The following is a 57,231-nucleotide window of genomic DNA, read 5'->3' on the forward strand; positions in this document are numbered from 1 at the left end:
GGCACCCATTCAATGCGACGCACAAAGGTCACCCAGATCTATAAGAAGACGGGCAACCTGCGTGCCGTTCAGCTTCTGCTGGGTCACACCAAGATAGACAGAACTGTGCGATATCTTGGCGTTGAACTTGAAGACGCTTTAGCAATCGCGGAAGCTACTGTGATTTAATCTAAATGGGCCCACCGGCAAGGACGGTCCTTAATGGACCTTCGTGCTGGTTTTTAAAGCAACGGTGCGGCGTCCCCAAAGCTGCCATTCTTTACAAAATTCATTTCCGCTATGCGCTGCGCATTGGCGGAGCATCTGCCTTCTCAAGTTCTCATCTATAGATCAGTTAGACAGATGCGTCACCGCACTCCCCAGAACCTTCAATCCCGCTATAAGATCAGCTTCCTTAGTGTCCTCATCAAAGGCATGGCTAATACCGCCGATTGATGGAACGAACAGCATGGCAACCGGCATCAAACGCGCAACGTTGGTCGCGTCATGTAGGGCGCCTGATGGAAGTGTGCGCCATTTCTCTGGCGCTACCGCCTTAGCTCCAGCTTCGAGTGCAAGACGCAAATTTGCATCCATAGTCTGTGGCTCAAGCCAAAGAAGTGCACCGAATTCAACACTCATGCCTGTTTTGTCTGATACCCCATTCGCAGTGGTGCGGATAACTTGCTCCATTTCCGCCAACCTGTCGGCATCAGCATCACGCCATTGCATTGAGAATGTAACGCTGCCGGGCACAATAGAAGAGGCATTTGGGTGCAGAGCAACGTGCCCGATCGTCCAGACCGTGTGCGGCGTGACAATGTCCGCTAAACGATCATTGATTTCCACATTGAATGCCGACAGGGCCTGAAACGCATCTTTTCGCAAATGCATCGGCGTCGTGCCAGCGTGGTTTTGCTGTCCTTTGAATGTGATGCGCATATCGCGAATACCAACGATGTCGCTGACGACACCGATTTGATCACCTGAACTGTCGAGTGACGGCCCCTGCTCAATATGCATCTCGATGTAGCTTTTGAATTGCTCCGGATCGACAAAGCCACTTGCGTATTCGGCCATTCTTGCGCGTGCTTCGGCAAAAGTGACGCCATCGTGATCTGTCATTAAATCTGCGGCCTGTAGTTCCGTCTGCCCAGACCATACCGCACTGCCAGTGGTCACGCCAAAACGGCCTTCTTCGTCTTGAAAACTAACGACAGATACCGCTGGCCCTCCTGCTTCATGGGCCGCCCTGGCCACTTCCAGCCCTGCGATGACACCCAAAGACCCATCCAGCCACCCGCCTTCAGGCTGGCTGTCGGTGTGGGAACCAAGGAGAATGGAAGGCCCCTCAGCGAGACCGAAAAGGTTCCCTACCGGATCAAAGTGAACACGTAGACCAGCGTCCGACATACGCCCTGCCAGCCATTTTCTTGCAGCAATGTCAGCATCTGAATAAGCGGGCCTGATCACACCCTTGCCAATGCCCGAGGCCCCAATTTTTCGTAACTCATGCAAATCGCACAAAAAACGTTCTGGATCAATTTTCACAGCATTTCCTTTTGGTAGCCATCAGTATTTCTCCTGACATTTGGCTTTTCTCAAACCCAGTCTGATCAAAACTACGAACTTGCGAGTATGCAAAGATTTCAACGCTCTACGTATTTCTTAACTTCGACTGGGGTGTGGGTCTAATTGTTTTGTCAGTCGTAAAAGCCACGGAAGTGAGATGTCTGGATGCGGCTCAGTATCATGAGTTTTGTGCGTTTCCAAAGTAAAGTTTCGGCTTTCCCGAAAACCGCGTCCAACTTTTTCAGGGTTTTACAGAGATGATTGGCTTTGTTGCACAAATCGGCTTGATCTGGGATTCACCTCATGAATCCAGCGTGATAGCTGGCGGTCATGAGCAGCTGCACACCGACGACATACAAGACGCAAAACTGGAAAGCGTATAGTCTTTCCTTGAAACAACGCGGATCACTGTCGATCTGGTTTGATTCTGCGATGACATTGGAGGCTGCGCCTTCCGGTCGACGAGGACGCCAGCAAGCCTATAGCGATGCGGCGATACAAGCCTGCCTGACCCTCAAAGTGGTGTTCGGTCTGCCCTTGCGGCAAACGACTGGCTTTGTGGCAAGTCTGCTGGAACTTGTAGTGCTGGACTGGTCAGTGCCGGACTTCAGCACCTTGTGTCGGCGACAAAAAACTCTATCGGTCGCCATCCCGTACAAAGGTTCGGCAAGGTCATTGCACCTTCTGATAGACAATACCGGCATCAAGGCGGAGGGAGAAGCCGAATGGACCGCGCGCAAACACGGTGGACCCAAACGACGGCTATGGCGCAAGATACATAGCGGGATCGACAAGCAAACACTGAAAATACGGGCAATCGAGGTCACAAGAAGCAGCATCGGGGATGCGCCCATTCTGCCAGACCTGCTCAACCAAATCCCACCATGCCAGGAGCTCGGCGGCGTCACGGCTGACGGGGCTTACGACACCCGCAAATGCCATGATGCGATTGCTGCCCGAAACGTACATGCCGTCATACCGCCCCGCAAGAATGCGAAGTTATGGAAGCCCGATACACCCAGGGCGAGAGCACGCAATGAAGCCGTGCGCTCCTCAAAGTATCTGGGCCGCGCATTGTGGCGACAATTGACTGGATATCACCGTCGGGGCCGCGTCAAAACCAAGATGCATTGTGTGAAGCTACTCGGTCAGCGCCTCGCAGCGCGCGACTTCGATCGGCAGGTTGCGGAGATCCAAAACCGTGCCGCGATCCTGAATGGCTTCACAGCGCTTGGCATACCGCGTACCGTAGCCATAGGCTAAATCCGTCTTGAGTAAGGGGAAAATCGACTTCAGGCCGATTTATGTAACAAAGCCTCGTCAGGGTACTACGGCATTGCCCATGGTGCGGTGCTGTTGGGGCGCGACCCGCTCGAACGGTGGTTACAGTGATCCTCGCTTAGCCGTTTGCCCGTCCGCACCTGCCAGCACCCAGATCATCGCTTGCGGGTGACCGCCGCATGGCATCTGCGATACCGCCCCATGCCCATCTGTATCATTTGAACAGATCAGGTCCGCACTGATGCGAAAAGATACCTATTTTCAATAACTTGGCCTCTTGCTATCCGATAACAGGAACCAAGATGGCACGGCTTCGGTTGTATTTGTGCTGCTGTCTGGCGACAAAAGTGAAGTCATATGACCCACGGCCGCCAGACAGCGAAAGCACTATGAAGGACTTCAACTATGAAACTCGTTAAAACAGGTCTGATCACCGCCCTTTTGTTTTCCACCGCCATCCCGGTTTTCGCCCAGTCCACTGACGCGATCGCCGCGACAGATCTCAACGTCCGCTCGGGCCCCGGTCCGCAGTACAGCGTTGTCGGTCTGATCCCCGGCGGGGAAGTCGCGATGGTTCAGGGCTGTCTTGATACCGCATCCTGGTGTCAGGTGACATTCGGCGAGACTTCGGGCTGGGCCAGCTCCGACTATCTCGCGGTGAATGTCGAAGAGCAGGCCATCGCGCTGACAACACGTCCAGCCGAAATCACTGTAAACTCGGTCACCTACGAGGATCTCGAGGGCACAGAGGACAACCAGCGAGAAGGTCTTGCCGTGGGTGCGACCTTGGGTGTGCTGGCGGGTGTCGCTGTGGGTGGTCCGATCGGTGGGATCGTAGCAGGGGGCATCCTGGGCGGTGCTGCAGGTTCAGCCGTCGCGGCACCCGATGAAAAAACCGTCACCTATATTACCTCCAACCCGGTAGAAACCGTGTACCTCGACGGTGAAGTGGTAGTGGGTGCCGGCGTGCCAAGCACTGTCCCGACATTTGAGCTTCCGCAGGCAGAGTATCGCTATGTCAACATCAACGGTCAGACGGTGATCGTGGATGCCGAGACAAATGCGATCGTGCGTGTCATCCGCTAAACGCTTTTTGATATGACGTTTGCAGGCCCAGAGACGATTGTTCTGGGCCTGCGATTATCCTCCGGCGAATTATAAACTGTCGTCAATCTCTCTGCCATGGTTACGTTCGATGCAGCGATTTGACTGGCCGATGGTAGCGTCCGTCAAGCTGGTGTAAATTTGTCTGTCGTCAGGGTTTTTGGGACCAATGGCGCCTAAACTAAGAGAGAGTTTGGCTCATCTTGTTGGTTGATTATGCGGCGTGCTGGCGGTGATGCAAGCGTCGCGCTTTGAGTGTCTTTCGTTTGATCCTTTCCCTTTGTTTTAGAATGGCTTTGTCACGGCCGAAGTAGACGTCGGCAGGTTTGACGTTGTTGATGCTCTCGCCCCTCTCGGTGATGCAAGCATCACCTGCCGGTCAATAGGATACCGCTGATGATTGTAGTGGTCGACGAAGGCTTCGATCTGAGCTTCAAGATCACCGGGCAGGAAGTAGTTTTCCAGCAAGATGCGGTTCTTCAATGTCTGATGCCAGCGCTCGATCTTGCCTTGGGTTTGCGGATGATATGGCGCACCGCGCGAGTGCTTCATGCCTTTGTCCTGCAACCATTCGGCCAACTCGCCAGAGACATAGCTGGATCCGTTGTCGCTCAGCAGTCGTGGTTTGTGGAGCACATGAATCTGATCACAGCCGGACGCCTGAAGGGCCAGATCCAGCGTGTCAGTTACGTCTTGGGTCCTTATGTTTTTGCAGAGTTTCCACGAGATGATGTACCGGCTGTAATCGTCCAAGATCGTGCTGAGATAGAACCATCCCCAACCAATGATCTTGAGATAGGTGAAGTCGGTCTGCCAAAGCTGGGTGATGCCAGATGTCTTGTCTTTGAACTCACTGGCCGCCTTGATCACAATGAAGGCTGGGCTGGTGATCAGGTCATGCGCCTTCAGTATCCGATACACTGTGGATTCCGAGATAAAATAGCGTTCTTGATCCGTGAACGTCACCGCCAACTCACGCGGCGACAGTTCCGTCTCCTGCAACGCCAGTTTGATGACATCAGCCTTTATCTCGGTTGGGATACGGTTCCAGACGTGCTTTGGCGTCGGCGATCGATCCTGCAACCCAGCCTCACCGCGTTGCAGATACCGATCATACCAGCGATAGAACGTCGTGCGCGGAATACCCAGCTTGGCCAGTGTCAGGCGGGCTGACAGATGCGACTCTTCGACTAAATGGATGATCTCCAGTTTCTCTGATGCAGGGTACCTCATTCGTGGTCGCCCCCACCGTCGTACATGCTTTTTTTAAGAAGACGCAGCTCAAGTGTCTGCTCGGCAACCACCTCCTTGAGGTCCTTTGCCTCACGGCGAAGCTCCTTCACCTCGTCAGTGTTTGCCGCACGCGCCGTATCACCCGCCAGACGCTTTTTACCGGCTTCCATGAAGTCCTTGGACCACTTGTAATAGATGCCCTGTGATATGCCTTCACCCCTCTCGGGATCATGCTTTGCATGACCCTGCCGGGCAGTGGGCGGCACAGCTCAGCGATGCTGTCCTCGCCGCGCAAGCCATCCAGCACGATGCGGATCTTCTCTTCAGATGAATAATGCTTACGGGTGGCGCGTTTGATGTCTTTGACGATCTTCTCGCCAGGGCTCTTCGCTGTTTGTCTCATCTTCCATTCCTCAGTGGTTACGATGAGCCAGAAACACTCTCTTATCAAATTGACCTATTTGGACCCATAGGCGATGACGTCAGACAATCCGGCGTTGAAATCTGCATCAGTTGATGTCTAAGGCTACCCTTTTTTGCATCAGTTGCAGGACTGATGCAGCGTCCAGTTCTGCCTTCGTTCTATGAAAAATGCCGAGCTGAATAAACAACCCGGCATCTCATTCTCCATATAAATAAGGAGTTATCCGATCCGATAATTCGGAGATTCTCGCGTGATCTGCACGTCATGCACATGGCTTTCAGAAAGACCTGCACCCGTAATCTTCACGAATGTGCAGTTTTTGCGCATCTCTTCCACTGTAGCACAGCCAGTGTAGCCCATGGCAGCGCGCAATCCTCCGACCATCTGATGCAGAACGGCTGCCGCAGTGCCCTTATAGGCGACCTGCCCCTCGATACCCTCTGGCACCAGTTTGTCACTGGCAGCATCCTTCTGGAAGTAGCGATCAGCCGAACCGCTGGCCATCGCGCCAAGGCTGCCCATACCGCGATAGCTTTTGAAGCTTCGGCCCTGATACAAAATGACCTCACCAGGACTCTCGTCAGTGCCCGCAATCATAGAGCCGACCATGGCGCAAGATGCGCCTGCGGCAATTGCCTTGGCGAAATCGCCCGACAGGCGGATACCACCATCCGCTATCACCGGTGTATCGCCGGCAGCAGCAGCACAATCCATAATCGCTGTAAGCTGGGGCACGCCCACCCCTGCAACCATGCGTGTGGTACAGATCGAGCCTGGACCGATCCCGACTTTGACCGCGTCCGCACCTGCACCGATCAGAGCACGCGTTGCCTCACCCGTTGCCACGTTGCCCGCGACAACCTGCACTTCGTTGCTGAGCTGTTTGGCTCGCTCGACGGCAATCGCTACACCTTCGGAGTGTCCGTGTGCGGTATCTATCACAATCATGTCGACGCCGGCATCGACCAACGCCTGCGAGCGTTCAAACCCTGCGTCGCCCGTTGTTGTGGCAGCTGCCACACGCAAGCGCCCCAGCGCATCCTTGCAGGCTGTCGGGTTGAGCACGGCCTGCTCCGTATCCTTGAGCGTCAACAAGCCTGTCAGCTTGCCCTTACCGTCTGTCACCAACAATTTCTCGATCCGGCGCGCCTTCATCAGGCTGATCGCCTCGTCGCGGTCCGCTGGTTCGTGCAGGATAGCGAGGTTGTCACTGCTCATCATCAAATGAACAGGTGTATCGTCCGCTGTGGCAAAACGCATATCACGGTTGGTCACAATGCCGACAACCCGGCCCATCTCGTCTACCACAGGAAAGCCTGTCACGCGGTAGCGCTCTTGCAGGGCCTTTGCATCGGCCAGTGTCTGGTTGGCGCGCAGGGTAATCGGATTGTACACAATCCCGCTCTCAAAGCGCTTGACGCGACGCACTTCCTTGGATTGCTCCTCGATGCTCAGGTTGCGGTGGATCACGCCCATCCCGCCTGCCTGCGCCATGGCGATCGCCATGCGCGATTCCGTCACCGTATCCATTGCCGAGCTGAGCAAAGGGATGTTGAGTGCTATCGCTTTTGTCACACGGGTGCGGGTGTCTGCGGTGGATGGCAGGACCGAGGATGCGGCGGGAACAAGCAACACATCGTCGAACGTCAGGGCCTCACGAATCTCCATAGTAACCTCCGGGGGTAATGGCATCATTTGGCGGTTTTCTATTTCACGGATTGCACGGCTTGAAAAGGGCTCAAGCCCGCCAAAGCTTGCATTTGCGCGCTTGTTGACCAAAGCTATGAAAAAAGCGGGGAAATCTGGATGAGCAAACACGGGTATGAAAACGGCAGGCTGGATCTGCCATTTGTCGGGATCGCAACTTTTGCGAAGCGCCGATACGAGCCGGACTGGGCCTCGCTTGACGCAGATGTGGCCATCCTCGGCGCGCCGCTCGACGCAGGCACGCAATACCGGCCCGGTGCCCGCTTTGGCCCGCGCAGTGTGCGCGAGGCATCTACCCTGTTCAGTTTCGGCCATGCGGGTGCTTATGACCATGAGGATGACACGACCTACCTTACGGGTGAGGTGACCATCGTGGATATGGGCGATGCGGACATCATCCACACCGACACCCAAGCAAGCCATGACAACATAGAAACAGGCGTGCGCGCCGCGTTGGACGCAGCTGCCCTTCCGGTCGTCATCGGCGGCGATCATTCTGTCAACATTCCTTGCATCCGTGCTTTTGCGGAACACGGAGATATCCATATTCTGCAAATCGACGCGCATCTGGATTTCGTTGATGAACGCCACGGCGTGCGCAACGGCCACGGCAACCCGATGCGCCGCGCCTCCGAGCAGCCGCATGTAACCGGCCTCACGCAGGTCGGCATCCGTAATGTCAGCTCAACCGCCAAGGAAGGTTACGACGCTGCACGCGCATTCGGATCAGAGATCATCAGCGTGCGGCAGGCGCGGCAATTGGGCACAGGCGGCGTGCTGGCGCATATCCCACCAGATGCTCGGGTCTATGTCACCATCGACATCGACGCTTTTTGCCCGTCCATCGCTCCCGGCACAGGGACGCCTTCGCACGGCGGTTTCCTTTATTACGAGGTGCTTGAGCTACTTAAAGCGGTGGCAGAGCGGCATGACGTGGTGGGAATCGATCTGGTCGAAGTGGCACCCGATTATGACCCAACAGGCTCCACCTCGATCCTTGCAGCACAGCTTTTGCTCAATTTTCTGGGGTTTATTTTCCACGAGCGTCTAAACACCTGAGCGAATTGCGCTAAATGACGCGCTTAGCCGGATTTATGACGCGGGCGACCTTTCCCTACCCGCTCGCATCACTATGTTGGCCCAAAATACACTTCAGGATGTTTGAGCCATGAGCGACGATCCACTTGTCATATTTACGCCTTCGGGCAAGCGCGGCCGCTTTCCGGTCGGCACGCCCGTCCTTACAGCGGCACGCCAGCTGGGCGTGGACCTTGATTCCGTCTGCGGCGGACGCGGGATTTGCTCCAAATGCCAGATCACTCCGGGCTATGGGGAATTCTCCAAACACGGCGTAACCGTAGAAGCAGATGCATTATCGGAATGGAACTCGGTCGAAGCACGCTATGACGAAAAGCGCGGGCTCAAAGCCGGGCGGCGTCTTGGCTGTCAGGCGACCGTGCTCAAGGATGTGATCATCGACGTGCCAGCTGAAAGTCAGGTTCACAAGCAGGTGGTGCGCAAACGCGCCGAAGTACGGGCGATCACGCTCAACCCATCCACCAAGCTGTTTTATGTCGATGTACAGCAGCCCGATATGCATGACCCTTCCGGTGATCTGGAACGTCTGCGCAAGGCATTGCTGGAGCAGTGGGAGATGGATGACGTAACCGCCGATCTGCACATCTTGCACGTCATGCAAAAGGTCCTGCGCAAAGGCGATTGGAAAGTAACCGTAGCCGTCCATCTGGGCGATAACGAGCATAAACCGCGCATCATGCACATCTGGCCCGGTTTCTATGACGGTACAATTTACGGCGTTGCTGTCGATCTCGGCTCTACAACCATTGCGGCGCATCTGTGCGACCTGCAAACCGGCGACGTGGTTGCCTCATCGGGGGTGATGAACCCGCAGATCCGCTTTGGCGAGGATCTGATGAGCCGCGTAAGCTACTCCATGATGAACGACCGCGGTGCCGAGGAAATGACATTGGCCGTTCGCGAGGGCATGTGTGGGCTATTCACCCAGTTGGCCTCCGAAGCGGGCATCGACAAGCAGCTGATCGTGGATGCCGTCTTTGTTTGCAATCCCGTGATGCACCATCTGTTTCTGGGCATAGATCCGTTCGAGCTGGGACAGGCGCCATTCGCGCTTGCGACATCGAACGCGTTGCGCCTGCGTGGCCGCGATCTGGACCTCAACATCCACGAGAGTGCGCGTGTATACTTCCTGCCGTGCATCGCGGGCCATGTAGGCGCGGATGCCGCCGCAGTCGCCCTCTCCGAAAGCCCGCATTTATCCGACGATCTGGTGCTGGTCGTCGATGTTGGCACCAATGCAGAAATCCTTCTCGGCAACAAAGAAAAGGTGCTCGCCTGCTCCTCGCCCACCGGCCCCGCCTTTGAGGGTGCGCAAATCAGCTCGGGACAGCGCGCAGCGCCCGGTGCGATCGAACGTGTCGAAATCGATCCCGTAAGCAAGCTGCCGCGCTTCAAGGTGATTGGATCCGACCTGTGGTCCGACGAAGACGGATTTGACGCGGCAATTGCGCAGACAGGCGTGACCGGCATCTGCGGGTCAGGAATCATCGAGATGGTGGCAGAGATGCGCATGCACGGCATCGTCGATGCACCCGGTCTCATCGGCACCGCCGAGCAAACCGGATCAGCAGCGGTTTTCGCAGACGGACGCACCAACAGCTACAGGGTTTATGACGGCACGGCGGAGGGCGGTCCGATGATCACTGTCACAAACCGCGACATCCGCGAAATCCAGATGGCGAAAGCAGCGCTTTATTCAGGCGCGAGGCTGCTGATGGATAAATTCGGCGTGGACAAGGTGGACCGCGTGGTGCTGGCCGGTGCCTTCGGTGCCCATATCTCGACCAAGCACGCAATGGTGATAGGTATGATCCCCGATGCGCCGTTGGACAAGGTAACATCGGCCGGCAATGCGGCGGGCACAGGCGCACGCATCGCCTTGTTGAACCGCGAAGCACGGATTGAAATCGAAGAAATCGTGCGCAACATCCATAAAATCGAGACAGCGATCGAGCCCCGTTTTCAAGAGCATTTTGTGAACGCCTCTGCCATGCCCAATGCCGTCGAGCCATTCCCAATTCTCAATTCGATCGTCACCTTGCCCACCCAGACATTCAACACTGGCGGAGGTGGCAATGGCACCGGTGGCGAGGGGGGCGGACGGCGCAGACGCCGCGGATGAGCACGAACAGCGACCAACGCGATTTCTGGACCGATGAGGCAGGCCCCGTCTGGATCGACCAGCGCGCTGCGATGGATGATATTCTGGCCGGTGTGCTGGACGGAATACTTAGGCGCGCGGAATTGGACACAGGGCACAGCGTTTTGGACATCGGATGTGGCGCTGGCACCAGTACACTGGCGATTTCCGAACGCGTCGGCGAGGCAGGCCATGTAACCGGCATCGATATCTCGCGTACTCTTCTGAAGGCAGCCCACGCCCGTCTGACAAATCAGACAAACATTGCATTTCTGGACGTCGATGCTCAAAGCCATCCCTTTGTCACCGATAGCGCTGACAGGATCGTTTCGCGGTTCGGCGTGATGTTCTTTGATGATAACATCAGCGCATTCCGCAACATGGCGAGCGCCCTGCGCGCCGACGCGATGGTGTGTTTTGCCGTATGGGGGGCGATTGCCGAAAACCCGTTCTTCACCCTGCCCGCGCAAGTATCGCGCAACATTCTCGGACCGGTGCCCAAGTCCGACCCGGACGCCCCCGGCCCGTTTTCTCTGCGCGACCCCGATCATATCCACAAAATGATGCGCGACGCTGGCCTTGAGGCGCAGATCGAGGTGGTCCAAGAGCCGCTGGTCTGCTCGGCGGGGGCACAGGCGCTGGCCGAAACGATGTGCCATATCGGTCCTGCCCACATGGCACTCGCCCACTACAACGCCGATGCGGAAATGCGTGACGCTCTGAAAGGCGCGCTGGTGGAGGCGCTAGGTGCCTACCAGAGCGGCGACACCATCACCCTCCCCGCCCAGATCAACTATGTCACGGCGCGCAAATCCTCTTGACGCTTGTAAGGCGCCACTTTAGGTCACTAGCACTGGTGCGCGGGTATGGTGAAAAGGTATCACGGCAGCTTCCCAAGCTTTAGTTACGAGTTCGATTCTCGTTACCCGCTCCAAAACTCCTGTTAAGTGATTGTTTTTAAGTAATAATGTCATAACATAGGATGCAAGACCGCCCTTCAATCCGCCCTTAAAAAATGCAACCTTGTGCCAATAAAAAGGCCGGGAAGCATCGCCCCCCGGCCCCTGTTTGCACCGCGTCCACTCACACAAGAAATAGACCGCGCCTTGTCGGGGTTTACCCACTACCCGACTAACGGGGTTGCTTTGCGGCTCTCTCTAACCGCAAGGCGCAACCTGCCTATAGCTTGTGCTTTAGGAACGCCAACGGCACCGCCCGGCGTTCGACAACGCGGTTCCAGTTGGTCGCCTCGCCAAGTTCGGCAATCGTCGCGCTGTCGCCAACAACACTGGATTCCTGCCAAGCAAAGCCCGCCGGGTGCATCGCCAAGTTCACGCGACTGTGCAGAACCTGTTGCCCGCCGCCGTTGCCTGCGCTCGGTTTGCTCTCGATCTCGGTTCCTTCGGCAATGCGCGGCGCTGTCATGCCCCAGCCCACGGCACCAGCCCCGAACAAAACCGACGTATAATCGCCCGTTAGCACCGGCAACAGATCATCCACGATCAAAGCCATGCCGCGATAGGTGGCAATCATGCCGCCTTGGCTGTCTGGCACATACTCAATCGCATCAGATTTCAGGATCACTTTGTAGGTATCGGAGTGAACCCCCATTGCGGATAGCCCGCCCATCTGGTCGCCAAGTGTACCCGCCGCGTCGATCACAGCCGCGACGCTAAACTTGTTAGCTGCGCCCGTCTCGGCAGTGATATCTTGCAGCATGTCCCCGCTGTCGTTCGCCACGTTGTCGCCAAGGATGCCGTTCAAACTACCAATCAAGCGTCGCTGCGCCTGTCGCGTCCAATAGGCGGTTGTGCGGTTCTGGATACGCGTCAACGCATCATCGCCCGAAAGTTCGCTGGCAAGATTCATGGCGGACCATGATTTGTGCAGAAACGATTTGCGCACGATTTGCTTTCCGCTCCCCAGCTTGGCCGGTGTGCTGGACGTGTCAGGATCATCTGAAACGATATCGGCCTCATCGTCGGACAGGTCGTTCCAAAACGGAACGCTAAACGATTCTGCCCCCGCGCGTAGCTGCGCCTCGATTTCGCCATTGCGCGCGGCAACGCCGCTTTGGACAAGCGCGCTGTTCTCCATTGAATTTTGAACGGTGTAGGTGGTGAATTCTTCAGGAATTACCACGTCGGATAGTCGTGTTACGGCCATAGCTGGCACCTCATATTCTGAAATTTAGGGATATGACGGTGCAGCCCACAAGGCCGCGTCCGGTGCCGCATGGCGGCGATTACATCGCGCGGACAAGCCACAAGCCAAGCCGCGCAATGTGGTATTATATTACCGCAAACCTAAACGCGGCGCAACCTTTTCAGCCTTTTGGGGCGGCGTCGCTGTCGCGCTCGCGCCATTGCTGCCCGGCGCACCTCCACCGCTTGGCGGTCTCATCGTCGCGGCAAGATCGGGAACGGCCATCATTGCTTGGCGCAAGTCATCTGGCGTAAAGTTTGCCGGGCGGTCGCCTAGCGATACTGGGTTGCCGTCAACATCGGACAACATCGGCTTGCCGCTTTCGTCCAGACTCAACTTGAAATGCTCCTCCACAACCGAACGCATCACGCGCCAAGGAACCGAAAACATGCTGGCAACCGTGTTTTCTAGCGGCTCATCCAGCATGACGCGCTGCACATTTGCGGTCGCATCGTCGCGCGCAGTGTTTGCAGCGTCCCGTTCGCCTTCCAAAGTCGCAATGCGGCCCTTCAGCGTCTTGATATCGGCCAGCAACTCCGCGTTTTTCCGTAGCAGCCCTTCGATATTGTGTTCTGTGTTCTGGTCGCTCATCAGTATAAACCTTTCACGGTTGAAGTTCGGCTTGTGATATCTTTGCGCTTGTCGCTTCCCAGCAGCGCCACAAGGCCCGCCGCCGCGTTCGCGCGGTCGTCGTGTCCGCCGGGTGGGTGGTCGATCAGATCACGGCCCCCGCGCGAAGTGCGGCGCTCCAACGCGCAAAGCTGGCGTTCAATCATCGGGCATGGTGGCAATTCAACGCGCGCGGCGTTCAATGCTTGGCCCATGCTTAAATAGAGTTCGGAACGGGTGCCGGGCGAATCCAGATAAGCGACGGTGTGACGCCTGAATTCAGTGCGGACCCATTCCGCGCCGTAGCGGTCGCCATAAACCTTCGTGATACCGTAGGTTTTCAACAGCGCGCAATAATCTGCCGTGATCGCCGCCGGGTTGCCTTTGCGCCCCCGCACCGCATCAAGAATGATCGCCTCGCCTTTTTCGCGGTGTCCTATGGCAATCGTGAATTCATCGGCCCCGCCGCCGCTTGGATCCACAAAGGCCCAATACTTCACGCCACGCTGTCGCGGGATCTCCATAGGTTCTTGTCGCTGCGCCATCGCCACAAGCTCAAGCGAAAGGAAGGTTTCAATATCGCTGCGAAACTGCGCCAGATATTCAGCAGATGCCCGCGCCGCGTCGTCTTTCATCGCGTCATCAACTACCCGTTGCGGCAACAGCGGGTTCATTGTGCGGCTCGGTGCCTGCGCGACCAATACGCGGTCGCTGTCTTGCCCATAGTGCCGCCTGTAGGTGTCCCACAAGACGCCCCGCCGCGCATAGGGTGATGAGATACCAATCAACCGGCCACCAAGCGTTGCCAGCGCCGGACGTAGCGCCGCGATGATCTCTACATCAGGGTTCGCGCCTTCACTGTGCCAAAAGGCGATTTCATCCGCGATGACTGCGGCCAGCGTGTATCCGCGCACTGATCGGTGCGATGCCGTGGTGATCTCGATCACGGTGCGGTTGTTCAACTCGATCTGTTCGGAATTTTCGCGCAAGATCATGCGCCGCAACATCGGGTTGGAATTCATCAGACCGGACGTGTAGCGCATCACGGCCCGCGCCTGCTTTCGATCAGCGGCAATGACCATCACGGTAGCAATCTCGCCCGGTGCAAGGCTGTCGCGGTAGTCATGGAACGCGGCAAGGAACACCGCCAGAAAGCCCGCTGCATAGCTTTTGCCGCCACGCCTGCCAACTGCCAGCCATAACTCATCATGCGGCCCCTGTGGCGCTGTCTGGCGTCCTGTGAGCGTCTTGAACATGTCCAGTTCGGTGGCGTCCAGTTCCAGACCGTAGAAGCCGGATAGAAGGGCGCGCCATGCGGTGAAACTGTCGCCGCCGAATGTGTCACCGAACAAAGCCGGATCGGTCATGGCGGTGCGGATATCGACTGCCATCAGCCTGCGCGTCCTGCGATGTAGTCGGACAGGCTTGGCGTTACATCACGCGCGCGGCGTTCAAGCCCCAGATCGGCCAGCAGGCGGCGCATAGCGTTGCTTATGGTGGCATATTGCACCGCGTCGAATTCCTGCCCATTGGCAAGTTCCGTTTCCCGTGCCTCGGACCAGACGGCCAGCGTCGCGGCCCGTGCCAGCAGGTGCTTTTGTGCCTCGGTCAGATCGTCGCCAAGGTCGCGTTCAATGCCGGTGACGATCTCGCGGAACCTGCGCGCCATCATCGAACGGCCATCAACGCCAGCCAATGCAACCGCACCAGTTCCCCGGCGGGTGCTAAATTCGGGCGGTGGTGGTGCTTTCGCCATGCTAAGTGTAGCCTTTCTTTGTCGATCTGGCGTCATTAAGGGCAGAATTGAGGGCAGTTTAAAAACGTGTACCAGATTAACGCACTGTAATCTTTATTTCATTCTGTTAATTCGGTTTCCATATTGGGAACCGAACCGCCTGACTATCGGTCAGCGCAGAAAAAAGATGCGGAAAGATCGGTTTTGCGAACCGTTCGCAACTGCTATTCACGCCCATCAAGCGATGGGGAATCCGGCCACCGTGTGACAGGTGTGACGCATGTGACGCGTTTTCTTACTGTTACCGGGTACGGAAAAAACAATGTTCTGTAGAAACATTAAATTTCCCCATGATTAGTACAGTTAGATAATGCGTCACATCCGTCACATCCGTCACGCCCCCCAAGCGATGGTCGTCACCTTAAGGCCCGTAACATAGCGGGTGGTTCGATCTCGATCTGCCCCAAAGCCAAGCCGCGTGAGGCGATCTCGCAAACCCTTTTGGCTCATTGTCTTGGCGATGCCGTTATCTTGCGCCCATGTCTGGTAGGCTCGGAACACGTCGCCAACCGGCGTTCGCGCACCTTCAGAACGCTGGCAGTTATCATCAACGAATTGCGCCACCTGATCGGCCTCCAGCCGCCATTCCTTCTTTGCGGCTTCGGACGATTGCGGCTGCGTAAAGCCATCGGCCAAGGCGTTGGCGTACGCGTCCAGCGTCATATTGAGGATGCCGGGGAGTTCGGTCAGCAGTTTTTCCTTCAACAGCGGATCTTGCTCGTGCGTCGCAAAGGTCCGGTTGAATTGTAGAATCGTGGCCCGCCTGAATAGCGCCTCCGAGAAGTCGCGCGTGTGCGGCATGTGGTTCGTCCCAAACCAGCAGGTTGCGAACGGGCGCATCACAAAGGGGTTCTGGAATTTATGTTCCACCGTTGCCGGTTCCCCCGACGTGATTGCCTTCAATTCCGCATCTGCAATGACCTCACCTTGCTTCAATTCGGTGACGATATTGGCAAGCTTTTGGTGCAGGTGCGCGCGCTGGAACCTGTTTTCAAAGTTGGACGGCTGGACGCCTGCCACGTTCGTATGTCCTAGCAGCCCCTCCAGCACGGCCAACAGAACCGATTTGCCGTTCGCTCCCGGCCCTATGAGCATCACAAAGCGTTCGTGGCGCGCATGGCTCATCAGCGTATAGCCCATCAGTTCCAGCGTCGATTTGATCTTGTCGGCCTTGTCAGGGTCATCTTGAAACACTTGATCCAGAAACGCCCGGAACAGCGGCGCATCCGCGCTACGGTCATAGGCAACCGGGATCTGCGTTGTTCTGTAGTGTTCTCGGCAATGTGGCTCAAGATGCCATCCAACAACGTCGTCCAACTCAATTTCACCATTCAGGCAATTTACCGCTTCGGGGTTGCCCCGGTTGAATTCGTGCCCCGGCTTGAAAATCTCTGATTTCAAAACGTCTGTGACGCCATTTACAAGGCTGGCGGTCACGTCAACGCCCTCGGTATCAATCACGTTCTGCGTCGCTTGCTTTATTGCGCGGTCATCTTGTTGCGCCCACACGCCCGCATCCGACCACTGCCATATGAATGCATCCGCGCAGATTATGTTCTCGCGCCCGATGCCGCTTAACGTGACGCGGGCAAGATCGAGATGATCCGGGTCGTCGGTTTCGCTGCCGTAGGATGATTGATCGCGCAACGTGCCAAGCGGAACCTTGGTCGCATCTTTGATCGCACGAAAGATCGCGTCCTGCCGCATGGGGTTTAGTCCGGCGGCTTCGATCACGATTGCCTCCATGTCGTCGATCTGGCCCGGCTCTAACGCCTGCGCGGCCTCCATGAGTTCATCATAGCTGCGCGGCGCGACCCCATCGGCGCGGTTGCGGTCGCGTTCAGCTTGCATCTTTTCGGCCTCTGATCTGTTTGTTTCGGTTTCAATTGAGTAAAGGCCAAACCGCGCAAGATGCCCGGCTCTGAGGCGTCTTATCGTGTTGTGCGCGCGTTTGCGCAGTGCCGTCTGCCCGCTCGGTGCAGTCCATCGGTCATCGCCTACTGTCTCTTGGCAAAAACGTGGAAACGCCGCGTCGAAGATTTCGCCGCCAGTCGGGTCCGCGCCGTGCGCACGCTGATACTTGGCGAGTTCGGCCATCACGATATGCCGCCAAAACGCTTCGCGGCCATCGGTGACAAGGCCATCGGCGTTGCGGCTGATTTCGCCCGGCCCGCCATTGCCGCCGGTGCTGCCCTTTCCGGTCTTTGGCTGCCAGCCCGGCATAGGGGGAAGCAAAACAAGGCGACCAAGGTCTGCCTTTGGCGTTTCTTCGACTATGACCATGGTCAATTCGTCAACATAGCCTTTCGCCCGCTTTGCGGGGTCACTGATCCAGTTGACGGTGCCGCCCAGTCGTAGAATCCGCGCACTATCTCTCACTTTGTGATCGGCCCCTACATGCGCGACCAGCGCGCCAAGTGCTGCGGTGTATTCGTCGGGATCATCACAAAGTTCGCGCAGCGGTAGCCAATGGTGAACGCGTAGTTCGGGCTTGCTGCCGGTCTTGACGCGAATTGCGCCCTTGAAGTCTGCCCCCTTTATCCGTTCCGCTACGGCTTCAGCCGCTTCATCAGCTTCACACGCTGCAAAGGCTGCGGCGTAGAAGTCCAGTGTAGAGCCGCGCTTATAACGGTTCGCGTCTGGTGTGCGCATCGCTGCGCCGATGTAGAGGTTCGCGCCCTTACCATTCTGTTCTGCGGCAAAAGAGGCTGCGGCGTCGAGTTCATCCAAACCGAACAGCCGCGCGCGGTCCGGTGCCGGGCTGCCGGGTGCAGTATAGGCGATCTCGCAAAGCCCATCCTCGAATTCTGATTGCGAAAAAGGTGCAGCCCAAGCGTCAAGATGCTGTCGGATCGCGGTCAAGTCAGGCTTCATCAGGAAGCCCCCCAGATCATCGCTGCCAACAAATTGGCCTGCGCTTCGGTCAGCCCATGGGCGCGCATCAGTAGTTTGATTTGCAGAATTCTCATTGCTCATTACCTCGGTGATTGCCGAAAGCAACGGGCGGTGCTATATTCAGATTGAAGCCGTCCAAGCCTCGATTATCGTATTGCCCCGCCGTTGCCTTCGGTGGGGTTTTACTTTTTCGGATTACTCACGATTGCGCGCAGCTTGGCTTGTGCGTCACGACGTGCGCCTTCAGCGCGCAGTGCTTCGGCCTGTTGTTGACACCACGCGCCCATATCCTCGGCGGCTTCGGCAATGGCGGGCAGTGCGTCCGGGTATTGCTCAAGGCGCATCAGCAAGAATTGAAGCTGAACGCCGGGGTTCTCCCCGGCTCTTTCCATGGTGGCGCGCACGATCTGTTTATCCCAATCAAACATCACGCTGCCCCCCGCTGATCGGCTTCCCACGCATCAAGATCTGCCAAGCGCCAATAATTCAGGCGGTTAATCTGGATCGGTTGCGGGAAGCCCAAGGCCGGGTCGCGGACCCAACGCCAGATTGTAACGTGTGATTTCTGGTAACGGGCTTGGACTTGTGGGCCAGTTAGGAATGTTTGTTGTGTTGTCGGGATCTGCATGGTGCATCCTTTTCGGATTTGCCAACCGTTGAAGCGATATGTGAGCCACTTCGGTAGGCGTTTCGGATGCACAATAAATTTCACGAAACAGCACGCAGGCTGCGACAACAACTGAAAACAGTTTCTGTCAGTCGTAACCCGGTTCCTGTTCGTCTCGTTTGATCCGCGCCAGTTCGACCTTTAGGGCTGCGCGGCATTCCTTGGCGCGAGACGGCGCAATCTCAGACAGATCGCTTGCAGCCCAACGGATCAGGCTTTGATGAAAATAAAACCACCAGAATTCTATGCTGCCGTGCAAAACAGAACCTTTTTTTATGTCTCTCTCCACCGTCTTGGTTTTATCTGTTCCTTGTGCATCGCCATCACCGCGCAAAAGAACAATTTCATCAGCAGTCAACTTCCCATGTTCCGAAAGCACAAATGCGTCTGCAAACCGCTGAAAATCTCTGACTGGTTTTCGACCGTCTTTTTTTTGCCAAGGCTTTCCGCCCCGCTGGAATTCACGCGCACCATCGGCCATGAATCTTAATAGCCATTCGGGCGGCGTCTTGCCTTCCTCTACATGCAGAATGAATAGGCGCAGTTTATCGTCGATTCGTGGGAAGTGATTTTCGTTCATCACCGCGCGCCCATCTGCACAACCTTTTCAGGCTCTTTCCCCTGCACAAAGCCGCCCCAAGCGTCCATCATGTGACGCCGCTTCTCCACCTGTTCGGCGCGATTATATGCCTGCGCAACTTTGTTTCCTACCTTGTGGAATAGCGCGACCTCGGCCAAGTCACCATCAAAGGCGGTGCGCTCCGCTACCCATGTGCGGAACGCGCTGCGCATCCCATGTGGCACGGCTTGTTCGCCTGTCTTGGCGTCCACATAGCCCTTACCGCCTGCCCTAAGGTCAGCGTCGTGTATTGTCCGCATAGTCTTACCCATTGCAGCATCAGACAATGCCCCGCCACGCGGCGACCAAAACACGAGGTTTGATCCGGCCAGCCTTGGCAGGCTTTCCAGCAGCGCCAACATGCTATCTGTCAGCGGAATACGCTTGGCGGTGTCGCTGGCCGGTATTTTGGACGATTGCCTCCCCGGCTGGATCGTCCAAAGGCGGTTTTGAAGGTCGATTTCATCCCATGTGGCAAAGCGTATCGCGCCGGATCGCGTCGCGGTCATAGCTTGGAAGGCCAGCGCCTTGGCCCCCATGCCTTCGCGGCCTTGTAGCGCCTGCCACCAGCGCGCCACGTCATCAAGCTGCACTGCGGGGTAGTTCTCAGCACCCGATACCTTACCGGGCGCGGCCAATACCATGTCCAGATTCCCCTTCCATCGCGCGGGATTGTCGCCAGTGCGGTAGCCCTGCACTGTGGCGTAGGCCAGCACCTTTTCGAGCCGTTCACGCACCTTTACCGCTGTCACCGTCTTGTCGTCCCAAAGCGGGGTCAGAACGCGCAGAATGTCTTGCAAGCCTATGTCCTGCACCGCCATCTTGCCTATATCCGGCAATGCGTAAATTTCAACCGTGCGCTGCCATTGCTTCCGGTAACGATCCGTCGAGAATTCTTTGATCTTTTCGGCGGCGAATTTTTCCCATGCCTCGGCAAAGGTCATGCCCCTGCGCGCAGACGCTATAAGCGCAGCCTGTGTGGCCTTCTTCTCTGCTATGGGATCGATTCCCGCCTCAAGCTTGGCCTTGGCCTCTCTGGCCTTGTCACGTGCTGCGCCGGGCAACACATCAGGATAAGCCCCAAGGCCAAGTTCGCGCTTCTTGCGCCCCCGCTGGATCGTGCCATCTTTCAAGCGCGTCTCGGCCCATTCGCCGTATCGCGTCCGCAAGACCCATGATTTGGCACCGCTTGGCCATATTTGGATATGAAGGCCAGAGACGCCACCGACGGCCACCCTGACGGGCTTTGTGCCGCCGGGATGCTTCAAGCCCTTGATCTGTGCCGGTGTCAATTCTTTTGCACGTGGTGGCATATTAAACCGCCCTTTATTCTGCCCTTAACTATGTTCTGCAACTTAAGGGCATGAAAGGCTATGAACAAGGGGGAAGCACATATACCCATGAAATAAATAGGTTTTGTGCAGATCAAAGCTTTCATGAAAGCCCATTTAGGCTCCCGTTACCCGCTCCAAATCCATCAACAAATCATCAATGAGATTTTAACCGACATTAATTAGCCCTGCACAAAAAACCGCCGACCTTTCGGCGTGCACGCACAACCTGCTAAGGGCGTGGGACGCGTGATGTGCGCCACGGTATTTTCCCCTCATCCTACGCCTTGAACATCGCGTCAAATTTTCGCTCCCCTCCGCCTGCATCAAACGCTCGCAGCGGGCGCATAACGTCTTGTTTGACAGGCTGGCCCAGCTCCTCCAATATAATTTTAATGCGGATCGCGCCCCGGCCCATGTCTCACGGGTGAAGGCTTGGGACCGGTCAGGCGTCAAATCACCAGCTTTCCGGCCTTGTGCAAATGCTGGCCCGCATAACGCAAGCTCAGCAAAATCTTTCCGGTCCTGTCCATTGCGGGACGGAGTAGCGATCCCCGTGAGCCCATCCCACTGGCAAGACAGTTTCGATGGCGCGCAGGTCAGCAGCGCTCAGCCTGCGGTCCGAGGCTTCGAGAAGTTGCGCAAAATGGGCCACCGACCGCGTGCCGGGAATCGGCAACACGTGATCGCCCTGCGCCAGCACCCATGCGATGGCCAGCCCAGCCGCCGATAGCCCCATTTCGGCGGCGAGCGCCTGAAACGGACCCACTGCGGCGATGTTAGCGTCGTAATTTGGCTGCATAAAGCGCGGATTGCCAGCAAGAAACGGCAAGGTCTGCGCCGCCTCAAACGTCAGCGGTGTATCTGTCAGAAATGAACGCCCGACAGGCGAGAAAGCAACCAAAGCCACCCCGAGTTCGGCGCAGGTCTGAACCAGCCCCAACTCAGGCGCACGCGTAGATAGAGAATATTCCGACTGCACAGCCGCCACCGGATGAACCGCATGGGCGCGCCGCAATGAAGTTGGTGCGATCTCGGAAAATCCGATAGCCTTTACCTTACCTTGCTTCACAAACTCCGCCAGCGTGCCCGTGACATCTTCGATTGGAATTGCCGGATCACGACGGTGCACATAATATAGATCTACGGCGTCGACCCCTAGCCGCTTGAGGCTTCCGTCCAACTCTGCTTCAAGATGCGCCGGCGAGTTGTCAAATATATTGCCGGCCCCCTCCGGATTACGCCGTATTGCCCCTTTTGTAGCGATAAAAAAGTGGTCAAGCGCACCGCGATTGGCTGCGAGATAGCTGCCTATCACCGTCTCGGAGGTGCCCATACCGTATATGTTGGACGTGTCGATGTGATTCACCCCCGCATCGCGGGCAGCATCCAGAATGGCATGGCTGTCCGCCTCGCTGGTGGGCCCGTAAAAATTGGAAAATGACATTGCGCCGATCCCAACAGGATGGAGGGTGGGGCCATCGCGGCCTAATGTACGGTGCTTCATTTCGGGATTTCCTTCATCTTCGGGCAGATCGCCTACGTTTATATACTCTAGCGCACCATGCCCCGCGCAAGAATTGCGCGCAAACCTTGTTTAGCCCCCCCAACTTTGCCCGAGATCCCTGTGCCAATTGGTCCCACAGTCCTGCAATCGGCAGTTAGGGAGCCACTACGATCGACTTCATATGCACAAAATGAAGGGCGGCGTAGCGAGATAAGGCACAGAAAACGCTGCTAAGCACATTCAACTCTTTAAAAGCCCGCCGAAACTGTCGGGCGCAGACCCGCCGCTTTGCAAATGCCTCGGGCCGAAGACCCCAAACGATGGTGCGTTGACCATTTGGTCCCACGGTGAGAAGAGTTCACATCGTGAGGGCGAGCCGTGCACCCGCTTTGCATTCAGCCCTACGCTGGTGTTGTATGTGCTGACTGCTGCCTGCCTCTACCCTCTGTTATTCTGACCGGAAAGCCAAAAACATGAATATGCTGAAGATCGTCGCGGTGCCCATGCACAAAGAAGGCCGCAAATTTGTGGCGATATTTGCCGCAATCACGCTTGTGTTAGGCTTCATCTGGGAACCGCTTTTCTGGCTTGGATTGGGTGCAACGATTTGGTGTTATTATTTTTTCCGTGATCCGGTGCGCAGTATTCCCCAACAGGATGGCCTCGTTATTTCGCCCGCCGATGGTGTGGTGTCCCTGATAGAGCAGGTCGTACCACCCGCCGAGATGGGCCTCGGGACTGCACCGCTGACACGGGTATCGGTATTTATGAATGTGTTTAATTGCCATGTGAACCGTGCACCGATTGCGGGCAAGGTAGTCGATATTACCTATCATCACGGTAAATTCCTCAACGCGTCACTCGACAAGGCCAGCATCCACAACGAGCGTAACAGCGTCACGCTCGAGGCTCGCGATGGCACACGTATCGGAGTGGTCCAGATTGCCGGACTCGTTGCGCGCCGCATTGTGTGTTTCACCGAAGAGGGCGAAACCCTCGAGGCAGGTCACCGCTTTGGCTTGATCCGCTTTGGCAGCCGCCTCGACGTGTATCTGCCCGAAGGCATCGCGCCGCTGGTCGATGTGGGCCACACCGCCGTTGCAGGCGAGACAATCCTTGCCGATCTGAAAGCGCTCACGCAGCTCCAGCGCTTTGGCGTACCTGAATGACCGCGCCCTCCCGGATCAAGCTACGCCACATCGTGCCAAGCATGGTAACGGTCTTTGCGATCTGCGCAGGCATGACAGCGGTGCGGATGAACCTCGAAGGACGGATCGAGTTGTCACTCTACTTCGTTTTGCTGGCCGTATTTCTGGACGCCGCTGACGGTAAGCTGGCACGTTTTCTCGACAGTGCCAGCCCGTTTGGCGCCGAACTTGATACGCTGGCGGACTTTTTCAACTTTGGCATCGTTCCAGGCATGTTGCTGTACAATACGCTTTATATCGGCACGGCCTACGCCAGTCTGGGATGGCTGGCAATTCTGGTTCTGGCGGTCTGTTGCGCGTTGCGGCTGGCACGGTTCAACCTGTCGCTGCGCAGCGATGCAATCGCGCTCAAGCAGGATGACTATTTCGTCGGCGTGCCTGCACCTGCCCTCGCCTGTTTGGCGTTGATGCCGGTTTTCATGCATCTCAACGGTTGGGAAAACACCAATCTGCCTGTGCTGCGGGCGCTCTACATCATTGGTGTTGGCCTGCTCGCCGTGAGCACGATCCCGACAATTTCGATCAAACACGCCAGCATAAAACGCGCGCATCTGCCCTTTGTCATGGTCGCTGCGGTTCTTCTGGTGGTCGGGCTGATGGTCTATACGTGGCCCACAATGATTGCGGTAAATTGTCTCTATCTGCTTTCCCTGCCTGCGTTCTACTGGTCCCAGCACAAGAAAAGCTGAGGCTACTGACCGCAGGTTGGCGCCAGACGAGGGGCAAGCAGATATTCGCCACCCAAACCAGTAGCATCCACGACGTGCCTGTTTTGAGGTCAGGGCAGATGCTATAACCATACCTGTCCTACACAAGGAAACCGCGATGCGTTTTGACCCACAACTGGCCGACATCCGCTTTGGTTGTGGCTTGTCGCCCAGCATTGCACCTGCGCAATCCGCGCAGGAAATGCTGGACACATTGGCCAGCCCAGATGACATCGCCACCCGCTTCAAGGTAGAGACATCCGAACAATTTTCACTGCGCATCGCCGAGCGGATGAGGCTGACTAAAATCCGCCGCCAGAACCGCGGCAGTGAGGAAGGTCTGGCCGCGAAAAAAGCGGAGCGGCTGCAAAACCGTGATGCCCGCATCGCGCAGGCGGCCTGGATGGGCGAGCACCTCAACAGGTGGGTCTGGACAACGGCCCCCCTGCGAGAGCGCCTGTGTGTGTTTTGGGCTGATCATTTCACGGCCACTGGCAAGGCCGGCCTTTTGCGCCGTGCGGCCACGCCCTATGTCGAAACGGCTATCCGCCCTAATATCGCAGGCCGCTTCGAGGATTTGCTCCTCGCGGCTGTATTGCACCCGCTGATGCTCCATTATCTGGATCAGGAACGCTCTGTGGGTCCAAACTCTGTCGAGGCGGCGCGGGGCGGCAGGCTGACAGGTCTGAACGAAAACCTTGCCCGCGAAGTCATCGAGTTGCACACGCTAGGCGTGGGAGCACCCTATACCCAGACCGATGTGACGCAACTGGCAGAATTGCTGACGGGTCTGTCGATTGCCCCCCCCATGCGCCTGCATTTTCGTAAACGCCGCGCTGAGCCCGGCGATGAAACTGTGTTGGGCAAGACATATGGCGGCGACAATCCCCATATCCGCGACATACAGGCAGTGCTGGGCGATCTGGCGCGCCATCCGGCCACTGCCCGTCATATCGCCCGCAAACTTGCGGTGCATTTTGTGGCGGATGTTCCCGACCCCGATCTTGTAACCACCCTCGAGACACGGTTCCTTGAGACGGACGGTGATCTGCGCGAGGTGACGCTAGCGCTACTGAGCCACCCTGCCGCCCACACGCCTCAGCGCACCAACGTCAAACAGCCCTTTCATTTTATGGGCTCAGCCCTGCGCGCACTCGGCGTCCCGCCGGAAGGCATATCCGCCCTGCCAGAGCGAGATGCTCGCCGTATAATCGCAGCCCCGCTGGTTCAGATGGGGCATATTTGGGAAAAACCCGCAGGCCCCGATGGCCTGCCCGAAGCGGACAGTGCGTGGATTGTGCCGCAGGGCATCGCTTCGCGCTTACAATGGGCCATCACTGTGCCAAACCTGCTGATGCAGGAACTCCCGGACCCGCGTGAATTTGTTGACACCGCATTGGGCAACTTCAAGACACCCGCTGTCAGCTTCGCCGCCACCGCTGCCGAAACCCGTTGGGACGGGATTGGCCTTGTGCTGGCCTCGCCAGCGTTTCAAAGGACTTGAACACCGTGACCGACCTCATGAACCGCCGCGCATTTCTGACACGCACAGCCCTCATCGGCTGCTCGCTGGCGGCCAGTCCCTTGATGACGCCTGTCAGCTTTGCCGCGACACCGGGCGAAAACCGACTTGTCGTAATCTTGTTGCGCGGAGCGATGGACGGGCTGGATGTTGTGCGCCCTTACGGCGATCCCGCCTATTCGGCCCTGCGCGGCGATGCAGGGATAAACGACACCGATGGCGCGGCCGATCTGGACGGTTATTTCGGCCTTCACCCCGCGCTTCGTTCGCTGTTGCCCTTATGGCAACAGGGCCAGCTTGGCTTTGCCCATGCTGTTTCTACGCCCTACCGCAACAAGCGCAGCCATTTCGACGGTCAGGACATGCTGGAAGCAGGGATAGGAAGTGAGGCATTGACCAATTCCCGCGATGGCTGGCTCAACCGTGTATTGCAAAACCTACCCGGTGCGCGCGCCGAAACGGCCTATGCTATCGGCGGCGACCAGCTCCGCATCATGGGCGGACCTGCCAAATCACAGCGCTGGTCGCCTGACACGGATCTGGTGCTAAGCCCGCAAGCGATCGAGTTGGCGCAGCTTATCATGGCGGAGGACCCCGATTTCGATGCCGCCTTCCGGCAGGCAATGTCTATTGCTGACAATGACGGCGACGGTGTCGCACTATCAGGCAACCGCAGAGATATGATGCAAGCGGTCAACCAGAACGCCAAACACGATAAAAATAACAGCGCTGAGCGGCGGATCGCAGAGTTTGCCGGCAAACGCCTGCGCGAAGAGACCCGCATCGCGTCTTTTTCAATCAATGGTTGGGATACTCACCAAAATCAGGATCGCACGCTTATCCCTGCGCTGGGGCGGCTGGCAGAAACAATCCTGACTTTACAATCGACACTGACCGGACCGATCTGGAACAAGACGACTGTGGTTGCGGTAACAGAATTTGGCCGCACCGCGCGTCTGAACGGCTCTAATGGGACGGATCATGGCACCGGCGGGCTGATGGTAATGGCGGGTGGCGCCTTACGCGGCGGGCGCGTCATAGGCGACTGGCCCGGACTGGACGAAGGCCAACTCTTCGAGCGGCGCGATTTAATGCCCACCCGTGATTTGCGCGCCTATATCGGCTGGTTGTTGCACAGCCAGTTCGGTCTGGACTTTTCAACCATTGAAAATGCAATTTTCCCCGATCTCGATATGGGCAAAAATCCTGGCTTGATACTCTGAGCGCATTCTTGGCCCAATAAAAAAGGGCCGCCCGCAGACAGCCCTTGATCCTGACAAAGCAGTAAAAGCTTAGCCAACCAGCTCAAGGCCGGAAAAGAAATACGCGATCTCTTCTTTTGCAGTCTCGGGTGCATCGGAGCCGTGTACCGAGTTTTCGCCAACTGATTCCGCGAAATCGGCGCGGATGGTGCCGGCTTCTGCGTCTGCTGGGTTGGTTGCACCCATAACTTCGCGGTTTTTCGCGATTGCGTTTTCGCCTTCAAGCACTTGTGCAACAATCGGGCCGGAAGCCATAAATTCGCACAGCTCGTCATAGAACGGGCGCGCGGAGTGCACTTTGTAGAACTCGCCCGCTTGGGCTTTTGTCAGGTGAATACGCTTGGATGCGACGATGCGCAGGCCTGCATCCTCGAATTTCTTTGCAATAGCACCTGTCAGGTTGCGTTTTGTTGCGTCTGGTTTGATGATTGAAAATGTGCGCTCGAGAGCCATGGGTCGTCTCCGGTTTGGTGTTAAATCCGGCGCTGCCTAGCATGGCCCCTGCCCTATGAAAAGCGGCGATTGACGCCACCCGCTATCTGGGTCAAACCCCGCCCATGTTACGTATATCCGAGATCAACTATTCCGTCGAAGGCCGCCCTCTGTTCGAAGAGGCCAGTGCTGTCATTCCCGAAGGTCACAAGGTGGGCCTTGTCGGGCGCAACGGGGCTGGAAAAACCACGCTCTTTCGCATCATCCGCAAGGAATTGGGGCTGGACGCAGGTGAAATATCCCTGCCCAGCCGCGCCAAGATCGGCGGCGTTGCCCAAGAGGTCCCGTCCTCCGAGACATCGCTGATCGAGACAGTGCTTGCGTGCGACACCGAACGCGCCGCGCTGTTGATCGAAGCGGAAACCGCTAAGGATCCGGGCCGCATCGCGGACATTCAGGCGCGTCTGGCCGATATCGACGCATGGTCCGCCGAAGGTCGCGCAGCGTCGATCCTCAAGGGCCTTGGCTTTGACGATTATGACCAGCAACAGCCCTGCTCGGCCTATTCGGGTGGTTGGCGCATGCGTGTGGCCCTTGCGGGGGTGCTGTTTGCGGAACCTGATCTGCTGCTGCTCGACGAACCGACAAACTACCTCGATCTCGAGGGCGCGCTCTGGCTCGAGAATTACCTAGCGAAATATCCCCATACGGTCATTATCATCAGCCACGACCGCGGCCTGCTGAACCGTGCCGTGGGCGGTATCCTGCACCTCGAAGACAAAAAGCTTACCTATTATCAGGGCAACTACGACCAGTTTGCCAAAATGCGCGCCGAAAAGCGCGCACAGCTGAGTGCTGCCGCTAAAAAGCAACAGGCCCACAAGGCGCATATGCAAGCCTTCGTTGACCGCTTCAAAGCAAAAGCTTCTAAGGCCAAGCAAGCACAATCACGGATGAAAGCCATCGAGAAGATGGTGACCATCACCCCGCCAGAGGAAGCCGCGCGCAAGGTCTTCACCTTCCCGCAACCAGACGAGCTGTCACCTCCTATCATCAGCATCGAGAACGGCTCGACCGGTTATACCGAGGGTCAACCTGTGCTGAGCCGACTGAACCTGCGCATTGATCAGGACGACCGCATCGCCCTGCTGGGTAAAAATGGTCAGGGTAAATCGACCCTCTCCAAGCTGCTGTCGAACCGTCTCGTCCTGTTCGAGGGCAAGGCCGTAAATTCCAATAAACTGCGCATCGGCTTTTTCGCCCAGCATCAGGTTGACGAACTGATGATCGACGAAACACCGCTGCAACACATCATCGCTGCACGGCCCGGTGTGATGCAGTCAAAACTGCGCGCACAGCTGGCTGGTTTCGGCCTTGGCCCCGATCAGGCCGACACCGCCGTAGGGCGTCTCTCGGGCGGGCAAAAGGCGCGCTTGTCGCTACTGCTGGCCACACTCGATGCGCCACATCTGCTGATCCTCGACGAGCCGACAAACCACCTCGACATCGAGAGCCGCGAGGCGCTGGTCGAAGCGCTGACACGGTATTCAGGCGCTGTCATTTTGGTGAGCCACGACATGCACCTGCTGTCTATGGTCGCGGACCGTTTGTGGCTTGTGTCAAATGGCACTGTGGTGCCTTACGAAGACGACCTCGAAGCCTACCGCAAAATGCTGCTGACCGTGGAAAAACCTGTAAGTAAAAATGCACGCCCCAAGGTCGAGGCACCCAAGGAAAAGAGAGCCAGCCGCGAAGACATTTTGGCCCTCAAGGCCGAGGTCCGAACCTCGGAGGCGCGCGTAACCAAGATCAACGATATGCGTGACAAGCTTGCAAAGAAGCTCGCTGATCCTGCTCTCTACGAGAAGGACAAAGTGGGCGAACTGGAAGTCTGGAACAAAAAATACGCCGAAGTCATGGGCGCACTTGAGCGTGCCGAAGGTCTGTGGATGGATGCCGCGGGCAAACTTGAGAAAGCGCAGAATTGACCCTCGACACCGCGTATATGGTCACAGCATTCGTGACGATGCTGGTCGTGATCGACCCTGTGGCGATCGTGCCGATCTTTCTGGCTCTCACGCCTGGCATGAACAGCAAGCAACGCGCCCGCATCGCCTTGCGGGCCGTATTGGTGGCGGGTCTGCTGCTGGCGCTGTTTGCCTTTTTCGGCAAGGCGGTTCTGGGGTTTATCGGCATTTCCATGCCTGCGTTCCGCGTAGCGGGTGGCATTTTGCTCTTCCTCACTGCGATGGACATGCTCTTTGAGCGGCGTACAAAACGCCGTGAAGACAGCTCTGAAGTCGAAATAGAGCTTCACAATGATCCATCGGTCTTTCCCATGGCAATTCCGCTCATCGCGGGCCCCGGTGCCATAGCCTCGGTAATCCTGCTCGTCGGGCAAAAGCCCGGTGGCGAAGGGCTTGTTTCAATCCTTGGCATCACAGCAGTGATCCTTTTTATTATGTATGTATTTTTGCGGCTGTCCGGCGTCCTTGAGCGGTTTATGGGCAAGGTCGCGATCAATGTGGTTACCCGTGTGCTGGGCATGCTTCTGGCCGCACTTTCGGTGCAGTTCGTCCTTGATGGCCTCGCCGAATTCGGGTTTGTCGCCTCTCTTGGATAGTTGGCGTTAACGCCTATATTAGCGTCGACACATAAGGAGCGCGCATGTCCGGAGATAACATTGCAAGCCTGATCTATCTCGGCCTGCTGGGCCTCGCTATCGGTGGCTGGTTTTTTGCCGCAGGGCGCGAGGGGGTTGGAAAAACCCTCCAAATGGCGATGATTTGGGGATTTATCTTTCTTGGTGTGGTTGCGGGCTATGGTCTGTGGAACGACGTCCAGCGCCAGACAATGCGTGACCAGGTGCAGCAGATCGGCACCGGTCAGATCGCTGTGCCACGACAGCAAGACGGGCACTACTATCTAACATTAGCACTCAACGGCGAAAACATCCGATTTGTCGTGGATACCGGTGCGACCGACATGGTACTGACCCGTGAGGACGCCCGCCGCGCAGGCCTGGACCCCGACAAACTCAATTTCATCGGTACCGCCAATACTGCAAATGGAACCGTGCGCACAGCGCCCGTGCGTCTTGATACCGTGCGCCTTGGCGGGATTACCGATACGGATGTATTTGCTTCCGTCAATGGCGGTGCGATGGAAGGCTCCCTGCTGGGTATGGGCTACCTTGAAAAATGGGGCCGGATCGAGATCTCAGGCGGCGAATTACGCCTGACACGGTGATACGCAATAGCATCTCACAGCGTAAATAACTTGTAGAGACCCCAGCCTAACACCAGCACCCCTGCGCCCCAGAACACAACCTTGTGTCGCGGCACGCTAAGATGTGCCAAGCGGTTGCCGACACTCTGTGCAACAATTGCCAGCCCGAAATAGCGAAGCCCCCTGCTCAGCGCGATCGCCGCCAGAAATACGATATAGTTGCCGCCCGCTGCACCTGCCCCCAACGTAGCAAGTTGCATCGGAAGCGGAAGGAAAGACACGGCAAACACCGTCCAGAACAGGCCGCCCTCCTCCAGATCAGCAATCATATCGTCGAACAGCGCCCTCTGGCCCAAAACGTCGAGCACCGGAAGAACGACAGGATCTCGCAGCCAAAGCCCCACAAGATAAAAAACCGTCGCACCGACAAGAGAGCCGATCCAGATCCAGAATGCGATTTTCAATGCGCGTTTTGGATGTCCCACCATGAGCGGCACAATAACCGCCTCGAGGGGGAGTGGCACAGCAGTGCTTTCGGCAACGGACATCGCCAGAAGACCCGTGCGGTGGCGCACAAGGCGCTCCATCCAGTTCTGCTGATCTGTCTCACTCATGTTATTTCCATACTTCGGGACCGTCCCGAATGGTCGCAAGCTGCGCCGCCTTGCCATCTCATGCTTCTGCCTTCTTCTCCCACCGGCCCGACTCTTCGGACCAGTATTGCGCGCTCACCCCCGCACCTGTCAGCGTTTTCCACTGGCCACGCGCATGATTTAACTGCTCCTCGTCATAACCGTCGAAAAGTATGCAAACACGCTCCATGGCCGCAGCATCCTGCGCGGTGATCGGGGCAGAATGGACTGCCATAAGGCATTGCGCATTATTGGCGTTTGACCCATCAGTCCCCAGCAGAACCGGCTGCAACCCATCATGTGCCCCTCCCGCGATACCGTGCGGTAAAAAGCTGTCCTCGCCCCCGAGCCAAAGTGCAGCATCAAGCGCCTCCAGACCGGCGGGGTCGGTACCCCGCACCGACACCCGCCAGCCCGCAGTCAGCGATTTCTCTATCAGCATACGCAGCGTGTCGGTCAACGGGCGCTGGGTAAGATGATAGAACATCACCGCACCCATGGATCATTCACCTTCATAATTATCCGCGATCAAGCGATTCAGCGCGGCCACACCCCAGCCTGTAGCCCCAACGGGCGCGAGCGCCGTCTCCGATTTCACAGATGCTACACCAGCAATATCGAGGTGAATCCACGGACAGTCCTCTTTCACAAAGCGCTGCAAAAATTGCGCTGCTGTTATGGAGCCTGCCGCAGGTCCGCCGATATTCTTCATATCTGCGATCCGGCTTTTCAGCAGGTCGTCATAAGCCCGTCCCATCGGCATGCGCCACGCACCCTCGCCCTCGGCCTCGGCTGCCTTCAGGAAATCATTGCAAAAAGAGGTATTGTTGGAAAAGACGCCAGCATTCTCGTGGCCCAGACTGGTGATAATCGCCCCCGTCAGAGTTGCGAGGTCAATCATCGCGGCGGGTTTATACTGCTCTTGGGCATACCACATGACATCGCACAAAACCAAACGCCCCTCCGCATCGGTATTGAGGTTCTCGATAGTGTCGCCCTTCATCGAGACGACCACATCCCCGGGCCGTGAAGCGGTCCCGGAAGGCATGTTTTCCACGATCCCGACAAGGCCCACAACGTTGGCCTTTGCCCCGCGTAGCGCCAGCGTGCGCATCACACCTGCCACCACCGCTGAGCCGCCCATATCCATGGTCATATCACCCATATTCGCGCCCGGCTTGAGTGAAATGCCTCCCGTGTCAAATACTACGCCCTTACCAACAAGCGCGAGCGGCGCTTCGTCCTTTTTGCCGCCGTCCCAGCGCATAACCACCACATATGAGGGGCTCGCAGATCCCTGCCCCACAGATAAAAGCGTTCTCATACCGAGCTTTGTAAGCGCATCTTCATCCAGAACCTCGATCTTGAGGCCGAGGCTCTCCATCTCTTTCAAACGCTCTACATAGGTGGTGGTCGTAAGGATATTTGCGGGCTCGTTCGTCAGATCGCGGCACATATGCGCGCCCTCTGCCACAGCCATAAGCGTGGCACAGGCGGCCTCAACTTCGGCTATTTTTCCATGCATCACCTTCAACGCGCCGCTGCGGGTTGACTGGGCGCTTTTGTGATCTTCAAATACATAATCACGCATCGCAAATCCGAATACGACCTCCTGTGGCTGGCGCAACGGACCGCACAGCATCAGCAAATCGGCCGAACCGCCACGGGTTTTAGCCAATGCAGCGCCCGCTTTGCGCGCATCCATACCTTTGGCCCCACGCTCAAGCCGGACCACATCCACAGCATCCGCTTTCATCCCCGCCGGATACGACAGGCTCACAACATCGGCGTCTTTCATCTTGGCCCAGCGATCGCTCTCGACCAGCCGTGCAATCGCGCCCTTTGTCTGCCGGTTCACACGCCGCGCGGCAAGATCGAGCTTGCCCTCCGCATCTACAAATACGGCAACGCGCCCCGCGTGCTCCGCAATGGCATCAAGATCGGTCTCGGCAAAGGATATCGGGGTCAGTGCGGTCATGTGTCAGGCCTTTTTGCTATGTGTCGTCCCATGACCTAGCGCGGCAAGTCGGCCATGGCCAGATATGAGTTTAAGGTCCCGCGTGTTTAGGCTATTATCCGTAAAAAGCCGAAAGAGCGCGCGCAGTGGAGAGGAATCACAGTGGCAAAGTTTGACCGCTATATGCTGTCCCAGCTGCTGATCCTTTTCGGCTTTTTCGCACTGGTTCTTGTAGCGATTTTCTGGATCAACCGGGCGGTTGTCTTGTTTGACCGGCTCATCGGAGATGGTCAGACAGCCCTTGTTTTTCTTGAATTTACAGCGCTCGGCCTGCCCCAGTTAATCGCGACGGTCCTGCCCATTGCATCTTTTGCAGCTGCGGTTTACGTGACAAATCGCATGACCTCGGACAGCGAACTGACGGTGCTACAGGCCACAGGTTCCAGCCCGTGGAGCATCGCCCGTCCGGTTATGGTTTTTGGCCTGTGTGTGGCGCTTTTCATGGCAACGCTAAGTAATTTTCTGGTACCAATGGCGACTGCCCAACTCAAGGAACGCGAGCAGGACATCGCACAAAACGTCACCGCCCGCCTGCTAACCGAAGGGACATTCCTGCACCCGACGGATCAGGTCACCTTCTATACCCGCATCATCGATCAAGACGGCGTTTTACGCGATGTCTTTTTGTCAGATCGACGCAATCCCGAACAGGGTATCATCTATACGGCCTCCGAGGCCTATCTGCTGCGCAACGGCGATGCCACCACCCTGATCATGGTCGACGGGTTGGCCCAGCGGCTCGAACAATCAGGTCTTCGCCTCGCCACGGCGAAATTTGCGGATTTTTCGTTCGATATTTCTACACTTATGCGCTCGGAAACGGTGCAGCAAACGCGTATCGCAAATCTTACCACACCCGAACTTATTGCGGGTTGGGACACCCTTGCGGAGGCATCGGGGCGCAGTGAGGGCGCTATCGCAGAGGAGTTTCATTCGCGTTTCGCCCAGCCGCTGTTTTGTATCGTGGCCGCGCTGATCGGATTTACCACCTTGTTGATCGGCGGGTTTTCACGTTTTGGTGTCTGGCGGGAGATCATTATTGCTTTTGGCCTTTTGATCTTGCTGGACGGTGTACGCGGCACGCTATCGTCCCAAGTCTCCGATAATGCCGCCTTGTGGGCACTGCTTTATGTGCCGTCCTTGATCGGCGCACTGATTGCGTTGGTTATGTTAATGCACGCGGCAAATCCGGGCTGGCGCGCACGGCTCAAGCGGCGCGGGGCTGCCGCATGATCCTGCATTTCTATTTTGCGCGGCGTTTTGCCTTGAGCTTTTTGCTGATTACGCTGGTTCTATTCCTTCTGATCGCCCTCACCGGCCTGCTGGAAGAAGCGCGAAGGTCATTTGCAGATACGGTTACTTTTGGTGATCTGGTGACCCTGACGTTGTTGGACGCGCCGCAAAAAATTAATCTGATCCTGCCTCTCAATATGGTGCTGGCGACTGTGGTGCTGTTTTTGTCGATGGCACGCTCGTCGGAGATGGTTATCACGCGCGCATCGGGTCGCTCCGCGCTCAATACGCTGCTGGCGCCGCTGGTTGTGGCATTTTTAATCGGGCTGTTGGTGGTGGGCGTATTCAACCCCATCGTTGCCGCCACGTCCAAGCGCTACGAGGTCCTGTCCGATCAATACGCCAGTGGCGGTCGCGCGGCGTTGTCGATCTCGGCCGAAGGCCTTTGGCTGCGGCAGGGTACTGACGAGGGGCAAACGGTCATCCGCGCGTGGCGCTCCAACAACGACGGGTCTGTGCTTTATGATGTGACCCTGATCACTTATGCACCAGAAGGGGGGCCCGTGCGCCGAATTGAAGCGCAAAGTGCGACTTTGGGGCCAGACGGATGGAACCTGCGCAACGCAAAATCATGGCCCTTACAGGCCGGTGTCAACTCCGAAGGCAATGCCGAGAAATTCGAGACGCTCGCCATTGCCTCATCGCTGACCCCCGAACGCATCCGCGACAGCTTTGGCAAAGCGGGGGCGATTTCGATCTACGAGCTGCCCGATTTTATCCGCCAGCTTGAATCCTCGGGCTTCTCGCCGCGCCGTCACAAGGTCTGGCTACAATCGGAACTTGCGCGCCCTCTGTTCCTGATCGCGATGGTTCTAGTTGCGAGTGCGTTCACCATGCGGCATACCAGATCAGGAGGGACCGGCATTGCCGTCCTCACGGCAATCTTATTGGGGTTCGGCTTGTATTTCATTCGCAGTTTTGCGCAAATTCTGGGCGAAAACGGCCAGATCCCCGTGCTATTGGCTGCATGGGCGCCGCCGATGGCCGCGATCATGCTGGCCCTCGGGCTGCTGCTGCACCGCGAGGACGGCTGAAATCATGCGCATACTCCTGATCCTCTTCCTCGCTCTGATGCCCCTGCGTGCCGCAGCACAGGATGCTGCCCTGCTGGTTGCTGACGAACTCTACATCACCCGCGCGCGGGAACTGGTTGCCTCGGGAAATGTCGAAGCATTCCAGAACGGCGTTCGTCTGCGTGCCAGTATGATCCGTTATGATCAAGACACCGGCGCGCTCAGCATCGAAGGGCCGATCACCCTGACCCAGCAGGACGGTACGGTAATCACCGCAACCGCAGCTGAACTGGACGCCGACCTGCGCAATGGTATTCTCAAGGGCGCGCGTCTGGTTCTCAACCAGCAACTGCAACTGGCAGCCTTCCAGATCGACCGCGTCGACGGGCGTTATAGCCAGCTTTATAAAACTGCGGTGACTTCGTGCCATGTCTGTGATGACGGCAGCGCCCCACTGTGGCAAATCAGGGCTAAAAGAGTGGTCTACGACGCGCTCGAAGAGCAGCTTTATTTTGACGAGGCCCAGTTCCGCATCGGACGAGTGCCCGTTTTCTGGCTTCCACGTCTGCGGCTGCCCGGACCAACAGTAGAGCGCGCTTCAGGCTTTCTGGTTCCGTCTGTCAGGACCACTTCGAACCTCGGCATCGGGATTAAAGTGCCCTATTTCCTGCGGTTGAGTGAAAAGCGTGACCTTACGCTTACGCCTTATCTGTCGAGCTCAACCAAAACACTGGAGTTCAGGTACCGTCAGGCCTACAGGACAGGCCGGATCCAGTTTGATGGGGCGTTTACCCGTGATGACATCTTCGCAGAGGACAATCGCGGCTATCTGTTCGGGCGTGGCCTGTTTGCCCTGCCCCGCGATTACACCTTATATTTTGCGATCGAAGCAGTAAGTGATGATGGGTATCTCGACACCTATGGCTACTCCGATGCGGACAGGCTTCGCTCGGAGCTTACAGTGAGCCGAGCGCGCCGTGACGAATACGTCCGTGCAAGTTTCTACAACTTCCAGTCTTTGCGTGATGACGAGCCGAATGAGACACTGCCGACACTTATCCTAGACGGCGAATACGAGCGGAGGTTTTTCCCGCGCGCGATCGGTGGCGAAGTTCGCGCCCGTCTTGTCGCCCACAGCCACCGGCGCCTGTCGGATGTCTCGACAGACGAGGACGGCGATGGCAATGCCGATGGCCGCGATGTGGCACGCCTGAATGCTCAGATCGACTGGTTGCGCAGTACGACCCTGCAAATGGGATTGCGAACCGATACCGAAATCGGGATTGCCTTTAACACGTTTAACATCTCGCAAGATGATCTGAACACGAATGATCCCTCCGAGGTCACCCCCCATGCCGCTTTCACTCTGCGGTATCCTCTCTCCAGAAGTGGCTCAACGGGTGTAAGCCACGTTCTCGAACCTGTGGTGCAGCTGAGTTGGACCGGTGGCAACCGCCTCGACATCCCCAACGAGGAAAGCACGCTGGTCGAATTCGATCAGGGCAACCTATTGAGCTTGTCACGTTTCCCTCGTGCCGATCGCCGCGAGCGCGGGACCATGGCCGCTTTTGGTGTCGGATGGTCGCGGTTCAATCCCACAGGTTGGGATGCACAGCTTAGCGTTGGACAGGTATTTCGCAAAGAACTCGACAGTGACTTTACCACCAGCTCCGGCCTTGACGGTCTGTCCTCAGACATTCTGCTTGCAGGCCAGATCAGCTCCGGAACGGGGATAAGTTTCACCGGACGCAGCCTGTTTCAGGACGACTTGAGCCTGTCCAAAGCGGAAGTTCGTGGCGATTACGCATTTAAGCGTGGCCGCATCGGAGGCTCCTATATATGGCTCCAGCAGGATCTGGCCGAAGACCGCACAACGGAAGTTTCTGAGCTGACCGTTGATGGCAGCTACCGGATTAGCAATTCATGGACTGCTTCGGCTAACTGGCGCTATGATGTTGCATCCGACCTTGCAGCCACAGCAGGCGCAGGATTACGTTATGAAAACGAGTGTGTGACACTCGATCTAAGTGTCAAACGCCGCTATACGACCTCAACAAGTGTTGAGCCCTCGACCGATTTCGGATTTAACGTCGGTCTGCGGGGCTTTTCCGCTGATACCGGAACAGAAAGATACGTGTCCTCATGTTCAAACTAAAACCTGCTCTTGCCGCCCTCGGCCTTGCCGCTGTCCTTGCTGGTCCTGTTGCTGCGCAGAACCTCTTTGCCCCTGTGGCCACAGTCAACAACAGTGTTGTGACGGAATTCGAAGTCCAGCAGAGGGTGCGGTTCTTGCAGATCCTCAATGCACGCGGTGCAACGCGCAGTGCAGCTATTGAAAGCCTTATTGACGAGCGGCTGCGCGATGAGGCAATCAAAAGTGCGGGACTGGAAATCACCGACGAAGGCGTAGACGACTCACTTGAGGAATTCGCAGGCCGCGCCAGCATGACCCGAGCCGAGTTTACAAAAGCACTGGCAAGTGCCGGCGTTGAGGCAGGGACATTTCGCGATTTTGTTATCAATGGCGTGGCATGGCGCGATCTGATCCGTGCGCGCTACAATAGCCGTGTTACGGTATCCGAAGCAGAGATCGACCGTGCTTTGGCGAGCCAAAGTTCAGGCGGCTCCAGCATTCGTGTGTTGGTCTCCGAAATCATTATTCCCGCACCGCCCCCTCAGGCCGCGCGCGTTGGAGCATTGGCCGAGCAGATCGCACAGAGCACAACAACCGACCAATTTTCCAGCTTTGCGCGTCAGTACTCCGCCACAGCAACGCGCGGGGCTGGTGGACGTCTTCCTTGGCAGAACCTCAGTGACCTGCCTCCCGCATTGCAGCCACTTATCCTCGCGCTCTCACCGGGTGAGGTGACCCAGCCGCTTAATATTCCCAATGCCGTGGCATTGTTCCAGTTGCGTGACATCGAAGAGACCGGCACCGCCGCGAAAACCTACTCCGCGATTGAATATGCTGCGTATTACATGACCGGTGGCCGCTCGGAGGCCACGTTGCAACAGGCCGCCAACCTCAAAACACAGGTGGATGTCTGCGACGACCTCTACGCTTTTGCAAAGGGCCAGCCCGAAGGCGTGCTGGAGCGCGAAACCACAACGCCAGATAAACTGCCACAGGATTTCGCAATCGAGCTAAGCAAGCTGGACGAGGGCGAAGTCTCCACTGCGCTGACCCGCTCCGACGGTCAGGCACTGGTATTTCTGATGATGTGTGGGCGCACCGCCGAGCAAAACGCCGAAGTTAGCCGCGAGGATGTCGCAAGTTCGATCCGTCAGCGCCGCCTGTCGGGCTTTGCCGATAGCCTATTGGCAGAATTGCGCAGCAACGCACGCATCAGCGTAAAATGAAACCGGTTATCCTGACCTGCGGCGAGCCCGCAGGGATCGGTCCCGAAGTTGCAGCCCGTGCGTGGGCAGCGCTGTGTGACGCCATACCGATGGTCTGGCTGGGCGATCCTCGCCACCTGCCCGCAGGCACACCGCACCGCATTGTTGAGAGCATCGCACAGGCGGAGGGTATTCAAACCGGTGCGCTGCCTGTTTTGCCCTATCCTTTCGCCGGTAATGCAATCGCTGGTCACCCTGACATGGCCAATGCAGCGGGCGTGATTGCGGTCATCGCCCGCGCTGTCGAATTGGTCACTTCGGGCGCTGCATCCGCCATTTGCACCGCCCCGATCCATAAAAAGGCTCTTAAAGACGGAGCGAATTTTGCCTACCCCGGTCATACGGAATATCTTTCCGCGCTGGCTGGTGGTGTCGATGTGGTGATGATGCTCGCCTCAGAGCAATTGCGCGTTGTTCCTGCGACAATCCACATCGCCCTGTCGCAGGTGCCTGCGGCCCTCACCCCGGCGCTGCTGCGCCGCACAATAGAGATTACGCATACTGGCCTCCAGAACCAGTTCGGCATCCCTTCACCACGCATCGCAATCAGCGGGTTAAACCCCCATGCAGGCGAAGGCGGTTCTATGGGTCAAGAGGAGGTTGCCTGGATCGCATCATTGGTGCGTGATATGCAATCCGAGGGATACACACTTCAGGGTCCTCTGCCTGCTGACACAATGTTCCACGCCGCCGCCCGCGCCCGCTATGACGCGGCCATCGCCATGTACCATGATCAGGCATTAATCCCGATCAAAACCCTTGATTTTGATCGCGGCGTTAATGTTACGCTGGGCTTGCCGTTTATCCGCACCTCGCCGGATCACGGCACGGCCTTTGACATCGCAGGCACAGGCGCCGCCAACCCTACAAGCATGATCGAGGCGATCCGCATGGCCCACAGGATGAGCGGATCATGAGCGCGATCGACACATTGCCAACCTTGCGTCAGGTGATTGACACTCACGGCCTTCAGGCGCGCAAATCGTTGGGCCAGAACTTTTTGCTCGACCTAAACCTTACGGCGAAAATCGCGCGGCAAGCGGGCGATCTTACCTGTTGTGATGTCCTCGAAATCGGGCCCGGCCCCGGTGGTCTGACGCGTGGTCTGTTGTCCGAAGGCGCGCGCCGCGTGCTCGCCATCGAGAAGGACAGCCGCTGCATCCCCGCACTGGACGAGATCGCCGCCGCCTATGAGGGCCGCCTCCAAATCATCGAGGGTGACGCACTCGAGGTAAACCCCTTGGCCTATCTGACACCGCCGATCCGCGTGGCCGCCAACCTGCCCTATAACATTGGCACAGAGCTTTTGGTACGCTGGCTCACGCCGCCTGAATGGCCACCCTTCTGGGAGAGCCTCACACTGATGTTCCAACGCGAAGTGGCCGAGAGGATTGTGGCCAAGCCCGGCTCAAAGGCCTATGGTCGTCTGGCCCTGCTGGCCCAATGGCGCGCGGATGCGAAAATCGTGCTGCACCTGCCCCCGGAGGCCTTCACCCCGCCGCCGAAAGTCTCCAGTGCCGTTGTCCATCTGACAGCCCTTGCGCAGCCCCGCTTTCCCGCAGATGCTGCTATTCTCTCGCGCACAGTTGCGGCCGCGTTTAACCAGCGGCGCAAAATGCTGCGATCTGCGCTTAAGGGCACTGCACCCGACATCGAGGACCGCTTGATCGCCGCAGGTCTGAAACCGACCGACCGTGCCGAACAGGTACCGCTCGAAGGTTTTTGCGCCTTGGCCCGCGAATTGGCAAAGCCCTGAGACCAGATCGGCACTTCCTGGATTTCCGCCCAGATCGTGATGATCTGTCAGCATGGAGTGGTGGCAGAGATATATTCCGCTGATCGCACCTGAACCTGCCGCGAACAAAAAAAAGCCCCGCTTGCGCAGGGCTATTTTTATTTATTCTGCCGCTTCGGGCTGGTCGCCGCCACCATTGGGGGCGTCGGCACTATCTTCTTTAGGCTTGGGCTTACGGCGCGGTGCACGGCGGGCTTTCGGTTTCGCCTCGGGTGTCTCGACCAGCGTGCTGACCTCGTCCTGTGAATCAGGCTCGGCGTCGGGCTGCGGTTGCTCACTTGCGTCTTCTACAGCGGGCTGTTCTGCGGATTCGCGTTCCTGACGCTCGGCGCGCTCACGGTCACGCTCCGACTGGCGCTCCCGATTAATACGGTCCTGCTCGTCGCGCTCCGCCTGCCGCTCGCGGTTGGCTTTTTCCTGCTCTTCGCGCTTAGCGTCGATTTCTTTCTGCGCCTCGCTCAGCATCCGTAGATAATGCTCGGCGTGCTGCTGGAAGTTCTCCATGGCAACACGGTCGTTACTCAGCTGGGCATCACGGGCCAGCTGGTTGTATTTCTCGATCACCTGACTGGGCGTGCCGCGCACCTTGCCTTCGGGACCCGAGCTGTCAAACACACGGTTGACGACATTGCCACCTTGCGTATTGCCACCGCTACGGTTGCGGTTTTTGTTATTACGCGAGCGCGATCTTTGAGGTTTCATAGAGGGGGTCAGCCTTTTGGTGCTGTTGTATCGGTCAGGCCATTCATGCGCATGGCGCAGATGAGAGGCACGTTGAGATGTTGGGCATAAGCCGCGCGGGAACGTAAATTACGTTCATCGCTGCAACATCCTAACTTTACCCTTCTTCACACCTCAGGGGCAAGAGAGAATACACCAAAAAACGATTCAAAATCGCACTAAGCGGGATTTCTGGCACATATAACACGGTCCCGACCGTCCAGATCAGGCAGAATCGCCACATCCGCCCATCCGGCAATCCGGAAAATATTCTGAACCGCCTCGCCTTGTGACGCGCCTATTTCTGTCAGAACGCGACCTGTCGCGGTCAGATATCCCTGCGCTTGAGCAGCGATAACGCGGTACACACTGAGCCCGTCAGCGCCATCCGTCAGCGCCATCGCTGGCTCGTGAAGCGCCAATTCAGGTGCAACACCGCTCATCTCGGCTATGGCAAGATAGGGCGGATTACTCACGATCAGATCAAACCGTCCCTCAACAGAGGCAAGCCAGTCGGACTTGATGACATCCGCGCGCGCAGCTACTCCGTGCAGAACAGCATTGGCGCTGGCCTGCAGACACGCACTCTCGGACAAATCGACCCCCATTCCAGTGGCGCTCGATCGCTCTGCCAGTAGCGTGACAAGAATGCATCCCGATCCTGTCCCCAGATCCAGAAGACGCTCGAACGGTTCGGCCAATGCCGCCTCTATCAGGCTCTCTGTTTCGGGCCGCGGGTCTAGCACCTCGCGGCTGATCTTGAACTTGCGTCCGTAAAACTCTCGCTCGCCCACAAGCTGGGAAACAGGAACACGCACAGCGCGCAGTGCGATCAAATGCTCGTAACGCTCTGATATCTCGGGGGCAATTTCCTCAGGCGCAATAAGTGTGACGCGCGCGGCATCCACGCGGGCGGCATGGGCCAACAGAAGCCGCGCATCACGGGCGGGATCAGGCACGCCAGCCGCCCGCAATTTCGCGGTCGCCGCAGCCATAGCAACAGCCGCCGTGGTCACGCGATTACCCTCACTGGCCCATCTCCGCCAACATCTTTGCCTGTGCATCCGCCGTCAGCGCGTCCACAATTTCGTCCAGATCGCCCTGCATCACAGCATCAAGCTTATAAAGTGTGAGGTTGATGCGGTGATCGGTCATGCGGCCTTGGGGAAAGTTGTAGGTCCGTATCCGCTCGGAGCGATCCCCACTCCCGACCTGTGAGGCGCGGCTGTCGGACCGCTCTGTATCAATCCGCTGCCGCTCGGCATCATAAAGGCGGGTCTTGAGGACTTGCATCGCGATCTCGCGGTTGCGGTGCTGGGACTTCTCGGAGCTTGTTACGACAATTCCTGTGGGAATATGCGTGATACGAACAGCGGAATCAGTGGTGTTCACATGCTGCCCGCCAGCGCCGGAACTGCGGTAGGTATCAATGCGGATGTCCGTGGTCGCGATCTGGATGTCTACATCCTCCGCCTCCGGCAGCACAGCAACCGTTGCGGCAGAGGTATGCACGCGACCTTGGCTTTCAGTGCTCGGAACACGCTGCACACGGTGGACGCCACTCTCGTACTTCAGACGCGCAAATACATTCTCGCCGGTAATATGCGCCACCACTTCCTTGATCCCGCCCAGCTCGGTCATCTGTTGCTCTATCAGATCGACCTTCCAGCCGCGTCCCTCTGCGTAACGGATATACATCCGCAGCAGATCACCCGCAAAAAGTGCCGCCTCGTCGCCGCCGGTTCCGGGCCGTATTTCCAACATCGCAGGCCGTGCATCCGCCTCGTCGCGGGGCAAAAGCGCCAGTTGCAGGCTCGCTTCTGCAGCGGGTATCGCGCTCTCGATCTCGTAGATCTCTTCACGGGCCATAGAGGTCATCTCGGGATCGCTCAGCATTTCGCGCGCGCCTTCAAGATTTTCGAGAAGCACGCGATAAGCCGCGATCTCCTCTACTACAGGTCGCAGATCGCTGTATTCCTTGGCCAACTTGGAAATATCCCCACCGCCCGTGCTCATTGCCGCCTCGAGGTACTCGAAACGGGCGGAAATTTGGGCGAGGCGATCCATGGGTATCATGGATTGGGAAGTGGCCTATGAAATCACTTTGGTCAAGGGCGGCGTCATGGTATACTTTGGGCATGAAACGCTTTGCAGCCATCTTCGCCTTTTGCACCCTGACTGGGGCCGCGCAAGCGCAGACCAAAACCATCGATTGCTATTGCACCGACACCAGCGGCGCCCGCGTTGAGCTGGGCGAGTCGATCTGCCTTCAGGTCGGCGGCCGGATGTTCACGGCACAGTGCCAGATGTCACTCAATGTGCCGATGTGGCGCGAAACGCAGAACGGCTGTCTCAGCTCAGAGGCCGTTCTACCGTTCAGCCCGCTTGGCGCGGGCACGCTCGATCAACCCGTCCAGACGTTTGCCGTTGACGCCCATATCTGATTTGCCAAACCGCAGCCTTGCATAAAGCTTGATCTGGTCGCCGTCCTGCTCGATCGTGGTGTAATCCGGAAAGCCCATCAGTTTCGAGCGCGTGATATAGGTCAAACGCCCCTCGCCCACGCCACCGGACAGCAACTCCGTGCGCGGCAGCGCCAGCATGCCCTGATGCAGGTCCGACAGCAGCCCCGGCGATGACTGCACCACACGCCCTGACCAGCCTTCGCCATCGGTGTTCTCTGCTTCACCGATGGGCCTGTGCCAGCGCGACACGTCCGAGGGCGCAAGCCGGATAAAAGCCATACCTGCAACGACAGCCAAAACCAAAATTAACCAAACCATTATACGCATCCCTTTTTTACACCCGTCACTATGGCCCCGCGGGCCAGGCTCTATCTGTAAGCAACCCCAGGCAGGATGCACAGTATTTCGTAGAGTAAATTTGCCGCGGTCAGCGCGGTATTGCCACTGGGATCATAGGGCGGAGACACTTCTACAATGTCCGCCCCGACGATATTCAGCCCTTTGAAACCTCTAATAAGCTCCAGTGCTTGTGGAGTCGTGAGCCCGCCAATTTCGGGTGTGCCCGTGCCCGGCGCATAGGCGGGATCAAGACTGTCGATGTCATAGGTGATATAGGTTGGCGTATCTCCGATATCGCGACGGATTTCACCTGCAAGCTGTGCAAGGCTGCGATTCCACAGCTCCTCGGCGGGCCATTGCTGGAACCCCCATCCGACTGCTTCGGAGAAATCGGTCGCGGCATAACCGGTACCGCGAATACCGATTTGGTAGGTTTTTTCAGGCCTGATCAGCCCCTCCTCGTAAGCACGGCGAAACACTGTGCCATGCGTCTCTTTCTCGCCGAACATCTCGTCGTTTACGTCCGCGTGTGCATCGATGTGGATGAGAGCAACAGGCCCGTGCCGCTTTGCCATGGCACGCAGGATCGGCAGCGTGATTGAATGATCCCCCCCCATCGCTAGAGGCATGGCATCATACTTTAAAATCTCGTCGTAACTCTCTTTGATAATTGACAAACTATCCTTCAGCGAAAAAGTATTGATCGCCAGGTCGCCAATATCAGCCACCTGCAAGCTGTCAAAAGGAGCAGCACCGCTGGCAAGGTTATAGGGGCGCAACATCGCAGATTCAGCACGGATTTGCTTTGGTCCGAAGCGGGTGCCCGACCGCCACGAGGTGCCGATATCCATCGGAATGCCCAAAACTGCCACATCCAGCCCCTTGAGATCATTGACCGAAGGCAGCCGCATAAACGTCCCCGGCCCGGAAAAGCGCGCCAGTTCGTTCCCGCCAATGGGTTGGTTCTTTTGGCTCATTCCTAGCTCTCCACACCCTTTAGGGTTCATTTTATCTGCGCCGCTGATATGGCGAAAATTTTAACGCCCCCTTAGGAAGCGCCCCGCATTCTTGCGCCCAGAAGGCAGCAAATTTCCGTCGCCACATGCGCGCCCGCAATCGCGGTTGCCCCAGTGGTATCAAAGGGCGGCGATACTTCGACAATATCGCCGCCGCGAATATTAATCCCCGCCAGATCGCGTAGCATTGCCGCTGCCTGCCAGCTCGCCAATCCACCCCAGACAGGTGTGCCGGTTCCGGGAGCGAAAGCAGGATCCAACGCATCTATATCAAATGTGAGGTATGTGGGATTAGTCCCTAATATTTTCTTAATCTTTTCGACCGCTGCCGCCGTTCCCTTTTCATGTATCTCACGGGCATCAATCGTAGTGACGCCCATCGTGTCGTCGTTATGCGTGCGGATGCCCACCTGAACGGATGTCGCTGGATCGATCAGCCCCAGCTTGATCGCCTTGTAAAACATCGTGCCATGGTCGATCCGCTCCATATCATCATCGACCCAAGTGTCTGAGTGGGCATCAAAATGCAGCAAACTCATCGGCCCGAACTTCTCGGCATATGCTTTGAGGATCGGAAAGCTGATGTAGTGGTCGCCGCCAAGCGCCACGCTGGCCACGCCCGCATCAAGAATGCCCTTGATGTGCGCAGTCAGGGTGGCGGGAAATTCCGACACACGCGCATAATCAAACGCCAGATCTCCGTAGTCGATGATCGCTCGTTCGCTGAGCACATCGAAATCCCAGCCATAGGGCGGATCATAGGGCTGTAATGTGCTTGCCTCGCGGATCGCGCGCGGACCCAAACGTGTGCCCGTGCGGTTCGTTACCGCCTGATCGAACGGCACGCCCGTGATCGCAATGTCCACACCGGTTAGGTCCTTGGTGTATCTGCGCCGTAAAAACGATGTCGCCCCACCAAATGCGTTCTCGAAACTGTGTCCCTTTAGATCGTTGCGGGTAAACGCTTGATCCACTTGGGATTTTGCATCTTCCAGACCCATTATTTCACCGCCGGTTGCATCTGCTCGACGAGCTGCGCAAAGAATGACGCACCCACGGGCGAGATCGCATCGTTGAAGTTGTATTTAGGATGATGCAGCCCTGCACCTGCGCCCGCACCCAAAAACAGGTAGGAACCTGGACGCTCTTCCAGCATGTAGGAAAAATCCTCGGCTCCGGCAACTTTGGCGAATTCATCCTCCACCATGTCCGCGCCCACCAGTGAGCGTGCCACGCCTGCGGCAAAAGCCGTCTGCGCGTCTGAGTTGATCGTTGCAGGATAGCCTTCTTCGTAATCAAGTTCTGCCTCGACGCCGTAACTGGCCGCTTGGCCTTGTACGATTTCTGTCATCCGCTTGATAATTGTATCACGGGTTTCTTTGTCAAACGTGCGCACGGTGCCGTTGATCATTGCGGTATCGGGGATCACGTTACTGGCGCTGCCTGTGTGAATTTGCGTGACCGAAATCACCTTTTCCGCCCCTGAATGGACGTTGCGACTGATAATCGTCTGGATTGCGGTGACCATGCCACACGCCGCCACCACGGGGTCCGCCGTTTCGTGCGGCATCGCCCCATGGCCGCCCCGCCCGTTGATCGTAATCGTGAACGAATCCACCGCCGCCATGATCGCACCGGGACGGGTATAGAACGCCCCCTCGTCGGCTCCGGGCAGGTTGTGGATGCCATATACTTCAGAGATGTCGAAACGGTCCATCATCCCTTCGGCGCACATCACTTGCGCGCCGCCACCCTCTTCCTCGGCTGGTTGGAAAATCAGCGCAACACGGCCCGCAAAATTGCGCGTCTCAACCATATATTTCGCCGCACCGAGCAACATCGCGGTATGTCCGTCATGCCCGCAGGCGTGCATTTTTCCGGCATGTGTCGAAGCATAATCGACGCCAGTTGCCTCCTCGATGGGGAGTGCATCAAAATCGGCGCGCAAGCCAATGGTTTTCCCCGCGCCGCGCCCGTTGATGATTGCTACAATACCCGTCTGCGCGATGCCCTCATGGATCTCGTCGACGCCGAACTCCTGCAACCGCTCCTTGATAAAAGCCGCTGTTTTCGGACAGTCAAAGCTGAGCTCGGGGATGGTATGCAAATGGCGCCGCCATGCTGTCATGTCTTCTGCAAAATCGGCAATACGGTTGATTACGGGCATGGGTGGACTCCTGTCTGCTGTTATCCTTATCTGACACCGAACGAGGGAGACCCGCAATGCCAGATGACCTGATCCATGATGAAACCGCTGGCATTGAGCGCCTGCTTGAAATCATGCGCCGCTTGCGCGATCCGGACACTGGCTGTCCATGGGATATCGAGCAGGATTTCGACACCATCGCCCCCTACACCATCGAGGAAGCTTATGAAGTTGCAGACGCCATTGCGCGGCGCGACTGGCCCGAACTTGAAGGAGAGTTGGGCGATCTGCTGCTCCAGTCTGTTTATCACACTGCTATAGGTTCAGAGGCAGGGCATTTTACCTTCCAGTCCGTAGTGCGCAACATTTCCAACAAAATGGTCGCCCGTCACCCCCATGTTTTCGGGGACGAAAGCCGTGAGAAATCCGCCGACCAGCAAACCGCCGATTGGGAAGCGATCAAAGCGACCGAGCGGGCGGAAAAATTCCAGCAGGGTGCGCTTGATGGTGTGGCCATCGGCCTGCCCGCGCTTTTGCGCGCCTACAAACTGCAAAAGCGCGCTGCACGCGTAGGATTTGACTGGCCAGACACTTCGGATGTGATTGCAAAAATTCAGGAGGAAGCCGCCGAGTTGGTGGAGGCCCGCGATACGCTCACGCCCGCAGAGCAGTTCGAGGAATTCGGTGATCTGATGTTTGTGATGGCCAATCTAGGAAGGCATCTGGGCATTGAGCCAGAGGCCGCATTGCGTGCTGCCAACGCCAAATTTACCCGCCGCTTTTCGGGTGTCGAGGAAAAGCTGCGCAAGATCGGAAAAACCCCGCAAGAAAGCGACCTGACCGAGATGGATGCCCTATGGGATGCTGTCAAAGCGGACGAAAAAGCCGCAAAATCCTAGCGTAACAACATCACCGCTGGCATTAATTCGATCTCGTCAAGGTGTTCTTTATATCGCCCCTCAAGGATCCGCGTCTGGCGTTTGGTAAACTCCGAGACGCCGCGACTTGTTATGTCATCTCGGTGCGCTGCAATGATTTGTTGCCATGCCTCGCGCTCCAGCGTCTCACCCGCGCTGTACCTTTCCTGCAGGGCCAGCAGGGCCGCATCGGTGGCAGAATGGTTCATCCGCCGTGCAGGCTCGCGCAGCGGCACTTCGGCCAGTTCAGGCACCAGCATGCCCAGAATATCCACACTTCGTCCGCGTCGTGGATAATCGATCACAACCAACTCCTGCACTTTGAGATACTGGAACACCAGCCGCACCAGATCGGGCCATCCACGATCCATGTGCAACATATTATGCCGCCCTTCAGCGAAGGCAGGAGATTTGTTATCCTCCGCCCGCTTGCGGTAGGCAGAGATATAGAGATCTGTATAGTCGCGCACCACCAGCACAGCGCGCAAAACGGGCGCTCCGGCCGCCGCCGCAAGCGTTTGCAGCCGCGCTTCGGCGGCGGGATAAAACTGACCGGCGGGAAAATGGATCATACGGCCGGGTATATTTTCCTCGGAAAGGATCATCGCATGGCTGTCGGGCGTCACAAACCGCTGCAGTTCGGTCGCGGCAGCAGGCAGGAACCTGCGCTCCCATTGGCCCATGTTGCGCGGATCAGGCAGCTTGAGGCGCAAATCCCCCTGCGGAATGTCATCGCGCCCCGGATAGGCAAGGTCATAGCCCTGCGCCGCCAGCAGGTCACGGTTCTCGGCCAGCATCATCTGGAACGATGATGTGCCCGTCCGGTGCGCGCCCAAATGTACATAAAGTGGCTTACCTTGTGTCATGTTCAAAGACTTACCCAATCAGCGCGCCCCAGCGCAAGCCGTCCTGACTGCTGGACAAGGGTGCATTGGCTTGCGATTGTGCGCAAAAGAGTGATGACAGGAAAACGGATGCCACCGCGCAAGATTATTATTGATACAGATCCCGGTCAGGATGATGCCGTCGCGATCCTGCTGGCCCTCGCCAGCCCCGAAGACGTCGAAGTGCTGGGCATTACCTGTGTCGCAGGAAACGTACCGCTGCCGCTTACCACACGAAATGCGCGTATTATATGCGAGTTGGCAGGCCGCCCCGATATGCAGGTATTTGCGGGCTGTGACCGCCCTTTAGGCCGCGATCTGGTCACCGCCGAGCATGTTCACGGCAAAACCGGCCTCGACGGCCCTACGCTGCCGGAACCTGTAATGCCTATGGCAGACGGTCACGCCGTTGACTTCATCATCGAGCAATTGCGTAAGTTCGCTCCCGGCACCATCACGCTTTGCCCGCTGGGACCCCTCACCAACATCGCCACAGCGTTGCAAAAAGCGCCCGACATCGCAGGCCGCATCGCGAAAATCGTGCTGATGGGTGGCGGGTATTTCGAGGGGGGCAACATCACTCCAGCTGCTGAATTCAACATTTATGTCGATCCGCAAGCTGCTGATATTGTATTTAAATGTGGTGCATCAATTGTTGTGATGCCCCTTGACGTCACCCATAAGGCCCTTGTCACACGTCCTCGCAATGATGCCTTCCGCGCGCTTGGCACGCCCGCCGGAATTGCCGTGGCCGAGATGACCGATTTCTTTGAGCGGTTTGACAAGGAGAAGTACGGCTCTGCAGGTGCACCGCTGCATGATCCTTGCGTTACCGCCTATCTGATCCAGCCCGACCTTTTCAAGGGACGCCACATAAACGTCGAGATCGAAACCCTGTCGGAGTTGACGATGGGCATGACCGTAGCCGATTGGTGGGGCGTAACCGGACGGCCCCCCAACGCAACCTTTATGGGAGATGTCGACGCTGACGGCTTCTTTTCCCTGCTGACCACGCGGCTGGCCCGCCTGTGAGTGCAGCGCTCACCCTCGCAGGGCCTGACCAGCTTGAAAAAATCCTGCCCCTTGTGGCGTCTTATCACCTTGAGGCGGGGATAGATTCTACCGACGCGTCGCGTATGACGGGCATCGCCCCGCTGCTTGACGGTATCCCGCAGGGGTGTGCCTATCTGATCGGGCCGCCCCGTGCGCCCATTGGGTATATTGTCATCACCTTCGGCTGGTCAGTGGAATTCGGCGGCCTCGATGCAATCATAGACGAGCTTTATGTCCGCCCTGGCGTGCGCGGCCGTGGCATTGGATCAGAAGCACTGATCGCCCTGCCGCGCGCCCTCGCCAGCGGCGGTTTGCGCGCCATCCATCTTGAAGTTGATCGCAGCAACGAACAAGCGCTCAAACTCTATCAACGTGCTGGCTTCACCCCGCGAAACAATTCTGTTTCCCTCTCCAAACGCCTCTGACGGAGCTAAGCATGCAGATCCCCTTTAACAACAGTTTTGCCGCGCTGCCCGATGCATTTTATACCAAACTGGCGCCAACATCAGTTTCAGCACCCAAGCTATTGGCTTTCAACGAGGATCTTGCAAAACTTCTAGGAATTGCCTACGATGATAGCAAAGAGCTGGCAGAAGCTTTTAGCGGTAACAAAATACCCCAAGGTGCCGATCCGTTGGCTCAGCTTTATTCCGGTCACCAGTTCGGGAATTACAATCAGCAGCTTGGCGATGGTCGCGCAATTCTGCTTGGTGAAGCCATAGACTTCAATGGTATACGCCGCGATATTCAACTAAAAGGTTCGGGCCGCACTCCTTATTCACGGGGCGGTGACGGGCGCGCATGGTTGGGCCCGGTGCTCCGCGAATATGTCGTATCCGAAGCGATGCACGCTCTTGGTATTCCTACCACCCGCGCACTCGCTGCGGTCAGCACCGGCGAAGATATCCTGCGCGAGCAAGGTATGCTGCCCGGTGCTGTGCTGACCCGCACGGCCCGCAGTCACCTCCGTGTTGGAAGCTTTCAAGTCTTTGCACACAGGGGTCAGACGGACGATCTGCAAACCCTCACCGATTATGCCATCGCGCGCCACTACCCCGATGCAAATGGCCCGATGGACCTGTTGCGCGCGGTATGTACCGCACAGGCAGATCTAATTGCCAAATGGATGTCCGTAGGTTTTATCCACGGTGTGATGAATACCGATAATTGTGCTATTGGCGGCGAAACAATTGATTATGGCCCATGCGCCTTCATGGATAATTTCCACTCCGGCCGCGTATTTTCAAGCATCGACCAACAGGCCCGCTATGCCTACGGCAATCAGCCTGACATCGCAGTCTGGAACATGGCGCAACTGGCCACTGCACTGATTCAGTTATTTCCGGATAAAGACGCCGCAATTGAGGAGGCCACAGAAATCATCCACGCCATGCCCGCCCAGTTGGAAGCAGCATGGTTGACCCGTTTCGCCGCCAAAATCGGCATTACCCATCCCACTGCACCGGACGCAGAACTGATCCAATCTTTGCTGAACCTGATGCAAAAAGACGGGTCGGATTTTACCAATACATTCCGTGCCTTGGGCACTGCTTCTGCCAGCGACCAGTTTACCGAACGCGATGCGTTTGCCGCCTGGGCAACCGAGCACGCTGCGAGGGTTAAAAACATTCCTGATGCCGCTGATATTATGTTAAAAAATAATCCTGCAGTGATTCCGCGCAACCACCGGATCGAGCAGATGATCGAAGCCGCAGTCGCAGGCGACATGGCCCCGTTCGAGCGCCTGATCCAGGCGTATGCAACACCTTATACCCATACCGATGCTGACCTCGCCACACCGCCAACATCAGCGGAAATCGTGCCCGCAACCTTCTGCGGAACCTAAACCCTCTTGGGCTTGCGATTGATCAATGTGATCCCCGCAGCAACCAGCACCAGCGCCACCCAGATTGACGCCGCGATCTGTTCCCCCAGCAGGATCCAGCCGAGGAGTACCGAAGCCACAGGCGAAATAAAGCTGAAGGAAGCGACCGAGTTTGCTGGATACCGCTTCATCAGCCAGAACCAAGCCAGAAACCCGAGGCTCGCAACCGCGATAATCTGGAACGCCATGCCAGCAACATGGATTGGCTGGATATCGCGCAACAATGGCCCGAAGAAAGGCGCCAGTAGCAGCAGGATTGGCGCGGAAACAAGAACCTGACTGATAAGCTGTTGTTCGGGCGGCACATCGGCCAGCGGCGTCACCCGCACCACCAGCGCAATGCCAGCCCAACACATCGCCGAGCAGACGGCCAGCAAATCGCCCGCCCAACTCACCTGTCCTCCGCCGCGTTCCGCGAGGGCGATGACCACACCAGAAAACGCCAACGCCAGCCCCAGTGCCTTGCGCCGTGTCATACGCTCCTCGGGGAGCAAAACGATACTGGCCAGTGCAAGCCACAGGGGCATGGAATAAAATATGACCGAGCTTCGGCTTACCGTGCTAAGATCAAGTGCGTTATACAAGCACATGAATTCAAACGCGAACAATAGCCCGGACACCACCGCCCATGGCAGTGCCGCGCGCGGCATTCTCCACGATACGCCGCGTAAATACATCCACACTATCAGCACCAGAACCGCCCCTGCAGAACGTATGCCAGCCGCAAAAACCGGACTGAACCCGCCTGCGGTTACCTTGATGACCACCTGATTGAACGCGAGATGGAGCGCAAAAGCGGTCAGCGCTGCCGCCCCGAAGGCGTCCATGTCCAATTTGCGTTCCATGGCCTGATCAACGCCTTGGGCAGTGCTGTTGTCAATGCGCATGAGTGCCTCTTTTTCCCCCAGCTTGACCCACCTATATGTGCAAGGTTGAGAAAGTTGAATTTAACCTAAGGGGTTCTCGAAGATGAGCTTGATGAAAACATTGGCCAAAGTGGCTGTCGGCGTTGCAATTGCAAAAGGAGCGGGTGCGGTGATTAAGAGCAGCCAGCGCGGCGGCAGCACGCAGGCCGGTGGTCTGGGCGGTTTGTTAGGCGGCCTGTCAGGTGGCACCGGCACCGCAGGCAGTTCTGGCGGCTTGCAGGGCATGCTGGGCGGGTTGCTTGGCGGAAGCGCGGGCGGTGGCGCAGCAGGCGGCGGCTTGGGTGGCCTGCTTGAGAGTCTCGGCGGTTCCGGCACACGGCAGGCGGGCGCTGCTTCGGGCGGCCTTGGCGGATTGCTGGGTGGTTTGACCGGTGGCGGTGGATCAGGCGGCTTGCAAGGTATGCTCGGTGGTCTTGCGGGCGCGGCCGGTGCAGGCGGCCTACTTGGCGGTCTAAGCAGTACAATGAATAAAGCTCCCGAGCAAAACGACGAAAGCTTTGGCGCTGTGCTGAACTCTCAGTTCGACGAAAGCCCGCAGCCCGCAATCGAGCCCTCGCAGGAGCAGGAAGCGATCGCAGCATTGATGTTGTCGGCGATGATCCAAGCAGCAAAGTCCGACGGCGTTTTCGACGATACCGAAAAGGAAAAGTTGCTGGGTCATCTGGGTGACATCGACCCCGAAGAGGCCGCATTTGTTCAGGAGCGGATGCAGGCGCCCGTTAACATCGAAGCGCTTGTTGCAAATACGCCCGAAGGAATGGGCCCGCAGGTCTATACCATGAGCGTAATGGCCATTGATCTGGACACACAAGACGAGGCGAAATACCTGCACAAACTGGCAACTGCCTACGGAATGCAGCCAGCGCAGGTAAACGAGATTCATGCTCAACTGGGTGTGCCGTCGCTCTACACCTGATCAAAACCGTTTATCCGATAAAAAAAAGGCGCCTCTTGGGGCGCCTTTTTTCAATCTTTCGTACGGCTGGTGTGGTTCGGCGCTCAGGCCGCACCACCTCCAGGCTTGCCCGCACCGCCACCGCTGCGCCGTCTGCGCGCGCCAGCGGGTTTCCCCGCGCCACCGCCCGCTGGTTTGGCCGCACCGCCGCCACCTTGGGGGCGACCGCCACCACCGCCGCCGCCACTGCGGCCGCGTCCGCCACGCCCTTGCTGCTTCGGCTTTGCCGGAATTTCATGGGTTTCCCAAACACGCCCCGATGCCACGGGAATCCGGATTCCCATTACCTTTTGAATGTCGATCAGTTCGGCCATCTCGTCGGGAGCACAAAACGCAATAGCAGCGCCATCCTTGCCTGCCCGCGCTGTGCGGCCAATCCGGTGGACATAGTTGTCGGGCACGTTCGGCAATTCATAGTTATAAACATGCTTCACATCCGGGATATCCAGCCCCCGCGCGGCCACATCCGTCGCCACGAGAACCGTAATATCGCCCTTCTTGAAGGCTTCGATCGCACGGTCACGCTGGCCTTGTGATTTGTTGCCGTGAATCGAGGCGGCCTCGAAACCTTCTTTCACAAGATCCTTCATAAGCTTTTCACAGCCGTGTTTTGTCCGGCCAAACACAAGTGCCCGCTCGTCCTTATGCTTTTCCAGCAGCTCCACCAGAAGGGCCTTCTTCTCCGCCTTGGCGATGAAATGCACTTCTTGTGTCACTTTGTCCGCCGCCTTGCCTGGAGGCGAGACTTCGATACGTATTGGCGACTGCAAGTAGCTGTTGGCGATTTCGTTCATCAGCTTGGGCATCGTGGCCGAGAACAGGAAGGTCTGGCGCGACTTGGGGATGACTTGCGAAATCTTGCGCAGATCATGGATAAAGCCCATGTCCAGCATCTGGTCTGCCTCGTCGAGGACCAGAAACTTTGCCTCGTCCAGACGCACAGCGCGGCGGTCCATCAGATCAAGCAAACGGCCCGGCGTCGCCACCAGAATATCCACACCAGGGTGCAAACGCTTGATCTGGGTATTAATATTCTGTCCGCCCACAACCATCGCCACCTTGATCGCTGTACCTTCGGCAAAGCTGCGCAGGTTGACGCTGATCTGTGTTGCCAGCTCGCGGGTAGGCGCCAGCACAAGACCGCGTACAGACTTGGGGTTTGGCCGCCCTTCCATCTGCAACATCTGTGCAATCAGCGGAATGCCGAAAGCTGCGGTTTTGCCGGTGCCAGTCTGTGCCAGTCCCATAACATCACGGCCATTGAGGCCATGGGGAATCGCCTGCTTCTGGATCGGTGTCGGGTCTTTCAGACCCATGGCCGCCAACCGCTTTACCAGCGAGGAAGGCAGGTCCATCATATCGAAATCGCTCATGTATAACTCTTTTTCCGCACACAGGGGTTCAAATCCCTGCATACTCATCTTCGTGGTGCGCAACAGCAGATCGCGCAGGCGGGCCAAATGCCCACATACGTCCGGTTGCGTCTGCCCCACGCGTGATTTTGGGAACAAAGGTCGGCCTTGCGTATGCGGATCAAATCCACAGCCTGCTCACGCGGCAGAAGGCACGCCTTGGACGTCACATGGGGGTTATGACCCGCTATGTCAACGGGCGATGCTGCCCTGCGCCGCTTCGCGCCATCAGCGGAAGCAGCACGCTCAGGACCATCAGGCGGGTAATGTGGCACGCAGCGACAAACCCCGGCAGGACCCCCATGACCATCCCCATCGCGATCATTGTCTCCAAGCCACCCGGCGCAAAAGCCAGCAAAACATGGGCCTGCGGCATCTCCAGCGCCCACGCCACCCCAAGGGCGGCAGCCCCCGAAAAGACAACCGCGACGCCGGTGATGGCAAGCCCTGCCCCCAGATTGCGCAGCAATTCAGCAGCCGTCACACCGGCAAACCGCGTGCCGATAAGCGCGCCCAGCACCAGATAGGATGGCATCACCAGCCAGTCCGGCATCACACCGGCCTGCACCCCGCTCAGCTGCCAAAGGCCAGCGACCAACATTGCGCCGATAAGCAAAGGCGCAGGCGTTCGCAAGTGACCGAGCCCGCGCGCAGCAACAACCGCAAGCAAGGCCAAGCATGCCAGCACCCAGATTGACCACGCCTGCCCTTGTGGCAAAACAGCGCCCGCCAGATCAATGCCCATTGCAACAGCCACAAACGGCACAACCAGCGTCAGCAGTAGCAACCGCACCGATTGCGTTACGGAGATGCGCACCACATCGCGCCCGTTCCCTTCCGCCATCGCTATTACAAAGCTCAGATGCCCCGGTGCGCCAGCAAGTAGCGCGGAATCGCGTGCAAAGCCAAAACCCCGCACAAGTACCGACCGGCAAGCCACCATCACTCCCCATGTCAAAACGGCCATGACCACAAAGGCAAGTGGCCAGCGCATCATCGTCTCCAATGCATCCGCGCTGAACCCCGCGCCCACCGTCAGACCCAGAACCACAAAACAGCTGTCACGCAGCCGCGGGGCAATATCAACGCGCAGTCCCGCGACTCCGGCAAGGCTCACGGCGACGGCTGGGCCTGTCAGCATGTGCACAGGCGCGGAAATGCTCCACGCCAGCACAGCACCAACACCAGCCACAGCAAGCGTAGCTCCAGTACGCCCTAAAGCATGTTTCACCCAATACCCGTCCATAGCCAAATCGCTACCACCCCGCCCCTTGCACAGCCAGCACGAAAGGCGCAAACCGCGCGCAACATAAAACAGGAGGCACCCATGGACAATCTGCGCGGCGCGACTCTGATGGTGCTCGCCATGTTGGGGTTTGCGATTGAGGATAGCTTCATCAAGTTGATGGGTGATGCACTGCCTGTTGGACAGATCCTTGCGATGCTTGGCGTCGGCGGCTCTGCGGTCTTTGCGATTGTAGTGCTGGGCCAGCGGCGTGCCCTGTTCGAGAAGGCGATGCTCGCGCCGCCTGTCCTGACCCGTGCCATGGGAGAAATCATCGGCACCGTCTGCTTTGTATCGGCCATTGTCTTCACCCCGCTTTCCACTGCGTCCGCTATCCTTCAGGCTACCCCGCTGGTCGTCACGCTGGGGGCTGCACTCTTCTTGAAGGAGGCGGTCGGCTGGCGCCGCTGGGCCGCGATCAGTGTGGGATTTATCGGCGTGCTCATGATTATCCGTCCGGGTCTTGAAGGGTTCTCGCCGCTATCGCTTTTTGCGGTGGGCGGGGTTTTCGGCCTTGCCCTGCGCGACATCTCCACCCGCAAAATATCCACCAG

The 57,231-nt window shown here is 57.5% G+C and carries 51 protein-coding genes, 1 tRNA gene and 2 pseudogenes (1 of these 54 only partly in view); 27 read left to right on the plus strand and 27 right to left on the minus strand.

What is annotated here, in order from left to right; translation table 11 throughout:
- Positions 1-168, plus strand: a pseudogene (locus C8N30_RS19530) (integrase); the annotation flags it as partial.
- Positions 169-330: 162 nt separating this feature from the next.
- Here the strand turns inward: C8N30_RS19530 and C8N30_RS00010 are convergent.
- Positions 331-1,530 (minus strand): Zn-dependent hydrolase, encoded by a 1,200-nt coding sequence (locus tag C8N30_RS00010; protein ID WP_025062436.1) that lies wholly within the window; start codon positions 1,528-1,530, stop codon positions 331-333.
- A 351-nt stretch (positions 1,531-1,881) separates the two neighbouring features.
- Here C8N30_RS00010 and C8N30_RS00015 point away from each other — a divergent pair, with 351 nt between their 5' ends.
- Positions 1,882-2,814, plus strand: coding sequence for an IS5 family transposase (locus C8N30_RS00015; protein WP_025062437.1), 933 nt, complete (start codon positions 1,882-1,884; stop codon positions 2,812-2,814).
- Between the two features lie 423 nt (positions 2,815-3,237).
- A complete protein-coding gene (locus C8N30_RS00020; protein WP_025062438.1) occupies positions 3,238-3,918 on the plus strand; it encodes a DUF1236 domain-containing protein in 681 nt (226 codons plus the stop codon).
- A 232-nt stretch (positions 3,919-4,150) separates the two neighbouring features.
- Here C8N30_RS00020 and C8N30_RS00025 read toward each other — a convergent pair.
- Positions 4,151-5,572: pseudogene (locus C8N30_RS00025) on the minus strand (IS3 family transposase).
- 240 nt (positions 5,573-5,812) lie between these two features.
- Positions 5,813-7,261, minus strand: coding sequence for an IMP dehydrogenase (gene guaB / locus C8N30_RS00030; RefSeq protein WP_025062439.1), 1,449 nt, complete (start codon positions 7,259-7,261; stop codon positions 5,813-5,815).
- Between the two features lie 138 nt (positions 7,262-7,399).
- Between guaB and speB (C8N30_RS00035) the strand changes: the two genes are divergently transcribed.
- The 4 genes from speB (C8N30_RS00035) to C8N30_RS00050 all read left to right on the plus strand — a co-directional run bounded on the left by speB (C8N30_RS00035) (position 7,400) and on the right by C8N30_RS00050 (position 11,472).
- Positions 7,400-8,359: an agmatinase gene (speB, locus tag C8N30_RS00035; RefSeq protein ID WP_025062440.1), complete on the plus strand. Its 960-nt coding sequence runs from the start codon at positions 7,400-7,402 to the stop codon at positions 8,357-8,359.
- A gap of 109 nt (positions 8,360-8,468) precedes the next feature.
- On the plus strand, positions 8,469-10,520 hold the full coding sequence (locus tag C8N30_RS00040) for an ASKHA domain-containing protein (RefSeq protein ID WP_025062441.1): 2,052 nt from the start codon (positions 8,469-8,471) through the stop codon (positions 10,518-10,520).
- Positions 10,517-11,359 (plus strand): class I SAM-dependent methyltransferase, encoded by an 843-nt coding sequence (locus C8N30_RS00045; RefSeq protein WP_025062442.1) that lies wholly within the window; start codon positions 10,517-10,519, stop codon positions 11,357-11,359. Before C8N30_RS00040 ends, C8N30_RS00045 begins: the two co-directional genes overlap by 4 nt.
- A gap of 39 nt (positions 11,360-11,398) precedes the next feature.
- Positions 11,399-11,472 (plus strand) — tRNA-Gly (locus C8N30_RS00050).
- 245 nt (positions 11,473-11,717) lie between these two features.
- Here C8N30_RS00050 and C8N30_RS00055 read toward each other — a convergent pair.
- The 9 genes from C8N30_RS00055 to C8N30_RS00100 form a co-directional block, all read right to left on the minus strand.
- The gene (locus tag C8N30_RS00055; protein ID WP_025062443.1) at positions 11,718-12,704 is read right to left on the minus strand and encodes a major capsid protein; all 987 of its coding nucleotides are present in this window, start codon (positions 12,702-12,704) and stop codon (positions 11,718-11,720) included.
- Positions 12,705-12,833: 129 nt separating this feature from the next.
- Entirely contained in the window at positions 12,834-13,334 is a 501-nt protein-coding gene (locus tag C8N30_RS00060) for a hypothetical protein (protein WP_025062444.1), read from the minus strand.
- Entirely contained in the window at positions 13,334-14,743 is a 1,410-nt protein-coding gene (locus C8N30_RS00065; RefSeq protein ID WP_025062445.1) for a hypothetical protein, read from the minus strand. The genes C8N30_RS00060 and C8N30_RS00065 overlap by 1 nt, the downstream gene beginning before the upstream one ends.
- Positions 14,743-15,108: a hypothetical protein gene (locus C8N30_RS00070; protein ID WP_025062446.1), complete on the minus strand. Its 366-nt coding sequence runs from the start codon at positions 15,106-15,108 to the stop codon at positions 14,743-14,745. The genes C8N30_RS00065 and C8N30_RS00070 overlap by 1 nt, the downstream gene beginning before the upstream one ends.
- Before the next feature lie 372 nt (positions 15,109-15,480).
- A complete protein-coding gene (locus C8N30_RS00075; RefSeq protein ID WP_170151151.1) occupies positions 15,481-18,021 on the minus strand; it encodes a DNA primase family protein in 2,541 nt (846 codons plus the stop codon).
- A gap of 203 nt (positions 18,022-18,224) precedes the next feature.
- Positions 18,225-18,470, minus strand: a complete 246-nt coding sequence (locus C8N30_RS00080; protein WP_025062447.1) for a hypothetical protein — start codon at positions 18,468-18,470, stop codon at positions 18,225-18,227.
- Positions 18,471-18,797: 327 nt separating this feature from the next.
- Positions 18,798-19,289: a hypothetical protein gene (locus C8N30_RS00090; protein WP_025062449.1), complete on the minus strand. Its 492-nt coding sequence runs from the start codon at positions 19,287-19,289 to the stop codon at positions 18,798-18,800.
- Complete coding sequence (locus C8N30_RS00095; protein WP_025062450.1) at positions 19,289-20,641, minus strand: tyrosine-type recombinase/integrase; 1,353 nt, start codon at positions 20,639-20,641, stop codon at positions 19,289-19,291. Before C8N30_RS00095 ends, C8N30_RS00090 begins: the two co-directional genes overlap by 1 nt.
- 523 nt (positions 20,642-21,164) lie before the next feature.
- Entirely contained in the window at positions 21,165-22,166 is a 1,002-nt protein-coding gene (locus tag C8N30_RS00100) for an aldo/keto reductase (protein ID WP_025062451.1), read from the minus strand.
- Between the two features lie 428 nt (positions 22,167-22,594).
- Here C8N30_RS00100 and C8N30_RS00105 point away from each other — a divergent pair, with 428 nt between their 5' ends.
- From C8N30_RS00105 to C8N30_RS00120, 4 genes are all read left to right on the plus strand, one after another.
- A complete protein-coding gene (locus tag C8N30_RS00105) occupies positions 22,595-23,335 on the plus strand; it encodes a phosphatidylserine decarboxylase (protein ID WP_269667575.1) in 741 nt (246 codons plus the stop codon).
- Complete coding sequence (locus C8N30_RS00110; protein WP_025062453.1) at positions 23,332-24,063, plus strand: CDP-alcohol phosphatidyltransferase family protein; 732 nt, start codon at positions 23,332-23,334, stop codon at positions 24,061-24,063. The genes C8N30_RS00105 and C8N30_RS00110 overlap by 4 nt, the downstream gene beginning before the upstream one ends.
- A gap of 136 nt (positions 24,064-24,199) precedes the next feature.
- Positions 24,200-25,585 carry a DUF1800 domain-containing protein gene (locus C8N30_RS00115; RefSeq protein ID WP_025062454.1) on the plus strand — a complete coding sequence of 462 codons (1,386 nt, stop codon included), beginning with the start codon at positions 24,200-24,202 and terminating at the stop codon, positions 25,583-25,585.
- Between the two features lie 5 nt (positions 25,586-25,590).
- On the plus strand, positions 25,591-26,826 hold the full coding sequence (locus C8N30_RS00120) for a DUF1501 domain-containing protein (protein ID WP_322787429.1): 1,236 nt from the start codon (positions 25,591-25,593) through the stop codon (positions 26,824-26,826).
- Positions 26,827-26,895: 69 nt separating this feature from the next.
- On the opposite strand, the gene ndk is transcribed toward C8N30_RS00120, so the two are convergent.
- On the minus strand, positions 26,896-27,318 hold the full coding sequence (ndk, locus tag C8N30_RS00125; RefSeq protein WP_025062456.1) for a nucleoside-diphosphate kinase: 423 nt from the start codon (positions 27,316-27,318) through the stop codon (positions 26,896-26,898).
- 104 nt (positions 27,319-27,422) lie between these two features.
- On the opposite strand from ndk, the gene C8N30_RS00130 reads away from it, so the two are divergent.
- The 3 genes from C8N30_RS00130 to C8N30_RS00140 are packed head-to-tail and all read left to right on the plus strand — an operon-like array spanning position 27,423 to position 30,546.
- The gene (locus C8N30_RS00130; RefSeq protein WP_025062457.1) at positions 27,423-29,285 is read left to right on the plus strand and encodes an ABC-F family ATP-binding cassette domain-containing protein; all 1,863 of its coding nucleotides are present in this window, start codon (positions 27,423-27,425) and stop codon (positions 29,283-29,285) included.
- Between the two features lie 17 nt (positions 29,286-29,302).
- Positions 29,303-29,920: a MarC family protein gene (locus C8N30_RS00135; RefSeq protein WP_037968335.1), complete on the plus strand. Its 618-nt coding sequence runs from the start codon at positions 29,303-29,305 to the stop codon at positions 29,918-29,920.
- 44 nt (positions 29,921-29,964) lie between these two features.
- The gene (locus tag C8N30_RS00140; protein ID WP_025062459.1) at positions 29,965-30,546 is read left to right on the plus strand and encodes a retropepsin-like aspartic protease family protein; all 582 of its coding nucleotides are present in this window, start codon (positions 29,965-29,967) and stop codon (positions 30,544-30,546) included.
- Positions 30,547-30,560: 14 nt separating this feature from the next.
- On the opposite strand, the gene C8N30_RS00145 is transcribed toward C8N30_RS00140, so the two are convergent.
- The 3 genes from C8N30_RS00145 to C8N30_RS00155 are packed head-to-tail and all read right to left on the minus strand — an operon-like array spanning position 30,561 to position 33,135.
- Positions 30,561-31,139, minus strand: a complete 579-nt coding sequence (locus C8N30_RS00145) for a YqaA family protein (protein WP_025062460.1) — start codon at positions 31,137-31,139, stop codon at positions 30,561-30,563.
- A 58-nt stretch (positions 31,140-31,197) separates the two neighbouring features.
- Entirely contained in the window at positions 31,198-31,656 is a 459-nt protein-coding gene (locus C8N30_RS00150) for a DNA polymerase III subunit chi (protein WP_025062461.1), read from the minus strand.
- 3 nt (positions 31,657-31,659) lie between these two features.
- Positions 31,660-33,135, minus strand: coding sequence for a leucyl aminopeptidase (locus C8N30_RS00155; RefSeq protein ID WP_025062462.1), 1,476 nt, complete (start codon positions 33,133-33,135; stop codon positions 31,660-31,662).
- Between the two features lie 141 nt (positions 33,136-33,276).
- On the opposite strand from C8N30_RS00155, the gene lptF reads away from it, so the two are divergent.
- The 6 genes from lptF to rsmA are packed head-to-tail and all read left to right on the plus strand — an operon-like array spanning position 33,277 to position 40,635.
- Positions 33,277-34,407: an LPS export ABC transporter permease LptF gene (lptF, locus tag C8N30_RS00160; RefSeq protein ID WP_025062463.1), complete on the plus strand. Its 1,131-nt coding sequence runs from the start codon at positions 33,277-33,279 to the stop codon at positions 34,405-34,407.
- Entirely contained in the window at positions 34,404-35,501 is a 1,098-nt protein-coding gene (lptG, locus tag C8N30_RS00165) for an LPS export ABC transporter permease LptG (protein WP_025062464.1), read from the plus strand. Before lptF ends, lptG begins: the two co-directional genes overlap by 4 nt.
- Positions 35,502-35,505: 4 nt before the next feature.
- A complete protein-coding gene (locus tag C8N30_RS00170) occupies positions 35,506-37,635 on the plus strand; it encodes an LPS-assembly protein LptD (RefSeq protein ID WP_025062465.1) in 2,130 nt (709 codons plus the stop codon).
- Entirely contained in the window at positions 37,623-38,840 is a 1,218-nt protein-coding gene (locus tag C8N30_RS00175) for a peptidylprolyl isomerase (protein WP_025062466.1), read from the plus strand. Before C8N30_RS00170 ends, C8N30_RS00175 begins: the two co-directional genes overlap by 13 nt.
- Positions 38,837-39,796: a 4-hydroxythreonine-4-phosphate dehydrogenase PdxA gene (gene pdxA, locus C8N30_RS00180; protein WP_025062467.1), complete on the plus strand. Its 960-nt coding sequence runs from the start codon at positions 38,837-38,839 to the stop codon at positions 39,794-39,796. The genes C8N30_RS00175 and pdxA overlap by 4 nt, the downstream gene beginning before the upstream one ends.
- On the plus strand, positions 39,793-40,635 hold the full coding sequence (rsmA, locus tag C8N30_RS00185) for a 16S rRNA (adenine(1518)-N(6)/adenine(1519)-N(6))-dimethyltransferase RsmA (protein WP_025062468.1): 843 nt from the start codon (positions 39,793-39,795) through the stop codon (positions 40,633-40,635). The genes pdxA and rsmA overlap by 4 nt, the downstream gene beginning before the upstream one ends.
- Before the next feature lie 141 nt (positions 40,636-40,776).
- On the opposite strand, the gene C8N30_RS00190 is transcribed toward rsmA, so the two are convergent.
- From C8N30_RS00190 to prfA, 3 genes are all read right to left on the minus strand, one after another.
- Complete coding sequence (locus C8N30_RS00190; protein ID WP_025062469.1) at positions 40,777-41,376, minus strand: DUF4167 domain-containing protein; 600 nt, start codon at positions 41,374-41,376, stop codon at positions 40,777-40,779.
- A 197-nt stretch (positions 41,377-41,573) separates the two neighbouring features.
- Complete coding sequence (gene prmC / locus C8N30_RS00195) at positions 41,574-42,389, minus strand: peptide chain release factor N(5)-glutamine methyltransferase (RefSeq protein ID WP_025062470.1); 816 nt, start codon at positions 42,387-42,389, stop codon at positions 41,574-41,576.
- A 31-nt stretch (positions 42,390-42,420) separates the two neighbouring features.
- Complete coding sequence (prfA, locus tag C8N30_RS00200) at positions 42,421-43,470, minus strand: peptide chain release factor 1 (RefSeq protein WP_025062471.1); 1,050 nt, start codon at positions 43,468-43,470, stop codon at positions 42,421-42,423.
- Positions 43,471-43,487: 17 nt separating this feature from the next.
- On the opposite strand from prfA, the gene C8N30_RS00205 reads away from it, so the two are divergent.
- Entirely contained in the window at positions 43,488-43,838 is a 351-nt protein-coding gene (locus C8N30_RS00205) for a hypothetical protein (protein WP_232222824.1), read from the plus strand.
- Here C8N30_RS00205 and C8N30_RS00210 read toward each other — a convergent pair.
- The 4 genes from C8N30_RS00210 to C8N30_RS00225 all read right to left on the minus strand — a co-directional run bounded on the left by C8N30_RS00210 (position 43,764) and on the right by C8N30_RS00225 (position 47,381).
- Positions 43,764-44,177 (minus strand): DUF1499 domain-containing protein, encoded by a 414-nt coding sequence (locus C8N30_RS00210; RefSeq protein WP_232222825.1) that lies wholly within the window; start codon positions 44,175-44,177, stop codon positions 43,764-43,766. The genes C8N30_RS00205 and C8N30_RS00210 overlap by 75 nt on opposite strands.
- A 50-nt stretch (positions 44,178-44,227) precedes the next feature.
- Positions 44,228-45,175, minus strand: a complete 948-nt coding sequence (gene speB / locus C8N30_RS00215; RefSeq protein WP_025062473.1) for an agmatinase — start codon at positions 45,173-45,175, stop codon at positions 44,228-44,230.
- A 71-nt stretch (positions 45,176-45,246) separates the two neighbouring features.
- Complete coding sequence (speB, locus tag C8N30_RS00220) at positions 45,247-46,215, minus strand: agmatinase (RefSeq protein ID WP_025062474.1); 969 nt, start codon at positions 46,213-46,215, stop codon at positions 45,247-45,249.
- Positions 46,215-47,381: a M20 aminoacylase family protein gene (locus tag C8N30_RS00225; protein WP_025062475.1), complete on the minus strand. Its 1,167-nt coding sequence runs from the start codon at positions 47,379-47,381 to the stop codon at positions 46,215-46,217. Before C8N30_RS00225 ends, speB (C8N30_RS00220) begins: the two co-directional genes overlap by 1 nt.
- A 56-nt stretch (positions 47,382-47,437) precedes the next feature.
- On the opposite strand from C8N30_RS00225, the gene mazG reads away from it, so the two are divergent.
- The gene (gene mazG, locus C8N30_RS00230) at positions 47,438-48,259 is read left to right on the plus strand and encodes a nucleoside triphosphate pyrophosphohydrolase (protein WP_025062476.1); all 822 of its coding nucleotides are present in this window, start codon (positions 47,438-47,440) and stop codon (positions 48,257-48,259) included.
- Here the strand turns inward: mazG and C8N30_RS00235 are convergent.
- On the minus strand, positions 48,256-49,143 hold the full coding sequence (locus C8N30_RS00235; protein WP_025062477.1) for a hypothetical protein: 888 nt from the start codon (positions 49,141-49,143) through the stop codon (positions 48,256-48,258). The genes mazG and C8N30_RS00235 overlap by 4 nt on opposite strands.
- A 108-nt stretch (positions 49,144-49,251) precedes the next feature.
- Here C8N30_RS00235 and C8N30_RS00240 point away from each other — a divergent pair, with 108 nt between their 5' ends.
- From C8N30_RS00240 to C8N30_RS00250, 3 genes are read left to right on the plus strand one after another with little or no spacing between them, the layout of a single operon-like run.
- Complete coding sequence (locus C8N30_RS00240) at positions 49,252-50,193, plus strand: nucleoside hydrolase (protein ID WP_025062478.1); 942 nt, start codon at positions 49,252-49,254, stop codon at positions 50,191-50,193.
- The gene (locus C8N30_RS00245) at positions 50,190-50,639 is read left to right on the plus strand and encodes a GNAT family N-acetyltransferase (RefSeq protein WP_025062479.1); all 450 of its coding nucleotides are present in this window, start codon (positions 50,190-50,192) and stop codon (positions 50,637-50,639) included. Before C8N30_RS00240 ends, C8N30_RS00245 begins: the two co-directional genes overlap by 4 nt.
- 11 nt (positions 50,640-50,650) lie before the next feature.
- Positions 50,651-52,060 (plus strand): protein adenylyltransferase SelO, encoded by a 1,410-nt coding sequence (locus C8N30_RS00250; RefSeq protein WP_025062480.1) that lies wholly within the window; start codon positions 50,651-50,653, stop codon positions 52,058-52,060.
- On the opposite strand, the gene C8N30_RS00255 is transcribed toward C8N30_RS00250, so the two are convergent.
- Entirely contained in the window at positions 52,057-52,944 is an 888-nt protein-coding gene (locus C8N30_RS00255) for a DMT family transporter (RefSeq protein ID WP_025062481.1), read from the minus strand. The two genes, C8N30_RS00250 and C8N30_RS00255, sit on opposite strands and share 4 nt — an antisense overlap.
- 124 nt (positions 52,945-53,068) lie before the next feature.
- Here C8N30_RS00255 and C8N30_RS00260 point away from each other — a divergent pair, with 124 nt between their 5' ends.
- A complete protein-coding gene (locus C8N30_RS00260; protein ID WP_025062482.1) occupies positions 53,069-53,941 on the plus strand; it encodes a tellurite resistance TerB family protein in 873 nt (290 codons plus the stop codon).
- Positions 53,942-54,024: 83 nt separating this feature from the next.
- On the opposite strand, the gene C8N30_RS00265 is transcribed toward C8N30_RS00260, so the two are convergent.
- Positions 54,025-55,353: a DEAD/DEAH box helicase gene (locus tag C8N30_RS00265; protein WP_025062483.1), complete on the minus strand. Its 1,329-nt coding sequence runs from the start codon at positions 55,351-55,353 to the stop codon at positions 54,025-54,027.
- A gap of 226 nt (positions 55,354-55,579) precedes the next feature.
- On the minus strand, positions 55,580-56,623 hold the full coding sequence (locus C8N30_RS00270; RefSeq protein ID WP_037968336.1) for an AbrB family transcriptional regulator: 1,044 nt from the start codon (positions 56,621-56,623) through the stop codon (positions 55,580-55,582).
- A 96-nt stretch (positions 56,624-56,719) separates the two neighbouring features.
- On the opposite strand from C8N30_RS00270, the gene C8N30_RS00275 reads away from it, so the two are divergent.
- On the plus strand, positions 56,720-57,231 hold the 5' portion of the coding sequence (locus tag C8N30_RS00275; protein WP_025062485.1) for a DMT family transporter. 391 nt of this gene lie beyond the right edge of the window; the window shows 512 of its 903 coding nt (coding positions 1-512); the start codon lies at positions 56,720-56,722; its stop codon lies beyond the right edge, outside the window.

The sequence above is a fragment of the Sulfitobacter guttiformis genome (assembly GCF_003610455.1).
GTDB classification, from domain to species: Bacteria; Pseudomonadota; Alphaproteobacteria; order Rhodobacterales; family Rhodobacteraceae; genus Sulfitobacter; species Sulfitobacter guttiformis.

What these genes read in the sequence shown, in the direction of transcription:
- C8N30_RS00015 (WP_025062437.1), top strand. Translation starts at nt 1,882, where the DNA reads ATGAGCAGCTGCACACCGACGACATACAAGACGCAAAACTGGAAAGCG.
- C8N30_RS00020 (WP_025062438.1), top strand. Translation starts at nt 3,238, where the DNA reads ATGAAACTCGTTAAAACAGGTCTGATCACCGCCCTTTTGTTTTCCACC.
- guaB (WP_025062439.1), bottom strand. Translation starts at nt 7,261, where the DNA reads ATGGAGATTCGTGAGGCCCTGACGTTCGACGATGTGTTGCTTGTTCCC.
- speB (WP_025062440.1), top strand. Translation starts at nt 7,400, where the DNA reads ATGAGCAAACACGGGTATGAAAACGGCAGGCTGGATCTGCCATTTGTC.
- C8N30_RS00040 (WP_025062441.1), top strand. Translation starts at nt 8,469, where the DNA reads ATGAGCGACGATCCACTTGTCATATTTACGCCTTCGGGCAAGCGCGGC.
- C8N30_RS00045 (WP_025062442.1), top strand. Translation starts at nt 10,517, where the DNA reads ATGAGCACGAACAGCGACCAACGCGATTTCTGGACCGATGAGGCAGGC.
- C8N30_RS00055 (WP_025062443.1), bottom strand. Translation starts at nt 12,704, where the DNA reads ATGGCCGTAACACGACTATCCGACGTGGTAATTCCTGAAGAATTCACC.
- C8N30_RS00060 (WP_025062444.1), bottom strand. Translation starts at nt 13,334, where the DNA reads ATGAGCGACCAGAACACAGAACACAATATCGAAGGGCTGCTACGGAAA.
- C8N30_RS00065 (WP_025062445.1), bottom strand. Translation starts at nt 14,743, where the DNA reads ATGGCAGTCGATATCCGCACCGCCATGACCGATCCGGCTTTGTTCGGT.
- C8N30_RS00070 (WP_025062446.1), bottom strand. Translation starts at nt 15,108, where the DNA reads ATGGCGAAAGCACCACCACCGCCCGAATTTAGCACCCGCCGGGGAACT.
- C8N30_RS00075 (WP_170151151.1), bottom strand. Translation starts at nt 18,021, where the DNA reads ATGAAGCCTGACTTGACCGCGATCCGACAGCATCTTGACGCTTGGGCT.
- C8N30_RS00080 (WP_025062447.1), bottom strand. Translation starts at nt 18,470, where the DNA reads ATGTTTGATTGGGATAAACAGATCGTGCGCGCCACCATGGAAAGAGCC.
- C8N30_RS00090 (WP_025062449.1), bottom strand. Translation starts at nt 19,289, where the DNA reads ATGAACGAAAATCACTTCCCACGAATCGACGATAAACTGCGCCTATTC.
- C8N30_RS00095 (WP_025062450.1), bottom strand. Translation starts at nt 20,641, where the DNA reads ATGCCACCACGTGCAAAAGAATTGACACCGGCACAGATCAAGGGCTTG.
- C8N30_RS00100 (WP_025062451.1), bottom strand. Translation starts at nt 22,166, where the DNA reads ATGAAGCACCGTACATTAGGCCGCGATGGCCCCACCCTCCATCCTGTT.
- C8N30_RS00110 (WP_025062453.1), top strand. Translation starts at nt 23,332, where the DNA reads ATGACCGCGCCCTCCCGGATCAAGCTACGCCACATCGTGCCAAGCATG.
- C8N30_RS00115 (WP_025062454.1), top strand. Translation starts at nt 24,200, where the DNA reads ATGCGTTTTGACCCACAACTGGCCGACATCCGCTTTGGTTGTGGCTTG.
- ndk (WP_025062456.1), bottom strand. Translation starts at nt 27,318, where the DNA reads ATGGCTCTCGAGCGCACATTTTCAATCATCAAACCAGACGCAACAAAA.
- C8N30_RS00130 (WP_025062457.1), top strand. Translation starts at nt 27,423, where the DNA reads ATGTTACGTATATCCGAGATCAACTATTCCGTCGAAGGCCGCCCTCTG.
- C8N30_RS00135 (WP_037968335.1), top strand. Translation starts at nt 29,303, where the DNA reads ATGGTCACAGCATTCGTGACGATGCTGGTCGTGATCGACCCTGTGGCG.
- C8N30_RS00140 (WP_025062459.1), top strand. Translation starts at nt 29,965, where the DNA reads ATGTCCGGAGATAACATTGCAAGCCTGATCTATCTCGGCCTGCTGGGC.
- C8N30_RS00145 (WP_025062460.1), bottom strand. Translation starts at nt 31,139, where the DNA reads ATGAGTGAGACAGATCAGCAGAACTGGATGGAGCGCCTTGTGCGCCAC.
- C8N30_RS00150 (WP_025062461.1), bottom strand. Translation starts at nt 31,656, where the DNA reads ATGGGTGCGGTGATGTTCTATCATCTTACCCAGCGCCCGTTGACCGAC.
- C8N30_RS00155 (WP_025062462.1), bottom strand. Translation starts at nt 33,135, where the DNA reads ATGACCGCACTGACCCCGATATCCTTTGCCGAGACCGATCTTGATGCC.
- lptG (WP_025062464.1), top strand. Translation starts at nt 34,404, where the DNA reads ATGATCCTGCATTTCTATTTTGCGCGGCGTTTTGCCTTGAGCTTTTTG.
- C8N30_RS00170 (WP_025062465.1), top strand. Translation starts at nt 35,506, where the DNA reads ATGCGCATACTCCTGATCCTCTTCCTCGCTCTGATGCCCCTGCGTGCC.
- C8N30_RS00175 (WP_025062466.1), top strand. Translation starts at nt 37,623, where the DNA reads ATGTTCAAACTAAAACCTGCTCTTGCCGCCCTCGGCCTTGCCGCTGTC.
- pdxA (WP_025062467.1), top strand. Translation starts at nt 38,837, where the DNA reads ATGAAACCGGTTATCCTGACCTGCGGCGAGCCCGCAGGGATCGGTCCC.
- rsmA (WP_025062468.1), top strand. Translation starts at nt 39,793, where the DNA reads ATGAGCGCGATCGACACATTGCCAACCTTGCGTCAGGTGATTGACACT.
- C8N30_RS00190 (WP_025062469.1), bottom strand. Translation starts at nt 41,376, where the DNA reads ATGAAACCTCAAAGATCGCGCTCGCGTAATAACAAAAACCGCAACCGT.
- prmC (WP_025062470.1), bottom strand. Translation starts at nt 42,389, where the DNA reads ATGGCTGCGGCGACCGCGAAATTGCGGGCGGCTGGCGTGCCTGATCCC.
- prfA (WP_025062471.1), bottom strand. Translation starts at nt 43,470, where the DNA reads ATGATACCCATGGATCGCCTCGCCCAAATTTCCGCCCGTTTCGAGTAC.
- C8N30_RS00205 (WP_232222824.1), top strand. Translation starts at nt 43,488, where the DNA reads ATGAAATCACTTTGGTCAAGGGCGGCGTCATGGTATACTTTGGGCATG.
- C8N30_RS00210 (WP_232222825.1), bottom strand. Translation starts at nt 44,177, where the DNA reads ATGGTTTGGTTAATTTTGGTTTTGGCTGTCGTTGCAGGTATGGCTTTT.
- speB (WP_025062473.1), bottom strand. Translation starts at nt 45,175, where the DNA reads ATGAGCCAAAAGAACCAACCCATTGGCGGGAACGAACTGGCGCGCTTT.
- speB (WP_025062474.1), bottom strand. Translation starts at nt 46,215, where the DNA reads ATGGGTCTGGAAGATGCAAAATCCCAAGTGGATCAAGCGTTTACCCGC.
- C8N30_RS00225 (WP_025062475.1), bottom strand. Translation starts at nt 47,381, where the DNA reads ATGCCCGTAATCAACCGTATTGCCGATTTTGCAGAAGACATGACAGCA.
- mazG (WP_025062476.1), top strand. Translation starts at nt 47,438, where the DNA reads ATGCCAGATGACCTGATCCATGATGAAACCGCTGGCATTGAGCGCCTG.
- C8N30_RS00235 (WP_025062477.1), bottom strand. Translation starts at nt 49,143, where the DNA reads ATGACACAAGGTAAGCCACTTTATGTACATTTGGGCGCGCACCGGACG.
- C8N30_RS00240 (WP_025062478.1), top strand. Translation starts at nt 49,252, where the DNA reads ATGCCACCGCGCAAGATTATTATTGATACAGATCCCGGTCAGGATGAT.
- C8N30_RS00250 (WP_025062480.1), top strand. Translation starts at nt 50,651, where the DNA reads ATGCAGATCCCCTTTAACAACAGTTTTGCCGCGCTGCCCGATGCATTT.
- C8N30_RS00255 (WP_025062481.1), bottom strand. Translation starts at nt 52,944, where the DNA reads ATGGAACGCAAATTGGACATGGACGCCTTCGGGGCGGCAGCGCTGACC.
- C8N30_RS00260 (WP_025062482.1), top strand. Translation starts at nt 53,069, where the DNA reads ATGAGCTTGATGAAAACATTGGCCAAAGTGGCTGTCGGCGTTGCAATT.
- C8N30_RS00265 (WP_025062483.1), bottom strand. Translation starts at nt 55,353, where the DNA reads ATGAGCGATTTCGATATGATGGACCTGCCTTCCTCGCTGGTAAAGCGG.